Origin of the sequence: Nonomuraea sp. NPDC005501, assembly GCF_040605905.1 — a bacterium.
Taxonomy (GTDB): Bacteria; Actinomycetota; Actinomycetes; order Streptosporangiales; family Streptosporangiaceae; genus Nonomuraea.
Genome location: NZ_JBEXDT010000009.1, coordinates 56,119 through 112,918 on the forward strand (window position 1 = coordinate 56,119; position 56,800 = coordinate 112,918).

The following is a 56,800-nucleotide window of genomic DNA, read 5'->3' on the forward strand; positions in this document are numbered from 1 at the left end:
GCCAGGGGCCGAAACCCTACGGCTGGAGCAGCACCTTGATGGCGCCGTCCTGCTTCTTCTGGAAGATCTCGTAGGCGTGCGGCGCCTGGTCCAGCGGCAGCCGGTGGGTGGCCAGGTCCATCACGCCGAGGGGGTCGGCGTCGTCGGTGACCAGCGGCATCAGGTCGTCGATCCAGCGCCTGACGTGGGCCTGCCCCATGCGCAGCGTGACGCCCTTGTCGAACAGGCGGAGCATGGGCAGCGGATCGGCCATGCCGCCGTAGACGCCGATGATCGAGATGACCCCGCAGCGCCGCACGGAGTCGATGGCCTGGTTGAGCGCGGCCAGGCGGTCGACGCCCGCCTGCGTCATGAGCGGCGCGGCCACCTTGTCCGGCAGGAGACCGGTGAGCGTCTGCGCCAGCTTGGCGCCGGGCGAGCCGTGCGCCTCCATGCCGACGGCGTCGATGACGGAGTCGGTGCCGCGCCCGGCCGTCAGCCCGCGCACCGCGTCGGGCACGTCGTCCGCATGGCGCGAGTCGATCACCTCGACGCCGTGGCGGCGCGCCATCTCCAGCCGCTCCGGCACCTCGTCCACCGCGATCACCCGGTAGCCCCGGTGGCGCGCGATGCGGGCGCACATCTGCCCGATCGGCCCGAGGCCGAAGACGGTGACGCTGCCACCTTCGGGCACCTCCGCGTACTCCACGGCCTGCCAGGCGGTGGGCAGCACGTCCGACAGGTAGACGAACCGCTCGTCGGCGGGGCCCTCCGGCACCTTGATCGGGCCGAAGTGGGCCTGCGGCACCCGGAGGTACTCCGCCTGCCCGCCGGGCACCTGCCCGTACAGCTTGGTGTAGCCGAACAGCGCCGCGCCCATGCCGTGCTCGCGGACCTGGGTCGTCTCGCACTGGGCGTACAGCTTCAGGCCGCACATCTGGCAGCGGCCGCAGGAGATGTTGAACGGCACGACCACGCGGTCGCCCGGCCTGATGTGATCGACGTCGGCGCCCACCTCCTCGACCACGCCCATCGGCTCGTGCCCGAGGATGTCGCCCTGGGTCATGAACGGCCCGAGGACCTCGTACAGGTGCAGGTCGGAACCGCAGACGGCGGTGGTGGTGATCTTGATCACCGCGTCGGTCGGCTCCTTGATCGCCGGATCGGCGACCTCCTCGACCCGCACGTCCCGCTTGCCGTGCCAGGTGACGGCCTTCATGGCTGCTCCTCCCGCCGATGTCGTGCTCGTGGCGGTCGGCGCCGCCGGACCGGACCAGCGGCCGGGCGGCTGTGCGCCGCCCACGATGCCGACCGGCGCCTCATACCCTCACCACCGGCGCCAAACGGCTCCGGCCGGACGCGGCCCGTGCTCCGGCCGGAAGCCGCCGTGCGACGGCCCCGGGGTCAGGAGCCGTCGACCTCGCGCAGCATGGCCATGTGGCTCTCCAGGGACGGGAGCGTGGTTTTGGCCAGCGAGACGATCTCGGGGGCGGAGCCCTTCTTGATCTCCCGCTTGGTGGCGGTGATGGCCTGCTTGTGCGCCTGGGCCGTCGCCTTGAGGAAGCGGCTGTCGAACCGGGCGCGCGCGGCCTCCTCCAGCGCGGCGGCCTTCTTCTGCTGGGCGGTGGACAGCTCGGCGGGCAGGTGGACGCCGTGCCTCTCGGCGGCGTGCACGAGCTGGTCGTCCAGGCTGTCGTAGTCCTTGACGAACGTGCCGCCGAGCGACTTGACCACCTCCGTCGAGCCCTTGTCCTGGGCCAGCCTGGCCGCGTGGATCTCGGCCAGACCGCCCATGTGGATCTTCCGCATCCAGGCCCGGTCCTGGCCGGAGGCCTGCGCGGCCGGAGCTGACGCGGACGACGACGCCTCGCTGGAGGCCGCGGAATCGGTGGCGCCGCCACCGCAACCGGCGGATGCGGTTACGGCCACAGCGGCGAGGAGCAGGCTCAGATGTGAGCGGCGCATGGACATGGAATCCCCACTTGTTTGGAAACGCACTGCGTGTAATTACAAGTAGACACCTTTCGATCGCGCTCCGTAGTCATGCGCGCAGCGTGTCGCCCGAGTTCTCCCAGCTCAGAGCGCTCTGGCGGGTTCACGGCCGAGTTGCGGCCCACCTGGAGCCGCAGGAGTCCCTTTACACACTCCGTGTTCGATGAATAACTACATGTAGTGTGGCCTTGGCGGAAGGGGCCTTCAGTAATGTCAGTCGGCTTCACTCACAACCTTGTCGGACCACGCGTTGACCAGCGCTTGACCGGCTTCCTCGAAGCGTGGCGGGCGCCGGTGTCCGACCCCGACGTGGTCGCGGCGTACGAGCTGCTGACCGACTTCATCCTCGGCGGCGGCAAGAGGGTGCGACCCCAGCTGTGCTACTGGGGCTGGCGCGGGGCCGGCGGCGACGACTGCGACGAGATCATCAGCGCCGCGGCGGCGCTGGAGCTGTGCCACGCCGGCCTGCTCATCCACGACGACATCATGGACGGCAGCGAGCTGCGCCGCGGCCACGCGACCGTCCACCGGCGCCTGTCCCAGCTCCACTCCGGTCCCGGCGCCGAGACCTTCGGCCAGGCGGGCGGCATCCTGCTCGGCACGCTCAGCCTGGCCTGGGCCGACGCGCTGCTGTCGTCGTGCGGGGTGGAGCCCGGCCGGCTGCGCGTGGCACACCACCTGTTCGACGCCATGCGCAGCGAGGTCATCAGCGGCCAGTACCTCGACATCCTGGCCCAGCTGCGCTCCGGCGCCACCGTCCCCGAGACCCTCACCGTGATCCGCTACAAGACGGCCAAGTACACCGTGGAGCGCCCGATGCAGATCGGTGGCGCGCTCGCGGGCGCGCCGCCCGAGCTGCTGGAGTCCTACTCCCGCTTCGGCCTGCCGCTCGGCGAGGCGTTCCAGCTCCGCGACGACGTGCTCGGCACGTTCGGCTCCTCCGCGGAGACGGGCAAGTCGGCGCTCGACGACCTCCGCGACGGCAAGCACACCGTGCTGTTCGCGCACGCCGTGCAGCGGGCCACGCCGGCCCAGCGCGCCTACCTGCGCACCTGGCACGGCCACCCTGAGCTGACCGAGGAGCAGGCCGACGAGCTGCGGCAGATCATCGTCGCCACCGGCGCGCTCGCCGAGGTCGAAGACATGATCGTCGAGCGGGTCCGGGAGGCCGACGCCGAGCTGCGGGCCGCCCCCATGACCACCGAGGCGCGCGAGGCCCTGGCCGTCCTGGCCGGGCAGCTCGCGCACCGCGACCGGTAGCGTCCGGCGGCCCCACGGGGCCGCTGCGCCCGAATCTGGAACGTTCCATCCCCCCGAAGCCGGTTCTCCGGCGTCGTCACCCATGAAGATTGGTGGTGCAGTATGACCGAATCACCCGAGTCGGCCGCTCCCAACGGGCAGAACCAGCAGCTCAGCCTCAGCACCGAGGCCGCCCGTAATCTGGCGACGACCACCAAGACCGTCCCCCAGATGCAGGAGATCACCTCCCGCTGGCTACTGAAGCTGCTCCCCTGGGTGCAGACCTCCGGCGGCGTCTTCCGGGTGAACCGCCGGCTCACCTACACCTTGGGCGACGGGCGCATCACCTTCACGACGACGGGCGCCGAAGTGCGGGTCATCCCGGCCGAGCTCACCGAGCTGGCGCCGCTGCGCGGCTTCTGCGACATGGAGGTGCTGGAGGCGCTGGCCGCCCGGTTCAGCCAGCGCGAGTACGAAACGGGCCAGGCGATCGTCACCGAGGGCAGCCCCGTCGACCAGCTCGTGCTGATCGCCCACGGCCGGGTCACCAAGAGCGGCCACGGCGCCTACGGCGACGAGCAGGCCCTCGGCGTGCTGGCCGACGGCGACCACCTCGGCGAGCAGCTGCTGACCGAGGCGGGCCGCTTCCCCTTCACCGCCAAGGCCGCCACCACCTGCACCGTGCTCGTGCTCTCCCAGCACGACTTCCAGCAGATCTACGACCAGTCGCCCGAGCTGCGCGAGCACCTCGCGGCCATCCGCGACGTCGAGAGCCGCTCCCGCAACGACTACGGCGAGGCCGCGATCGACATGTCGTCCGGCCACACCGGCGAGCCGACGCTGCCCGGCACGTTCGTCGACTACGACCTCGCCCCGCGCGAGTACGAGCTGAGCGTGGCCCAGACCATCCTGCGCGTCCACACCCGCGTCTCCGACCTGTACAACCAGCCGATGAGCCAGCTCGACCAGCAGCTGCGGCTCACCATCGAGGCGCTGCGCGAGCGCCAGGAGCACGAGCTGGTCAACAACCGCGGCTTCGGCCTGCTGCACAACGCGGACTTCTCCCAGCGCATCCGCACCCGCGCCGGCGCGCCCACCCCCGACGACCTCGACGAGCTGCTCGCCAAGGTGTGGAAGGAGCCGGCCTTCTTCCTCGCCCATCCGCAGGCCATCGCCGCGTTCGGCAGGGAGTGCTCCAAGCGCGGCCTGTACCCGCAGGCCGCCGAGGTCGGCGGGCACCGGGTGCCGGCCTGGCGCGGCGTTCCCATCTTCCCGTGCAACAAGATCCCGGTGACCGACACCCGCACCACCTCGATCATGCTCATGCGCACCGGCCAGGAGAGCCAGGGCGTCGTCGGCCTGCACCAGACCGGCATCCCGGACGAGTACCAGCCGGGCCTGTCGGTCCGCTTCATGAACATCAACGAGAAGGCCGTCATCTCCTACCTCGTCACCGCCTACTACTCCGCCGCCGTCCTGGTGCCCGACTCGCTCGCCGTCCTGGAGGACGTCGAGCTCGGGCACGAGCACTAGCAGGTCATCGGTCGGGTCATCAGTCAGGTCATCAGGCAGGTCGAGGGATGGATGGTGCCGGTTTGACGGAGCAGCATCGGGAAGCAGAGCGCCAGAGCCTCGACACGCAGGCGGCGCGGCTGCTGGCCACGACGACCAAGACACCGCCGCAGACCCGCGAGATCACACCTCGCTGGCTGACGCGGGTCCTGCCCTGGGTGGAGGTGGCCGGCGCCGTCTACCGGGTCAACCGCCGGCTCACCTATCCCGTGGGCGGCGGCCGGGTGGGCTTCACCCACGAGGGGGCGCGGGTCAGGGTGATCCCGCCGAGCCTGGCCGAGCTGCCGCCGCTGAGCGGGCTCGGCGACGCCTCCGTCCTGGAGAGGCTCGCCGGCCTGTTCGAGCAGCGCGAGTACGCGCCGGGTGAGGCGATCGCGCGGGCCGGTGAGCCCGCCGGCGGCCTGGTGCTGCTCGCGTCCGGCAAGGCCGCCCGGCTCCAGCCCGGCCCGTACGGCGACGACCTCGTCCGGGCGACGCTGTCGGCCGGCGACCACGCCGGGTTCGAGCGGTCCGGGCCCGACGCCCGCTGGCCGTACACACTGGCGGCCCGCACGCCGTGCACGGTGCTGTACCTGCCGTGGGAGGCGTTCGAGGCGCTGGCCGCCCGGTCGCCGTCGCTGCGGGAGCGGCTCGACCGGCACCGTGCCGACCTGGCCAGGCCGCACAACAAGCACGGCGAGGCGGCCATCGCCGTGGCCGCCGGCCATCGGGGTGAGCCGGTCCTGCCGGGCACCTTCGCCGACTACGACCCCGGCCCGCGCGAGTACGAGCTGAGCGTCTCCCAGGCCGTGCTCCGGGTCCACACCCGGGTCGCCGACCTGTACAGCGAGCCGATGGACCAGACGGAGCAGCAGCTCCGGCTCACCATCGAGACGGTCCTGGAGGCGCAGGAGCGCGCGCTGGTCAACGACCCGGGCTTCGGGCTGCTGCACAACGTGGACCCCCGCCAGCGGATCCCCACGCGCGGTGGCCCGCCCACCCCCGGCGACCTCGACGAGCTGCTCAGCCGCCGCAAGAAGACGCGTTATCTCCTCGCCCACCCCCGGGCGATCGCCGCGTTCGGCCGGCAGTGCAACCACCTCGGCGTCCACCCCGAGCCGGTCACCGTCGAGGGGCGGACGCTGCCGGCCTGGCGCGGGGTGCCGATCCTGCCCTGCGACAAGCTGCCCGTCAGCCCGGCGGGCACGACCGCGATCCTCGCCTTCCGCACCGGGGAGGACGACCAGGGCGTGGTGGGGCTGCGGCAGACCGGCCTGCCGGGCGAGCGCCTGCCCGGGCTGAGCGTCCGGTGCACCGGCATCGACGACCGGGCCATCTCCTCCTATCTGGTCAGCGCCCATTACTCGGCCGCCGTCCTGGTGCCCGACGCGCTCGGCATGCTCACCGACGTCGAGGTTCACGAGCAGAGGTTCACGAGCCAGAACGGAGTGACCCCATGACCGACCAGCCGTTCGAGCTGCCGGACTTCTACCTGCCGTATCCCGCCCGGCTCAACCCGCACCTGGAGGAGGCCCGTCACCACTCCCGGCAGTGGGCGCGCTCCATGGGCATGCTGGAGGGCTCCGGCGTCTGGGAGCAGCGCGACCTCGACGCCCACGACTACGCCCTGCTGTGCGCCTACACCCATCCTGACTGCGACGGGCCCGAGCTCAGCCTGATCACCGACTGGTACGTGTGGGTGTTCTTCTTCGACGACCACTTCCTGGAGCTGTTCAAGCGCACCGGCGACCGCCGGGCCGGCAAGGAGCACCTCGACCGGCTGGCCGCGTTCATGCCGCTGGACCTCTCCGACGGCCTGCCCGAGCCGGCCAACCCGGTGGAGGCCGGCCTGGCCGACCTGTGGGCCCGCACGGTGCCCAGCCGCTCGCCGCAGTGGCGCGAGCGCTTCGCCGAGAGCACCCGCAACCTGCTGAACGAGTCGCTCTGGGAGCTGTCCAACATCAACATCGGGCGGGTGCCCAACCCGGTCGAGTACATCGAGATGCGCCGCAAGGTCGGCGGCGCGCCCTGGTCGGCCGGCCTGGTCGAGCACGCGGTGGGGGCCGAGGTCCCGGCGGTCGTCGCGGCCTCCCGGCCCATGAGGGTGCTGCGCGACGCGTTCTCCGACGGCGTCCACCTGCGCAACGACCTGTTCTCCTACCAGCGGGAGGTCGAGGACGAGGGCGAGCTGAGCAACGGCGTGCTGGTGCTGGAGACGTTCCTCGGCTGCACCACCCAGGAGGCCGCCGACGCGGTCAACGACCTGCTCACCTCGCGGCTCCAGCAGTTCGAGCACACGGTCGCCACCGAGCTGGGCCCGATGTTCGTGGAGCACGGCCTCGACCCGTTGTCGTGCGCCGGTGTGCTCGCGTACGTCAAGGGACTGCAGGACTGGCAGTCGGGCGGCCACGAGTGGCACATGCGCTCCAGCCGCTACATGAACCAGCGCGCCTCCCGCGGCGCCGGGCTCGGCATGCGCTCGGTCGTCGACATCCTCGGCGCCAAACGGTTCCGCTCGCACGCGCATGTCCCCCACCGGCGGGTCGGGCCGTCGGTGATCCCCGAGCTCGCCATGCCGTTCGAGCCCCGCCTGTCGCCCCACCTCGGCTCCGCCCGGGTCAACGTCGTCACCTGGGCGCGCGAGATGGGCATCCTCGAAGCGCAGCCGGGCGTGGTCGGCTCGGCCGTGTGGGACGCGGACAAGCTGGTCGACTACGACCTGCCGCTGTGCGCGGCGGGCATCCACCCCGACGCCTCACCCGAGCAGCTCGACCTGTCGTCGGCCTGGCTGGCCTGGGGCACCTACGGCGACGACTACTTCCCCGTCGTGTTCGGCCGCACCCGCAACCTGCCCGCCGCCAAGGTGTGCGTCGAGCGGCTGTCGGCGTTCATGCCGCTCGACGGGCCGCCACTCACGGAGCCGGTGAACGCTCTCGAACGCAGCCTGGCCGACCTGTGGGCCCGCACGGCCGGGCCGATGCGGCCGCCGGCGCGCCGCAGGTTCCGCGGGGCCATCGAGGACATGGTCCAGAGCTGGCTGTGGGAGCTGGCCAACCAGATCGCCAACCGGGTGCCCGACCCCGTCGACTACGTGGAGATGCGGCGGATGACGTTCGGCTCGGAGCTCACGATGAGCCTGTGCCGCCTGGCCCACGGCGACCGGGTGCCGCCGGAGATCTACGCGAGCGGGCCGATGCGGTCGCTGGAGAACTCCGCCATGGACTACGCGGCGCTGCTCAACGACGTGTTCTCGTACCAGAAGGAGATCGAGTTCGAGGGCGAGACGCACAACGTCGTCCTGGTCACGGAGACCTTCTTCGGCTGCGGCTACCCCGAGGCGCTCGGCATCGCCGCCGACCTCGTCAATTCCCGGATGCGGCAGTTCCAGCACGTCGCCGAGCACGAGCTGCCGCTGCTGTACGACGACGCCGAGCTGGGCGAGGAGGCGCGTGAGGTGCTGCGCGGGTACGTGAGGGACCTGGAGAACTGGATGTCGGGCATCCTCGTGTGGCACCGCGACTGCCGCCGCTACGACGAGGGCTCCCTGCGCCGCCACCACCAGCCGCCCCGGTGGCGGCTGGCCGGGCCCACGGGCCTCGGAACCTCGGCCGCGATGATGTGGGGCTCGGCGGTCCAGTGCGCTCAGGGCGCGGTCTGCGGCGTGGCGCTGTCCGGCTCGGGGTTCAGCTCGTAGAACCAGCCGATCAGGCGCAGCAGCCGCTGCTGGTACGGGGTGACGTTGCGCAGGCGCACCCAGCGCTGCGACGCGGGCAGCGCCGGCATGAGCAGCGCCCGCAGGCCCGCCAGGTCGATGAAGGTGATGCGGCTGGTGTCGACGGTCACGTGCCCGCCGGCGATGCGGCAGCCGGCCAGCACCCGGGACAGCGCCTCGCAGTTGCTCACGTCGATCTCGCCGACGACGGCGAGCAGAGGGTCCGCTGTCCCGAGCGGGAAGCCGAGATGGTGGGGCGCCTTCCGCGGATCCCGTGCGGGTCCTCGCAGGGAGATCCGGACGAGCCGGTCCGCGTACAGCAACCGCTCGCTCATGTCCGTGTCACCGGTCATCGGCCGCGCACCCCCATCTCCTTGAGCGTGGGGGTCGTGTCCGGCCCCTGCGCACAGGGGGACGGACCGGCGTCGCGTCTCCGCCGATCCGGAACCAGATTACACGAAATGTCTTTCGTTAAGTGATATCCATGATAAAGAGGCGGTATGCCTGTGGGGTATGAGCGGACCCGGAGCTCTGCGGGTCCGTCCTCTGCTGTCTACCCGTTCCACGGCGCCTGAAATGTGCCCGTTTCACGGCGAGTGACCTGTGCCGTTTCACGGCGATGTCCGCCGGCTGGGGCGTGGGCTCCCTGTACCAGGTCGCCATCTCCCGCCCACGCCTGCCGGCGGATCACGCCATTTCTCTGAGGACCGACTCTTCTGAGGACGGCTTCATGACGGCCTCCTCAGCGAATCACGCAGGCCCGACCCTGTCGGTCGTCGTCGCCGTCGCCCTGCTGGCTCGCGAATCCCGGCTCCTACGACCGCCGGTCGTCAACGGCTTCGTGCTCGTGACCGCGCAGCTACCGGCCCGGGTTCACCTGGGAGTGCACTGTCCCACCGGCACCCGTCGTCTCGATCCCGGCGAGCACCGCCGCCATCCGGTCGGCGCTCCCCGCCTTCGAGTCTCTTCGCGTACGAGCCACTCGGGGTGGCCCCACACGGGCGCCGGCCGGCCCCAGGCCGTCTGAGAACGCGGGCCCCCGATCATGCGAGCACGAAGCACATACATCCGGCCGGAGGGGACGGGCCTTACCGTGCCCAGCCGTGCTTATCCGTGCTTACCCCTGGTTCCCCGTGGTTCAGCAGGGGGCGAGCACGGAGGTGGACGACGCCTGGTGGTTGTTCAGCACGCCGACGTTGACCTTGTGCAGCTGGCCGACGTTCAGAACGTTGATGTTCTTGACCGAGTCGTTGGCCACGTCGTTCAGCAGAACGAGGTCGTTGGCCGCGGCCCACTGGCTGGCGACCTGGGTGCCGGTGTTCGCCACGCCGGCCGGCACGTAGCTGGTCGAGCTGGTGGCGGTGGAGCTCGTGGCCGTGGAGCTCGTGGCCGTGGAGCTGGTGGTGTGGTTGGTGGTGCACTGCGTCGTGCAGCTGGTGCACTGCGTGGTGGTGGTGACGACCTTCGTGGCGCAGGGAAGCGCGATGACCGGCTTGGGGGCGCAGTCGGTCGCGACGGTCGGCTTGGGGGTGCAGTACGTGCTGGTGCCGCTGTCCGCGTAGGCGCTCACGGTTGAGAGGCCGAAGACGGCACCGGCGAGGGCTGCACCGACGAGAATGCGACGCATCATTTCGAGTTCTCCTTCGTGGGAATCAGCGCGGAAGGGGATGCGCTTCATCTGAATCGCTCTCTCACAGGACTGGAAGAGGCCGGATAACGATCCCGCGCCATGGCGGTTCACCGCAACTCGAATTCGCTAAGCCCAAGTCAAATGCAACCCTCAATTGCTTGGCGCTTGATTATGCGTCGCCCGGATATGCCCCGATATTCGGGCTTCGACGGATTGCTATGAGGCGTTATTAGCTGGCTTATATTGATATGCCCCAACCGATTTGCCCTGACGCCCAGGCCGGCGCGATCCGCCTCTCGGGGTACTGGTGCGGCGCCGGCCCTGCGCCCGGTCCTCAGTGACCTCGACCAGCCACCTTGGTCACCTCGGCCGGCCACCTTGGTCACCTCGGCCGGCCGCCACCACCTCGGCGACACGCGCGGGCCGTTTCGGGCCGGCTCGCGAGAAGGCGGTGGGCAAGGGGTGCCCGGGAAGCGTCACGGCGCGTGGCATGAGGATGCGGGCCGCCACGAAGGGCCGGAAGGCATGCAACGCGACGGCGCGAAAGGGAACGCAGCGCTCAGGAAGCGGCGCTCCAGGACACAGCCGAGCGGACCGGGACGACGCCGAGCGGACCGGGATGACGCCGAGCGGACCGGGATGACGCCGGGCCCGCGGGCGGCCGGAAGCAAGGGGCGCCAAGACTCGGGAGAAGCGGAGTCCGCCCGGAAGACGCGCATCCGGGGGCGCACAGACGTATGGCGCGCAGACCTGAGGAGCCCAGGCGAGGTGGCGCAGACCAGAGACGCGCAGACCGAAGGGCACGGCCGAAGGCGCAGAGGGGCGGACGGACCAGACCTGCAGCAAGCGGCCCATGAGGCGGAGGGGGTGGGAGCCCTGAAGTGGAAGGGACCGGCGCGGTGAGGGACCGGTGCAGGGACGAACCCGGCGCGGGGAGGACCGGCGCGGTGAGGGACCGGTGCAGGGACGAGCCCGGCGCGGGGAGGGCCGGCGCGGGCAGAAGCCCGGCGCGGGGAGAAGCCCGGCGCGGGGAGGGTGGTCGGTGCGGGGAGGGTGGTCGGCGGGGGGAATGCGGATGGGGGGTGGGTGTGGCGTAGCGGGCGGCGGCGGCCCGGGGCGTGCCGCTTGGAAGCGTACGTCCCGGGCCGTCGACACATCAGGCCCAGCCGGCGCGTCAGGCGCGGCGGGCTCGACCGGACTGACCGGCTCGACCGGCCTGGCTGGTTCGGTGGGCCGGGTGGATCCCGTGTATCGGTTGGATCGTGTGGTCCCGTGGGGAGCCACGGGCGTTGTCGAGGGCGCTGGGTCGCGCGGGGATGGCGGCCGCCGGCCGACCGGCGCGGAGCCGGAGGGCTGGCGAGGGAACCGCGGGCCGGCGCCTCGCGACAGTGCGTCAGCCGTTGTTGAGGACCGCGACGTCGACCTGGTCGACCTGGCCGATGTTGAGCACGTTCACGTCCTTGACGGAGTCGTTGAGCACGCCGTTCAGCACGGTGGCGTTGTTCAGGGCGCTCCACTGGCTAAGCCAGCTCTGGCCGCTGTTGTACGGGTTGGAGTCGGCCGAGGCGGCGGCGGCGGAGAAACCGAGCGCGATGCCCGCGATGGCAGCACCGGCGAGAATACGACGGATCATGTTTGTTTCCTCCATTGATCGGCGCGGAAATCACCAGCGCCATAGTCGTTTGTGCAGGGCGGTGAAGGTGCCGTCAATAACGATCCCGGCACCGGGCGGGTGCCGCAACCCAAGAACGCCTCCTGGCGGTCAAGGAGCCGCCTCGTTTTCTTGGCACACACGCTTTCCGCGGCACGCGCGAATCACCGGCATATACAGAATGGCGCGGCTCCGGGACATCGTTGTTTAAGCACGATCATCCAAAACTTGAGCGCACCATTCGCTCAGGAGGACAACTCGTCGAGAACGGCGGACAGGTGGCGCAATGTCCGCAGGCAGTCCCGCGTGTCCGCTTCGTCCAGTCGAGCCGCCAGGCGCTCGGCGAAGCGCCGGTGTCCCGGGGTGATCCGCGCGGTCGCGTCACGGCAGGCCGGGGCGGGCTGGAGGAGCTTGGCGCGGCGGTGGGCCGGGTCGGGCCGGTATTCGGCGGCGAGGCCCTTCTCCACCAGCAGGTCCGCGATCCGCTGCACCCCCCTGCCGGGTCAGGCCCAGCACACGGGCGACGCCGGCCACGGGCAGCGGCTCGGGCAGGACAACATCCTGTCAATCCGTATGCGTGCGAGGATATGTGCATGGCACAGATCGTCGGCGGGGGACGTCCGGTCAACGACGCGGAGCGGCGCGTGATCGCCTATCTGCGCGACCAGGGCCCGGCCGACTGGCTGCTGCTCCACAACGTCGAGGTGCCCCGCGGCGAGGACGTGTTCGAGGTGGACCTGCTGGTCCTGACCGGCCACTCCCTGGTGGTCGTCGACGTCAAGGGCACCCGTGGCCGCATCCAGGTGTCGGGCCCGCGGTGGTTCCCGCCGCGCCGGGAGGCGTACGGCTCGCCGGTGACGAAGCTGAGGGGCACCGCGCGAGCGCTCAAGGGCCTGCTGGTCTCCCGCGCCACCCAGCTCGAACGTGTCTACGTCGACAGCCTCGTGGTGCTCACCTCGCCCGACGCCGAGCTGGTCGATCCCACGGGGCGCGACGCGGCCCACGTCACCGACCTGGACGGCCTGGTGCCGATGCTGGCCGACGCGTCGCGGGTCAAGCGCGGGTGCAGCCCCGACGCCCGCCCGTACCTGAGCGCGATCCTCGACGCGCTCCACCAGACGGTACGGCGGAGCACCGCGCCCCCCAGGTACGGCAACTGGGAGGTCGAGGAGCAGCTCGGCGGCGACACCAGGGTCACCGAGTACCGCGCGTTCAACGCGACGCTGCCCGGCAGCGAGACCGTGCTGCTGCGCGTCTACCAGGCCGATCCCCTCGCCGACGAGGCGGCGCGGGCCGCCGAGCGGCAGCGCATCGCCAACGCCTACCAGTCGCTGGCCCGGATCCCGCCCCACCCCTGCGTGGTCCGCTCGCGCGACTTCTTCGCCATCGACGACGAGAGCCGGTTCGTGCTGGTGCTCGACGACGTCCACGGCGAGGCGCTGCACCTGAGCCCGGGCCGGGGCGCCGGGTCGCCGTTCGTGATCCAGGACCTGCTGAGCGGCCTGGCGCACGCGCACGCCCACGGCGTCATCCACCGCGCGCTGACCCCCGCGTGCGTGCTCGTCACCGACGACGGTCACGCCGTGCTGACCGGCTTCGACTACTCCAAGCCCGGCCCGCGCAACTTCACGGTGGCGCACGAGCTGACCAACGTGCTCGACGGCCACTACGTGGCGCCCGAGTGCCAGGACCAGCCCGACCGAATGACGGCCGCCTCAGACGTCTACGCGGCCGGCGTGATCGCCTACCAGCTCCTCACGGGCGGGCTGCCGGCGGGTCCCGACGCCCTGGGCCCGGAGGTGCCGGACGTGGTGCGGCGGATGCTCGACCACTCGCCGGCCAAGCGCCCCTCGGCGGCCGAGGCGCTCGACGCCCTCCGCGGGATCCCGCAGCGATCCCGCCTCAGACGACTGGTCCGCCGCATCGTTCCCGGTTCATGACGATCGCCTAGGAGCCGGCCGCCCCGGACGCGCCGAAACGGACGAGCACGGGCGCGGGCACACGCGCGGCGAGGGCACAGGCAGGGGCGCGGCGGCGGGAGCGCGGGGCTCGGGCCGGCCGTCGTCGCGGCCGTCGCGGAAGCGCACGGGGCAGGTGGAGGGGTCCAGCGTGCCCGGGAACACGGTCTTCGCCCTGTACCTGCCCCTGCGGAAGGCGGCGCGGGACGGCTAGACGGGCAGCCGGCGGCGCAGGTCGCTGGCGTGCTTGAGGTAGTCGAGCGCCAGCCCCGTACGGCCGGCCGTGCGGTGCAGCTCGCCCAGGAGCTGCGTGGTCGACGCCTCGCCGCTGCGGTCCCCCAGCTCCTGGAAGACACCGAGGGAGCGTTCGAGGCCGGCGGAGGCGGGGGCGAGCTCGCCGCGGCGCACCTGGAGCCGGGCCAGGCTCTGCAGGGCGTACGCCCCGCAGTGCCGGTCGCCGAGCGACTCGAAGATGTCCAGCGCGTGGTGGTGGAAGGACACGGCCTCGTGCAGCTGCCCCATCTGAAGGCACACGCAGCCCTCGCGGTGGGAGTCGCCGAGCTCCTGGGCCAGCCGCATGGCCTGGTTCAGCGACTCGGACGCCTGGGTCAGGTCGCCGGACTTGAGGCAGACCCGGCCGATGGCCTGCCGGGCGAGCGCCTCGCCCTGCGGGTCGCCGGCGGCCAGGAACATGGCCAGGGCGCGCTTGAAGTGGCCGAGCGACTGCGCCGGCAGGCCGCGGAACTGGCTGACCGCGCCGAGCCCGCAGATCGTGGTGGCCTCCGCCCGCACGTCGCCGACCTCGTGGAAGAGCTGCCGGGAGCGGACGAACCCGTCGACCGCCTCCTCGTAGCGGTCCTGGTAGAGGGCGACCTGGGCGAGCCCGCGCAGCATGGCGGCCTCGCCGTACGTGTCGCCGTTGGCGCGGGCGGCCTCCAGGGCGACGCCGTGGGTGCGTTGCCAGGTGTCGAGCCGGCAGTGCAGGTCCAGGTACGGGACCATGGCGGCGGCCAGGCCCCACGCCGACTCGGCGAGCCCGGCCTCGGCGGCCACGCCGACGGCGGCGACGAGCGAGTCGTGCTCGGCCTCGAACCAGCCCAGCGGGTTGGACGTCAGCCGGTTCAGGGTCTGCTCCGGCAGGCGCCAGCGCGGGGTCCGGGGCGCGATGAGGCTGAAGACGGTGGTGGGCAGCCGGGCCATGGCGTGCTCGGTGGTCGCGGTCCAGGCGGCGAGCACGCGGGCCAGGGCGTCGCGGTCGGGGGTCCGTTCGAGGGCGTGGCGGCGGATGAGGTCGGGCACGCGGTAGCGCGGCTGGCCGACGGGGTCGGTGCCGACGAGCTCCAGCAGGTTCACGTCGACGAGGAGATCGGTCACATCGTCGGCGCGATGCCGGTCGAGCGCCGCGTCGACCACCCAGCCGGGCTGCGCGAGGGCGCCGAGCCGGCCGAACGTGCCGAGCGTGCGCGCGGCCTCGTCGGGCAGGTCGCGGTAGCTGCGGTCGAGGCGGACGCGGACCTCCTGCAGCTCGTTGAGCCGGTCGTCCTCCAGCCGCTGCCGCAGCACGGCGAGGGACCAGCCGGGCCGGCCGACGAGCCTGGCGCCGGCGCTGCGCACGGCCAGGGGCAGCCGGCCGCACGCCTCGACGATGGCGCGGGCGTCCTCCTGCTCGCGGGCCACCCTGTCGCCGCCGACGATCCGGGCGAGGAGCTCGAACGCCTCGTCGGCCGGCAGCTCGCCGAGGTCCACGTGCCGGGTGCCGGGCAGCTCGGTGATGCGCCGCCTGCTGGTGACGATGACCGTGGAGTCGTTGCCCGGCAGCAGCGGCCGTACCTGTGAGGCGTCGAGGGCGTCGTCCAGCAGGACGAGCATGGGCCGGTCGGCGAGCAGCGAGCGGAAGAGCGCGGAGCGCTCGTGCAGCGTGGGCGGGGGCGTGTCGGTGCCGAGCGCCCGCAGCGCCTCGGCGAGAAGGTCGGCCGGCTCCCGGCCGTCGAGGGCGAGGTAGAGCTGTCCTGCGGGGAAACCCTCGCGCAGGGTGTGCGCGGCGTGCACGGCCAGCGCGGTCTTGCCCGCTCCGGGCGGCCCGGAGACCACGGCGACCTGGAACGGCTCGGCCAGCGCGGCGAGGGCGTCGGCCCGGCCCGTGAAGTCGGGGACGTCGGGCGGGAGCTGGCGGGGCGCGGCGGGCGGCGGCTCGTCGGCGAGGATCGACTCGTACGCGGACCGCAGACCGGTGCCGGGCTCGACGCCGAGCTCGTCGACGAGGAGCTGCCGCACCGTGGCGTAGGCGCGCAGCGCCTCGGCCTTCCTGCCGCCCCGGTGCAGGGCGAGCAGTAATCGCCCCCACAGATCCTCCCGGTACGGGTGCTCGGCGAGCAGGCCGCGCAGCTCGGTGACCGCGCCGGTGTGGTCGCCCTGGTCCATCCTCCGGCTGATCAGCTCTTCGGCGGCGCGCAGGCGCAGCTCGTGGAGGGGGTCGAGGCGGCGGTCCCAGAGCGGGCTGCCCGGCAGGTCGGCGAGCGGGGCGCCGCGCCACAGGGACAGCGCCTCCTCGTAGCGGGCCTGGCCCACCAGCTCCTCGAACACCAGGAGGTCCAGCGCGTGGTCCGGCACGTCGATGGCGTAGCCGGAGCCGTTGCCCCGCAGGCATCCGCCGGCCTCGCCCAAGTCGGTCCGGAGAGAGCTGACGTAGGTGCGCAGGTTGGCCTGCGCGGAGCGGGGCGGGCGCTCCGGCCAGAGCACCTCGACCAGCTGGTCGGCGCCGACGACCCCGCCCGCTTCCAGCAACAACGTGGCCAGCAGCAGGCGTGGCTTCTTGCCGGAGATCCGGACCGGCAAACCCGATGTCCGGAGCTCCAGCGGTCCTAGCACATGGAAAGTGACCGTCATGACCGCATCTGCTCCTTATGGAGGCGTGACAGCTCTTTGTACCGGGTCTGGACGTTTCTTGTGCGCCATATGCCGACGCTTGTCTCAGAGATCCCAGCAGAAAGGATCACCCGATGAAGCCTGACGGAGCGCTGATCACGTGTTTCTCGCGCTCAGTCAGCGTGGGACGGCACCGGGTTCCCCCCCGCCGTTCCCGTGCGGCCGGAGCCGGATGGGTGACTCCAGCGACTTTGCGTACCCGGCGACGGCCGCCCCCAGTGCGTCAAGTGGGGCGGCAAGGCCGGAAGCACGACCTACAACAGTCCCTCTGAGCATTGCGGATGATGAAGACTACAACTTTTGTGATCGCCGGACTTATCGCCCTGTCCGGCCAGCAGGTGGCCTACGCCGCCACCGCGACCAACTCCGCGACCGCCTCCGTCGCGGCCACTCCCCTCGGCGATGCCTTCACCAAGGCCGCCGGCACCTACGAGATACCCCGTGACCTGCTGGTCGCCCTGGGCTACGCCGAGACCCACCTCGACGGCCACGACGGCGAGCCGAGCGCCAGCGGCGGCTACGGCGTGATGCACCTGGTCAGCAACCCCCAGACCAAGGCTCTGGAGGAGGCGGCCAAGCTCACCTCCATCCCCGTCGCCAAGCTGAAGACCGACGACGCGTCCAACGTCCTGGGCGGCGCCGCCGTGCTGCGCGCCAAGGCCGACGCGCTCGGGCTGGACGCCACCGCCCGCAAGGACCCCGCCAAGTGGTACGGCGCGGTGGCCGCGTACGGCAACCTGGCCGACGACACCACGGCGCGCATCTACGCCGACGCCGTGTACGAGGCCCTCGCCTCCGGCATCGACGCGGCCGGCGTGCAGACCGAGGCCGCCCAGGTGACGCCGGAGCGCGGGAAGTACGCCGACGACGCGCCCCGCACGCTCGCCTCGGCCACCGACTACCCCGGCGCGGTGTGGAAGGCGGCCAGCACCTCCAACTACGCGGTCTCCAACCGGCCGACCAGCAACAAGATCGACCGCATCATCATCCACGTGACGCAGGGCTCCTACGCCGGCTCCATCTCGTGGTTCCAGAACCCGGCGGCCAAGGTGTCGGCCCACTACGTGGTGCGCTCGTCCGACGGCCAGGTCACGCAGATGGTGCGGGAGAAGAACCGCGCGTGGCACGCGGGCAACAGCAGCTACAACCAGCGCTCCATCGGCATCGAGCACGAGGGCTACATCAGCGACGCGTCCTGGTTCACCGACCAGATGTACCGGGGCTCGGCCGCGCTGACCCGCAACATCGCCGACAGGTACGGCATCCCCAAGGACCGCACCCACATCATCGGCCACGTCCAGGTGCCCGGCTCCGACCACACCGACCCGGGCTCGCACTGGAACTGGACCAAGTACATGAGCTACGTGACCGGCGGCACCGGCGGCGGTGGGACCACCAACCCGCACACCGCCGAGGAGGTCTGCGGCACCGGCTACAAGGTCATCGACTCGCAGGCCCTGGGCACCAACGGCACGGTCTACCTGCTGTACAGCACCTCGGCCGGCAAGAACTGCGTGGCCACGATCAAGAAGACCTCGATCGGCAAGGCCAGCGCGACCAGCGCCTTCCTGGAGGTGCAGGGCTCCGCGCGGAAGACCGACACGGGCCAGTTCACCTACTACGCGGGTCCCGTCGCGGCCGCCGCGGCGGACAAGTGCGTCAAGTGGGGCGGCTCGGTGGGCACCTCCACGTACACGAGCTCGTTCGAGCACTGCGGCTGATCCAAGCCATTTCCTTCCCCCCTCCCGGCGGCCCGGCGTCCTCCTGGACACCGGGCCGCCGCCCTTCGTCCCCCCTCAGCGGTAGGGGTCAGAGCGGCTGGAGGGCGTCGATGACGTCGATGACGTACACGGTCCGGCCGCCGTCCGCCCCGCCGGGTCCGGGCTCGGGCACGGCCATGCGGGCGCCCACGTGCACGCCCACGAGCCCGGCCAGCCAGGCGGAAGGCGCCGACCCGGGCGCGAGCGTGACGGCGCTCGGCCCGCCGCGCCGGAAGGACGAGTCGACGATCCGGCGCCCGGGCACCCGCATCGCCAGGTACTGCACCACCAGCCTCGCCCCCTCGCGGATCTCCGGGCCGGAGCCGTCGATGAGCGTGCTGGCCCTGTCCAGCGGCAGGCCGGCGGGCACGGTCGGCAGCGGCCGGCCCACCCGGCGCGCGTCCGGCGGGTAGCCGCCGAGGACGTCGAAGACCACGACCACCACAGCCTCCGGATCGACGCCGTCGAGCGGCACGCCCGGCCCGGCGGCCTCGCCCGCGGGGCCGACGAGCACGACGCGGCTGCCGGCCGGCCGGTCCATGAGCGCCTCATGCCAGGCTCGGGGGACCGTGCGGCCGTCGAAGACGACCGAGACGGGATGCCGGGCCTCGTACGCGCCGGCCTGCCTGCTGCCGTCCGACCACAGGCGTACGGACACGTCCGCGAGCACGACGTCGCCAGGGGCCGTGCGGCGGCCCTGCCCGGCGGAGAGCAAGGCCACGCGCGGCAGGCGCCCCGGCGCGCCGTCCGGGATGGCGACGGCCGGCTCGGCCCCGAACGCGCCGGTCACCACCGGCAGCCCGCTGTCGGCGACTCCGCACGACGTGGCGAGCACGAGAACGGCCGGCCAGAACAGGCGCACGATCCCCTCCGCGATGCCAGAAATCACCGGAGGCGCGAGGAGTCTCCGGAGTTGGCCGATCCGGCGCGCCGGATCCGCCTGCATCCTTGCCGGGATCGGCCCAAGCGAAGCCGATCGGAGGTCAAAGAGGCGGCACACTGGGTGCGTGAGCAAGCCGAACCTGTCCCGCCGGGTCGCCGAGGCGGCCGGGATCGCCCTGACCAACCGGAAGTACGTGACGTTCGTGGACGTGGTCACCGGACTGCGGTGGCTGCACTCGCGGCACGTCGACACCTGGCGGCAGGGCCGGGCCGCCACGCTGGCCGAGCTGGCGGCGGTCGGCGACGACCGGCTGCTCGCCGCCGCCGCGCTGCTGCGCGACTGGGCCGTGGGGCAGGGGCTGCGCCCGGTGGAGGCGTCGTACGTGTCCGGCAGCCGTGACCGGCGCGAGCTGCGGTTCACGGCCGGCGACCATCCGCAGGAGGCGTTCCGCGTCCACTGGGTGTCGCCGGAGCTGAGCGAGGCCCGGGTGCGGCGGCTCGCCGAGCGCCAGAGCAAGGCGCCCGACCTGACGGTCGTCGTGCCGCAGCAGCCGTGGACGTGCGCCTCGTGCGGCGACACCGGGCCGTACCTGATCATGGAGGACGACCGGCCGCACTGCCTGACGTGCGCGGACATGGACCATCTGGTGTTCCTGCCGTCGGGTGACGCGGCGCTCAGCCGGCGGGCCAAGCAGGAGAGCGGCCTGGCGGCCGTGGTCGTCGAGTACAACCGCCGGCGCAAGGTCTACCAGCGCAGGGGCCTGCTGGTGGAGGAGCGGGCGCTGACGCTGGCCGAGGAGCGCTGCCTGGCCGACGAGGAGGCCCGGCTGCGCCGCCGCGAGCGCGACAGGGAGCGCCGGGCCGTGCAGGACGACGACTTCCGGGCCCGGATGGCGGCCGAGATCCGGACCCTGTTCCCGGGCTGCCCCGCCGAGCGGGCCGAGGAGATCGCCGCGCACGCCGCCCTGCGCGGCAGCGGGCGGGTGGGCCGCACGGCGGCGGCCAGGGCACTCGACGCGAACGCGATCACGCTCGCCGTGGTCGCGTCGATCCGCCACCTCGACACCGACTACGACAAGCTGCTGATGACGGGCGTCCCCCGGACCGAGGCACGCGACCGGATCCGCGACGCCATCGACGCCAGGCTGGCCGACTTCAGGAGGAGGACGACATGAACGACCCGGCTGCGTGGTCCCGGGTGCGCGACGAGCTGCGGGACTTCGCGCTCGGCCTGCCCGAGACCCGCGAGGACCACCCGTGGGGCGAGACCGTCGTCAAGGTCGGCAAGAAGGTCTTCCTCTTCCTCGGCCTGGACGAGGCGACCGAGAAGTGGGCGCCGACCTTCGGGGTGAAGCTGCTGTCGGAGGCGCACGGCCATGCGCTGACCGTCGAGGGCGCCAGGCCCAGCGGCTACGGGCTGGGCAAGGCCGGCTGGGTGACGGTCCCGTTCATGGCCGAGCTGCCGGAGACCGAGGTCCTCCTCGACTGGGTCGAGGAGAGCTACCGGGCCATCGCCACCAAGCGAGCGATCAAGGCCCTGGACGAGCGGGCATAGCGGCGAGGCCGGTCCCGTCCGGGACCGGCCTGGTGCGCGGGTGCGGGTCCTACTTGGCGAAGGCGGCCAGCGCGACGCCCAGCCCGCGCTCGTTCTGGCCCTGCGCCTTGGCGTCGGTGGAGCTGACCGAGTAGACCAGGGTGCGGCTCAGGTCGCGGGTGGCGCCCACGCCGGTGGAGGAGCCGTAGCGCGCGCCGGTCTTGCCGAAGGCCACGATGCCGCCCGGCAGCTCGATCCGCGACAGGCCGGAGGTGTAGACGGCGGGCTTGTCCGTGCCGTACAGCTTGACGTCGGGGACCGTGAACATCGGCTCCAGCTGCGCCGCGGGCACGACCTTGCCGGAGAACAGGGCCTTGACGAACTTCTCCAGGTCGGCGGTCGTGGAGATGAGGTCGCCCGAGGCCCAGGTGGAGGTGACGCTCATGTCGGTCATGTCCACCAGGTACGTGTCGCCGTACGCGAAGGAGTCGGGGAAGCCCTTGGGCACCGCCTGGTAGCCGTGGTTGTGCCGGCCCTTGATCTTGACCGAGTCGCCGGGCAGGTAGCTGTCGCGCATGCCGACCGGGCGCAGGATTCTCGTGGTGACCTCGTGCTCGTACGAGCGGCCCGTGACCTTCTCGATGAGCATGCCGGCGACGAACGTGTTGGTGTTCAGGTAGTGCTGCCTGGTGCCGGGAGCGAACTCGATCGGGTTCTTCACGGCCTTGGCGACGTACTCCTCCGGGGTCCACTGCTGGAACCGGGTCTTGTAGACCCACGCCAGGTCGCCCGGCACCTTCGGCGACGGCAGCCCGCTGGTGTGGTTCAGGAGCTCGGCGACGCTGATCGCCGGGTAGCCCGCCGGGAGGAGGCCGGGCAGGTACTCCTGGACGGTGCCGTCGAGCGAGAGCTTCCCCTCGGCGACGAGCTGGAGCACGACCGCCGTGGTGAAGATCTTCGTGACGCTCCCGGCGCGGAACCGCGCGCCCTCGCGGGCGGGCCGCTTGGTACGCAGGTCCGTCACGCCGGTGACCCCCTTCCAGGAGCCCCGGGAGCCGCTGACGCGGACCTCGGCGGCGGTGGCGTCGGCCGCGGGCAGGCCGGCGATGCTCGCCTTGAGCGCCGCTTCGTTGATCGGCGGCAGCCCCGCGGCCGTGGCCGTCGCGGTCACCGCGGTGGGGGCGGCGGCGAGTGCGGCCGGGCCGGCGGCGACGGTCGTGAGGGCGGCGACGGCGAGTGCGGCGGCGGCGAGGCGGGTGCGGTTCATGAGGGCGTATCTCCAGGTCGGAAGGGGTTCTCCTTGATGGCTCCATCCTGTCGATCACGCGCTCCCACCGGATCGCCGAGACCGGCGATCTTCCGGCTCCCTCTCACGAGGGAACCGGCCTCGCCCCCTCGGGCGAGCGATCCCCCGTCAGCCCGTGGGCGGGATGGTGGCGATGACCCGGTTGACCCCGTTCTCGTACCGCAGGGCGTACCAGGTCTGCACCGGGCTGTGCGTCACCGGATCGAGCCGGAACGTGCCCCGCGGGCTGTCCACCTCCCGCACCCGGCCGAGCGCCCGCGTCAGGTCGCCGCTCTCCGCCCCGCCCTCCGACACGGCCAGGTCGATCAGCCGCATGGCGTCCCAGCCCTGCACGGCCACCGTCGAGGGGTCACGCCGGGTCGCCGCCCGCCACCTGGCCACGAACGCGGTGTTGGCCGGGTTGGCCAGCGCCGGTGAGTAGAGGCCCACGCTGGTCGTCCCCTCGCCGTCGGCGCCGACGGCCGCCATCACGTCCTCGTCGGTGAGCTGCTGGCAGGCCAGCAGCTCCACCTTCCGGTCGTAGCCGAGCTGCTTGTACGTCCTGGCGAAGGAGACGGCCTCGGCCCCGGCGTAGAAGGCGTACAGCAGATGGGCGTCCGCCGGGATCCGCCCCAGGTACGGCCCGAGGTCGGTGGCGCCGCCGAACGGCGTGAGCACGCGCTTGAGCGGCTCGGCCCCGTAGCCCTCGGCGAAGCCGTCGAGGGTCTGGACGCCCCCGGAGTAGTCGGACGCCATCGCCACCACCCGCACCCGGCCGTGGCTGCGGGCCGCGTACCTGCCGGCCGCCTCGCCCTGCTCCCGGTTGGTGAACGACACCCGGAACACCCCCGGGCCGCCCAGCTCGTCCGCGCCCGCGTTGGCGATCACCACCGGGGTCCCCGCCACCTCGCGCACCACCTCGACCGCCACCGGGGAGGCGACCAGGCCGGTCACCACGCTCACGCCCTCGCCCGACACCAGCCGCCGGGCCTGCTGCCGCCCCTGGTCGGGGCTGCCCGAGTCGTCGGCGACCAGCAGCCGCGCCGGCCGGCCGCCCAGCATGCCGTCATGGGCGTCCAGGTAGAGGCGCATGGCGGTCTCCATGTCCTTGCCCAGCTTCGCGTACACACCGGTCCGGGAGACGATCGCGCCCACCTTGACCACGGGGTCGTGCCGCACCTGCATGGCCGGCGAGGCGCCGCACCCGGCCAGCAGCAGCACCACCGCCGCCGCGGCGGCCGCTCTCACGCGGCGAACACCGCGCACACGGACCCCAGGCCCTCGATCCACGCCTCGAACACGTCGCCGGGCTCCACCGGGACCACCGGCCCCAGCGCGCCGGTCAGCACGACGTCGCCGGCGCGCAGCGGCCGGTCGGTGCGGCCCAGCGCCCCGGCGACCCAGGCGGCCGCGTTGAGCGGGTGGCCCAGGCAGTCCGCGCCCGAGCCGGCCGACACCTGCGTGCCCGCCCGGGTCATCGTCATCGCCGCCGTCCGCAGGTCGAGCCCGGGCAGCGGCACCGGTGCGCCGCCCAGCACGAACGCGCCACCGGAGGCGTTGTCCGCGATCGTGTCGACCGGCGTGATGTCCCAGCCGGCCACGCGCGAGTCGGCGATCTCGATCGCGGGCAGCGCGAAGTCCACCGCCCGGATCACCTCCGCCACCGTGAACGGCCCGCCCACCAGGTCATGGCCCAGCACCAGGGCGACCTCGGCCTCCGCCATCGGCTGGAGGAACCGCTCCACCGGCACCGGCACCCCCTCCGGGAGGGCCATGTCGGCGAACAGGGCGCCGTGGGAGCACTCGCGAGCGCCGAACCGCTCCCGCATGAGCGCGTTGGTCAGCCCCGCCTTCCGTCCGACGAGCCGCCGGCCCTCCCCCAGCGCCCGCCGGGTGCCGATCTCCTGGACGGCGTAGGCGTCGTCCACCGTGCCGATGAGATCCCTGACCGGCGGGCACGGCTTGCCCGAGCGGGCGGCCTCGGCCAGCCGCCCGGCCGCATGCGCCCGGATGTCCACCGCGTCCGACCAGGGGTCCGCCGCCGACCAGGGGTCCACCGCGTCCGACCGGGTGTCCACCGCGTCCGACCATTCGTCCTGCATGCCGCACCGTCCTGTCCGCGTCGACTGCCATCTGCCAGCTTCGCACCGCCGGCGGCCGCGCGGCAGCGGTCATTTCACGCGGCTCTCGTCCGTGATGCGCCATCCTGGGGAGCATGGACAAGCGCATCGACCAGGTGACCGCCCACGACGGCTCGTTCGACGTCCACGTCTGGCTGCCCGAGGGCGGCACCGGGCCGGGGATCCTCCTGGTCCAGGAGATCTACGGCGTCGGACCGTACATCGCCAAGGTCGCCGAGGAGCTAGCCGGGCGCGGCTACGTGGTGGCGGCGCCCGACCTGTTCTGGCGCCTGCGGCCCGGCTGGGTCGGCGAGCACACCCCGGAGGGGACCGCGGCGTCGATCGAGCTGGCCTCCGGCTTCGACCTGCCGCAGGGCGTCGCCGACTGCGCGCTGACACTCGTCCACCTGCGCGGGCTGCCCGAGGTGACGGGCGGGCTCGGGGCGCTCGGGTTCTGCCTGGGCGGGTCGGTGGGCTTCATGCTCGCCACGCAGACGGAGCTCGACGCCGTCCTGTCCTTCTACGGCTCCGCCGTGCCGGAGGCGACCGGGCTGATGGAGCGGATCTCCTCGCCGCTGCTGCTGGTCTTCGGCGGCAGCGACCCGTACATCCCGCGCGAGCAGGTGGCGAAGGTCGAGGAGGCGGCGCAGGGGCGGCCGAACGTGCGGGTGTACGTGGACGAGGAGGCGGGACACGCCTTCCACAACAGCGAGTCGCCGATGTTCCACCACCCGGAGGCGGCCGAGCGCGCGTGGCGCATCGCCCTCGACTTCCTCGGCACCCATCTGCCCGTCTCCTGACGCCGTGCGGGGCTGTCCTGGAGGACAGGTTCTCGTACCCCCGGTCCGGCCCTCATGATGGGCTGGTGGGGCGGACTTGGGAGCTGTGGGGAAATATCATCATCGCTGCGGTTCTGGCGCTTCCGCTGGCGGCGGCCCTGACGTACCTCCTGGCCCGGCGCCGCGCCCGCGCCGGCCACCCCGCGCCCGCCCGCACCGCCGTGGCCGACGTCGGCATCCTGACCGGCACGCTTCCCTGGCTGTGGATGATCCTCACCCCGGCCACCGGTCAGGAAGGAGTCAGTCTCGTCCCGTTCACCGACCTCGTCACTCTCGCCGGCGCGCCGCCGGGCGCGGTGTTGACGCAGGTCGGGGGCAACCTGCTGGTCTTCGCCGCGCTGGGCGCGCTGCTGCCCGTACGCGGGCCGCGCTTCGCCTCCACGGCGCGGGTGGCCGCCGCCGGGGCCGCCGCCTCGGTCACGGTCGAGGCCCTCCAGTACGTCCTGCGGCTCGGCCGCTACTCGTCGATCGACGACGTTCTCCTCAACACCACGGGCGCCGTGCTGGCCGCGTTGGTTACTCGCCGCTGGTGGGCCACCCGGATAACGACGCGCACGGTTCCCCGATAAAGGGCGGCGGAAACCGGTTTCGGCTCGCCACATGGGCACGATCCGCTCAAAAGAAGCACGCGACCAACCTGCGTATCTGTGCGATCGTGGACAAGACGGGGCAAGTTCTCTGGAGACGCCAAACCCGGTTGGTGACAGAGGGTGGTATCAAACGTGTCTGAATCCCCGGTACCCCACGATCTCCCCATCTACCGCCGCATCGCCGACGGCCTCCGCTCCCGGATCCTCGCCGGCGAGCTGAGAGACGGGGACCGGCTACCGGGCGAGAACGCGCTGATGGCCGACTACTCGATCGCCCGTGCCACCGCGAGGCAGGCGCTGGCCGTCCTCATCAACGAAGGTCTGGCCGTCCCCAAACGAGGGTCGGGGGTCTATGTGCGCCTGTTCAAGCCGATACGCAGGCACGGCTCGCGCCGCCTGGCGCGTGACCAGTGGGGTGAGGGGCACTCCATCTGGGACGCCGACGTGCGCGGCCGGCCGTTCACCGTGGACGAGGTGGAGGTGCTCAACGAGGAGGCGCCCGAGGACGTGGCCGAGGTGCTGGACAGCCGCCAGGCGTGGATCAGGCGGCGGCGCTACTCGGTCGACGGGCGGCCGGTGCAGCTCGCCACCTCGTACTTCCCCGCGCGGGCGGTAGAGGGCAGCGCCATCACGCTGGCCGACACCGGGGCGGGCGGCGTCTACGCCAGGCTGCGCGACCTCGGGCTCGCGCCGGCGCACTTCACCGAGGAGATCCGGGCCCGCATGCCCGCGCCGAGGGAGAGCGAGCTGCTGGGCCTGCCGGCCGGCACACCCGTGATCGTGATCGCCCGCACGGCGTACACGTCGAGCGGCGTGCCGGTCGAGTACAACGAGATGGTCCTGGACTCCGCCGCCTACGTACTCCAGTACGACTTCGACGCCTAGGGCGAACCAGGTTGTCGAGCGATAGGTTCACCTGTCCTTTGCGATCATTTACTTCTCTAGAGAACACGCGCACCCTTCAAGGAGATGGAACCTCGCAGGAGGCCCCGGAGGGATGACGCGCATGTCCTTTGACCGGCACCTCGCCGACATCGCCCGGGAGTTCTCCCAGTGGACCATCTGGCGGAGCGACGCGGGCCGCTGGTGGGCGACACGCCACCAGCCACTCAGCGACGCGCAGCGCGACGCCGGATGCGCGATGACCATCGACGCGGACGACCCGGACGACCTGCGCGAGCGGATCCGGGAGCAGGAGATCAGGACCGGTGACCCGCAGGGCGCGGCCGGGGACCCGGGGCGGCGCGCCGGGCCCGCGACCTTCTGACGCGCGCCCCGGCCGCACACCGGCCGGGGGGCGCACACGAGCAGCCCGGTGCCGGGTCCAGCGTCTCGGCGGCCCCGGCACCGGGCCACCAACGGGGCCATGTGCGCGGAAGCCTCCGACCCGATCGGGGGCGGAGGCTTCCGCTCTTCATGGCCGCGACCTCAGGGCCGCGCCCGGCTTACCGGCGTCCGACTTACCGGCGTCCGACTTACCGGCGTCTGACTTACCGGCGTCTGACTTACCGGCCTCTGACTTACTGGCGCAGGTCGGACAAACGGCCCAGGTTCACGTCGGTGTCGTCGGAGACCCGGGGCGCGTCCGGCGTTCCCGGTCGCGGCTCGTCATCCTGCACGATGACGCGGACGTCGTCCTGGTCCACGGGCTCCCGCGGGGCGCCGAGCAGCGGACCGACCGCCTCCGGCTCCTGCTGGGCCGGCACGTGCTCGACCGGTGCCTGCCCGACCGGCGCGTGCTCGACCGGCGCCTCCTCGACCGGCGAGGACTCGACCGCCGTCGACTCGACCGGCGCAGACTCGACCGGCGCAGGCTCGCGCGGCTCCTCCGGCGCCGGGGCCGGCTCGCGTGCCGGGCCCGCCTGCTCCAGAACCAGCGCTCCGGCCGCGTTCTCGGTCCGCATCAGGTCCCCCAGCACCGAGCCGATCTCGCTGAGCCGGCGCACGACCTCGGAGTGCGTGTTGGTGAGGTACTCGACGCGCCGGCCCGCGTGCTCGTCCAGCGCGGCGACGCGCCGGTTGGCGTCCGCGAGCGTCGACTCGGCCTCGCCGCGGGCGGCGGCCAGGGTCCGGTCGGCCTCGGCGCTCGCCGACTCCAGCAGCCGGGCCGCCTCCTGCTCGGCGCCCGTGACCAGCCGCTCGGCCTCGGCCCGCGCGGACCGCAGGGTCTCGTCGGCCTCCGTGCGGGCGGTGGTGAGCTGCTCCTCGGCGTCGGAGCCGGCCTGCGCCAGCATGCCCTCGGCCGCCGCCGTGGCGTCGGTCACCCGCCGCTCGGCCTCGGCCTGGGCGGAGGTCAGGATCTCGTCGGCGGTCGCGCGGGCCGACGACACGAGCCGCTCGGCCTCCTCCGCGGCCTGCTCACGCAGCTGCGTGGACTCGGCCTCGGCGTCGGCCCGCTTGGCGGCGGCCTCCTCCTCGCCCAGCTTGAGGATCTGCGCGAGCCGGGGGCTGAGGTCCTCGTAGCTCTGCGGCGCCTCGACCATGCGCCGCCTGGCCTCGGCCAGCTCGACACGGCCCTGCTCGGCCTGCTCGATCGCCCTGGCCAGCCGTTCCTCGAGATCCCGTATCTGGTTGCGGGTGCGCGTCATGTAGTCGTGGACCTGACGGCGGTTGTAGCCGCGCATCACGACCTCGAAGGTGTCCTCTTGCATCAGATCGGGAATGCTCTCGTGCTGGTTTGTCATGGGGGTTACCTAAAGGTTTGCGTGAGCCGGGGGAAAACTGCGGGTTGTGAGGGTCTGGCAGCGAGACGTCAGGAAACGACTCTCCTGCCATCTGCCCACGTCCGCAAGCGGAACGCCTGACGTGGAGCGGGAATTACGATGGGCCGGGTGTACATCGCAGCGCTGGACGGCGGGGCCGTCCCCGACATTCACCCCGAGGCGTACATAGCGCCTGGTGCCGTCGTCGTCGGACGGGTGCGCGTCGGACGCGCGTCCAGCATCTGGTACGGCTCGGTCCTGCGCGGGGACGACGAGCGGATCGAGATCGCCGAGGAGTGCAACGTCCAGGACCTGTGCTGCCTGCACGCCGACGCGGGCCAGCCGACGATCCTGGAGCCGCGCGTGAGCCTGGGCCACAAGGCCATGGTCCACGGCGCCCACGTGGAGAGCGGCGCGCTCGTCGGCATCGGCGCGATCGTGCTCGGCGGCGCCCGCATCGGCGCCGGCACCCTGGTCGCGGCCGGGGCCGTGATCGGCCCGGGCAAGCGCATCCCGGCCGGCGTGCTCGTCGCGGGAGTGCCGGGCCGCGTGGTCCGCGAGCTCACCGACGACGACCGTGCCTCCTTCGCCCGCACGCCCGACAACTACATGGCCAAGGCGATCAGGCACCGGCAGGCGTCAACGTCTTGATCAGCGCCGCGTCCGACACCGACGCGGTGTTGAGCGGGTCGGCGTACTCCGGCAGCTCGGGGCGCAGGAAGTGGACGAAGTCGACGGTCAGCTTCAGGTCGGGCAGGCCCTCGATCTGTTTGGCGTTGCCCTTCGCCACGTCCTTCTTGAGCGCCGCGTAGCTGTCCCAGTCGGTGTACGCGGTGAGGCCCCACTGGAGCACCTCGGGGAGCTCCGACGGCCAGCGCCGGGCGACCTTCCAGGCACCGCCCTCCTCCCGGTACAACGCCGCGGCGAGCCGGCCGGCCCTGGCCAGGACGAGATCGACCCAGCCCGCCTTGACGGGGACCTCCAGCGGCTTGGATCCGCCGTTCAGCGTGTACTTCGCCTCGACCTGGCCGCTCTTCTCGGCGGTGCCCGTGGTCACCGACACCCAGGTCGGCTTGTCGTACGTGCCGGGCACCCGGGCCATCAGCCCGCCGAGCGAGAACTTCCGCTTCGGCTTGGCGCCCTTCTTGCCCTCGACCTTGACCCGGGCGTGCATGACGATGTCGCCGGCCAGCTCCTGGTAGACGAACGGGCCGCGGAAGCCGTCGAACCACGTCGAGGTCTTGGGCTCCAGGTAAAGCGATCCCTTGGCCGTGGTGTTCACGTCGAGCTTGGCGATGCGGTCGACGTCCTTCTCGGTGTCGCTCAGCTTGGCCCAGGCGGCCAGGTCGGCGGCCGCGGCGAACTCGGTGGACGCACCGCCCACCTCGCCTCCGGGCTCGGGCGGGGCGGCCCTGGCCACGTCGAGCACGCCGGGGCCGGTCGGGGAGGGCTGCGCCGCGGTGATCGACCCGCATCCCGCGAGTCCCATCGTCACCAGCGCTATCACAGTCCTCTTCAACCTCATAGGGGGACATTCTGCCGTGTATGGGCGGTCGATGATCCCCGGACGGCAAGTACGATGGCCGCCGTGCGCCCCTGGGATGCGTTCGCCGCCACGGAAGCGGACGTCCGCGCGATGGTCGCGGACCCCCGCTGGCAGGACCTTCCCGTACCCGTGCGCGCGGAGGCGATCGCCTCGCGGACGCTGGTGACGCCCGACGGCGACCGGTGGCTGTTCGGGGCGCACGCGCGCTGGCACCTGCACGACCCGGCCGACGGCCGCTGGCACCCGGCTCCGCCGCCGCGGGGAGCACGGGTGCGGCCGGCCGGGCACGCCGCCGCGGTGCTGCCCGCCCGGGTGATCCCCCGCGGGCCGGACTTCGCCGCCGAGCCGGGCTCCACGCAGGCCTTCGTCGGACCGGACGTGCCCGACCATCTCACGGAGCAGGTCCGGGTGCTCGTACGGGCGGCCGGGCGCCGGTCGGAGAAGGACTTCCCGCTGACGGCGTTCGACGAGATCCTCGCCGGTGACGTGCCGAGCACGGTCGCGGCCGTCTGGGGCACGGTGATGTGGTGCGCGTACGCGCCGGCCTTCGACGGCAACGAGCGGCTGCTGACCATCTTCGGCGAGTACCTGCGCCGGCCCCTGCCCGGCGACGAGTGGGTGCGCTGGCTGCCGGCGCCGCCGCTGCTGCACCTGGTCCGGCTCGTGGCCGAGCGGCTGCGGGCGGGCCGCTCGCGCGAGGCGCTCCGGCTGACGGCGATCATGGCCGACACGGCGCAGATCCTGCTGTCCGACACGCGCTTCCGGCCGCGCGCTCTCGCACTGCTCACGATGGTGGAGCCGGCGCTGTCACGGCCCGGCCTCGACGACCGCGCCGCGCTGCGCTCCGACGAGTCGGTACGGCTGGCGTGGCTCGACCGCTGCCCGGCCCGGCTGGCGCGGGCGATCCTGCCGGAGACGGACCCGGAGGCGCACTTCGCGCACACGGTGTACGACCTGATGGAGGCGCTGTCCTTCACCCGCGACCCGGCCCGCGCGGCCGCCACGCTGCTGGCCGACCTGTCCGACTCCCGGGGCCTGCTGCCGGGGCGGCTGGACCATCGGCTGCGACACGCGTACGAGGAGCTGGCCGGCGCGGGGCTCACGGGCACGTCGGCGGCGGAGACGACGCATCCGGACGGCTTCGCGGTCCTGGGCCCCTCCCAGCCGCTCCCGGGCCCTCCCGGCGCCCTGGGCACCCCCACGGGCGCCTGGGCCCCGCCGCACCCGCCGGACACCACGGGAGCATGGTCCCCGGGCGGCCCCGGCGGGAGGCGGGACGGACCGGACGAAGCCGGGGACCCCACCGGCGCCTGGACCCCCGCCGACGAAACCGGCGCGTGGACGCCGGGCGGGCCGGCGAGCACCGGCTCGGGCCGCTTCAGCCGGTCCGGCCGCCTCAGCCGTACCGGCGGCGAGGACGCGCCCGAGCCCGGCGCGCAAAACCCGCACAAATCAGGCGCGCAGGACCCGCACAGAACCGGTGGGCAGGACGCGCGCAGGACCGGTGACACGGGAGCGGGCGATCGGAGCGGCCCCATGACGAACGGCGGAGAGGGGACGCGCTCCGGGCGGCTGGCGGCGGCGGTGGCGAGGCGGGTGCTGTCACGGATGCCGCGCCAGCGCGTCACGTCGGGCTTCGAGATCGAGCCGCCCGATCGGGCCACCGCGGCGGGCGTGCTGGGGGCGGCCTACGCGGCGGGGCTGGCATGGCAGGCCGTGTCGGGGGCAAGAGTGCCGGAGCGCGGGTTCGCCGGACAGGCCGCGCTGGTGCGCAGGATCGTCCACGAACGCGATGATCTTCCTTCCTAAACCCACTAATACCGATATTTCTCTCTTACCTCGCCTATATCGTTCTAAGACGCCAAGCACCAGCCATTCGCTGAATTGTGATCTCTGATTGGGGAAATGACCCTCGTGGGGCCCCGGCGGCGCGCAAAGGAATGACTCCGATGGGCCATGTCGCCCGAAGGGCCCCGGCCGTAACCTCGTAGAGGGTGTGGGCTGCGGAAGGAAGGACGACGCGGTGGGGCACGACGACCTGGACTCTCGGGTCCACGACCGTGTCGCGTTGGACGAGATTGCGCTCTACGCCGAGGTACTCACCGCTGTTGCCATCAGCGAGCGGCGGCTGACCTTGGATGAGCTCGACGACGCGCTCGGATTGCGGACTTCAGCGAGTCATTGACGAACGATCACCATGACATGGTCCCGGACTCCTGAGGGGTCCGGGACGGTGATGCGGAGGGTGGCTCACCTCCCACGACATGACTAGTCAGTCGCGCCGGCCACCCTCCTACGAACGGACGAGTCGCGCGATCGCCGCCGACGCCTCCTTGACCTTCGCCTCGGCCTCGGGACCGCCGCTGTTGATGGCGTCGGCCACACAGTGAGCGAGGTGGTCCTCCAGCAGACCCAGCGCCACCGCCTGGAGCGCCCGGGTCGCCGCCGAGACCTGCGTGAGCACGTCGATGCAGTACGCGTCGTCGTCGACCATCCGCTGCAGGCCCCTGATCTGTCCCTCGATGCGCCTGAGCCGCGTCAGATATGCCTGCTTGTCACCGGTGTAGCCGTGCATGGTCACCACGATATCCGTATCCCTGTCGGTCATCTGAGGTCCGCGATCAACTTCTCCCACTGCACGGCCACCTCGGCGGCCGAGTGGCGCAGGGCGGTGTCGAGCGCCCCGGCGGCCAGCGACCGGCGCCTGCGTTCCTCGTCGATGAGGGCGAGCAGCGCCGCCGCGAACATCTCCAGCCCGGCGTCGCCGTCGTCCGCCGGCACCAGCACCCCGTTGTAACCGGTCGCCACGAACTCCATCGGCCCCCGGGAGCCCTCGAAGGCCACCACGGGCACCCCGCAGCCCATGGCCTCCAGCACGGTCATCCCGAGGTCGCCGTTGCGGGAGGTGTTGGCCACGATCGACGCCTTGGCGAACTCCCCCGCGAGGTCGGGGGTGACGCCCATGAAGTAGACGTGGTTGTGCAGATCGAGGTCGCGCACCAGCGCGCGCAGCCGCCGCTCCTCGGGGCCGCCGCCGTACAGCCGCAGCCGCCAGTCGGGCCGCTTGTCCGCCACGGTGGCGAACGCCCTGATCAGCCGGTCGTACCCCTTGACCGGGACCCACCGCCCGCCGGCGGCGACGATGCGGTTGTCCATGCGCGAGCGCGGCCACGGGCCGGCCGGCAGCGCGTCGGGCACGGTGTGGACGGCGGGAGACCCTTCGAGCAGCCGGGTCCACTCCTCACCGGCCGTGTCGGTGGCGGTGGCGACCGCGTGCAGCCGGGGGTAGAACCGCTTGACCGGTCCGGGAACGGCCGGCCGGCCCCACTCGCGGGCGATCTTGAGCAGGTCGCGCGGGGCGTGCCGGGCGGCCTGGACGCCGAGCGCCGGCCGCGTCGTGATCAGCACGTCGGACTTGAGGCTGCGCAGCAGCCGCCAGAGCGCGACCTCCGCGCGCACCTGCCCGCGCGGCAGGAGACGCCTGCTGCCCGGCCTGGCGTCGATCACCGAGCGCATGACCACGTCCTGCCCGACGGGGAAGAACGGCCGGTCCTTGTGCCGCCTGACGCTGATCACCTCGACGTCGTGGCGTTCGGACAGCGCGGTGGCGAGGTTGAGGGTGGAGCGCACGTCGCCGCGCATGCCGTACGCGGAGGAGACCAGCAGGGTGATCCTCACCCGCCCACCTCGATCCGCAGCTCGTCGTCGGCGGTGTAGCAGGGGCGGATGGGGACCCCGTCGATCCGGGCCGACGGGTAGTGCAGGCGGCGGCGTTTGCCGTCGACGTCGTCGAGCCGCGAGCCGAGCTTCAGCGGCGTGGCCACGCCCTCCACCTCCAGCGAGGGCTCCCAGGTGCCGGCCCCGTCGGGATCGGCCGCGAGCACGTCCACCAGGGAGAACGCGGCGTGGAAGCGCACGCCCTGCACGGTCGCCGAGGTGCGCCGCATCTGATCGCCGGACTGCCTGCGCTGAAGGGCGAGCCTGGCCTCGTGGCGGGCGTCGTCGTCCTCCAGCCCGGTGAAGGCCAGCAGGCCCATGACCTCGAAGCGGCCCTCCCTGAACCAGATCGAGCGCACCTCCGCGATCGGCTCGGCGTCGGCGATCTTCAGCGCGAGGTAACCGTTGCGCGTCCGGTAGGAGCGGTAGGCGAGGGTCCGTTTGCACAGCGCGTACGTGTCGAGGTGGTCCAGAGAGAAGCCCGGATCGACGCTGCGCAGCCGCACGCGCTTGCCGTCGCGCCGCAGGTAGGCGTCCCAGCGCCCGGCCGTCAGCATGAGCGGGGCCAGCGAGACCGCCAGGGTGGCCTCCCCGGCGCGCGCCCCCGGCGTGCCGAGCAGGACCTCACGTTCGACCCCCGTCGTCCGGTGCCTGAGGACGAGCTCCGTCCCGTCGCTCAGGGACTCCTCCATGGCCAGGCGGAGGGAGAGCACATCGGCGAGCGTGACTTCCGCGTCTGTGACCACGACGCGCATCGCGAGCCCCCTCCCCGTCGAATGAAGCCATGCGACGTTGAGGTTACCGTGATTTTCCCGTTATGTGGATGGCGGATTTCTTCCGGGGGTGTCCCCTGACATGCGGAACTCCTCCACATTACCTGTGGAGGAGTCCGACTTTCCGGTGTCAGGTAGGGGTTTTCACGGATTTGATCAGGAGCTGGGCGACGTCCACGACTTCCAGCGACTCCTTGGCCTCTCCGTTGTTCTTCTTCTCGTTGATCGCGTCACCGAGCATCACCATGCAGAACGGGCACGCGGTGGAGACGGTGTCGGGATTCGTGGTCAGCGCCTCGTCCACGCGCTCGGTGTTGATGCGCTTGCCGATGCGCTCCTCCATCCACATGCGCGCACCGCCGGCGCCGCAGCAGAAGCCGCGGTCCTTGTGGCGGTGCATCTCCTGGGTCTGCACACCGGGCACCTTGGACATGATGTCGCGGGGCTGGGAGTAGACCTTGTTGTGGCGGCCGAGGAAGCACGGGTCGTGGTAGGTGATCTTCTCCTCGATCGGGGTGATCGGGGTCAGCTTGCCCTCGTCCACGAGCTTGGCCAGCAGCTGCGTGTGGTGCACGACCTCGTACGTGCCGCCGAGCTGCGGGTACTCGTTGGCCAGGGTGTTGAAGCAGTGCGGGCAGGTGGCGACGATCTTCTTGACGCCGGCCTCGTTGAGCGTCTCGATGTTCTGCTGGGCCAGCATGTTGAACAGGTACTCCATGCCGAGGCGCCGGGCCGGGTCGCCGCTGCACGCCTCCATGGGGCCGAGCACGGCGAACTTGACGCCCGCGATGTGCAGCAGCTCCGCGACCGCCTTGGTGGTCTTCTTGGCCCGGTCCTCCAGGGCTCCGGCGCAGCCCACCCAGAACAGGTACTCGGCGTCCTCGGGCATCTTCTCGTCGACGACCTCGACCTCGAAGTCCAGCTCCCCGATCCAGTCGGCCCGCTTCATCTCGGACATGCCCCAGGGGTTGCCCTTGTTCTCCAGGTTCTTCACCATCACGCCCGCCTCGGACGGGAACGACGACTCCACCATCACCTGGTAGCGGCGCATGTCGAGAATGTGGTCGATGTGCTCGATGTCCACCGGGCACTGCTCGACGCAGGCGCCGCAGTTGGTGCACGACCACAGCACGTCGGGGTGGATGACGCCGTCCTCGCCGACCAGCGGCTTCTCCAGCAGCGCGAGCACGTCGGTGTCGGCGTGCTCGGTGGAGGCCCCGGCCAGCAGGTACGGAGCCACCTTGAAGGCGTGGTCACGCTGGTCCAGGATGAGCATCTTCGGCGACAGCGGCTTGTCGGTGTTCCACGCCGGGCACTGCGACTGGCAGCGCCCGCACTCGGTGCAGGAGTAGAAGTCGAGGAAGCCCTTCCAGGTGGTGTCGCCGATCTTGCCGCGGCCCAGCCGTTCGGGGTCGAGGTCCTCGTCCTCGAAGTCCACCGGCTTGCCGTCCACGCGCAGCTCCGGCGCGCCGCCCAGGCCGTCGGGGCGGCGGGAGAACAGGACGTTGAGCGGCGCGGTGAAGATGTGCAGGTGCTTGGAGTTGACCACGATCACCAGGAACACCAGCATGAAGCCGATGTGCAGGAGCAGCGCGATCTCCTCCAGCAGCGCGCTGTCCGGCAGCACGTTCCCCAGGCCCAGCGAGACGAACGCGCCCGAGGAGTAGGGGAAGTTGCCGTTGGCCGCCGACGCGCCGCGGGCCAGGAACAGCGTCCAGATGATGTTGAAGATCATGAACAGGACGAGCCACGCCCCGCTCAGGTGCGAGCCGGAGAAGCGCGAGCCGCGCCCCAGTGCCTTGGGCGAGTTCTTGATCCGGATGACGGCGAACGCCACCAGGCCCAGGAGGCACGCCACCGCGATGAAGTCCTGCAGGAACCCGAGCACCGCCCACTGGCCGATGAGCGGGATGTGGAAGTCGGGGCGGCCGGTGATCGCGCCCTGCACGATCGCGCCGTACGCCTCGATGTAGACGGTCAGCAGGATGAAGAACGCCCACATCACGAAGAAGTGCGCGACGCCGGACGGCGTCCACTTCAGCAGCTTCTTCTGGCCGAACACCTCGACGAGCTGCGCCTTGACCTCCTCGCCCGCGTGCGCCTTGGCGTACTCGACGCGTTCGGGGGCGGGCGGACCCACGGTGGCGAGCTTGTAGAGGAACAGCGCCCGACGGCCCGCCACGGCCACCGCCAGGACGGTCATGACGAGTCCGATGATGGCTACCCAGAGCACGGGTCCTCCCACAGACGACGTTGGCTGCCAGCGTACGAGCGCCGGTCGAGCACGCGACGACCAGGCTGTCCCCAGAATCCTACCCATCGGTAACATTTCTGGGGTAACGCGACCCACCCTACGGCCACGGGCCGTTACAGAACAATGCTCTACGCTGTGAAGTAACGCTGGATCGTCGGCGCCAGCAGCTCCACCAGCTCCTCCGGGTCGGCCCCGGCCATCGGCTCCAGCTTGAGCACGTACCGGGCCATCAGCACGCCGAACATCTGCGCGAACGCCGCCTCGATCCGCAGGTGCGGAACCCCCAGCGTGTCGGCCACCTTGAACAGCAGCGCGTTCGTGACGAACTCCCGGAACATCGTCACGGCGTGCTCGTGCGTCATCGCCGAGCGGATGATGGCGATCAGCGGCTCCCGGGTCTCCGGCGTGGCGGTCACCGTGAGAATCAACCGGACCAGCCGCTCCCCGATCTCCTCGCGAGGGCCTTCGAGCAGCGACGGCAGCACCTGCTCGGGTGTCAGGGGCAGCCGCATCGCCGCCGCGAACATGCCCTCCTTGGTGTCGAAGTAGTGGTGCACGAGCGCGGGATCGACCTCCGCCTCGCGGGCGATGCCGCGCACGGTCGCCTTGTCGAACCCCTTCTCGGCGAACACCCGCCGGGCCGCCGCCAGGATCTCGCCCCGGGTGTCGGCCGAGCCCGGTCTGCGACCGGGGCCCCTCCTGACCGTCATGCCGAGGCCGCGAGATGGAGGCGGGCGAACGCCAGTGCCTCGGCGAGGTCGTCGATCCGCTCCGTGCGGCTGGACGCCTTGCGCGTGTTGATCTCCAGCACCACCAGCCCGGTGTAGCCGTTGCCGGCCAGCCGCTCCAGGATCGGCGCGCACGGCTGGCTGCCGCGCCCCGGCACCAGGTGCTCGTCCTTGTTCGTCACGCCCAGGCCGTCGGCCAGGTGCAGGTGCGCCAGGCGGTCGCCGAGCTTGGTGGCCATCTCCATCGCGTCGGAGCCCGACACGGCCGTGTGCGACAGGTCCAGCGTGACGTGCGGGAAGTCGTAGTCGATCGGGTTCCAGTCCGGGGAGTACGGGACGACGTCGTTGTTCCTGGCGCGCAGCGGGAACATGTTCTCCACCGCGAAGACCACGTCGGTCTCGTCGCGCATGCGGGCGAGCCCGGTCTCGAAGTCGCGGGCGTACTCGCGCTGCCAGCGGAACGGCGGATGCACCACGACCGCCGACGCGCCGAGCCGCTCGGCCGCCTGCCGGGCCCTGACCAGCTTGGCCCACGGGTCGCGCCCCCACACGCGCTGCGTGACCAGCAGGCACGGGGCGTGGATGGCCAGCACGGGCACGTGATAGTGGTCCGACAGCCGCTCGATCACGTCGATGTCCTGGCTCACGGGATCGGCGCCGACCATGATCTCGACACCGTCGTAGCCCAGGCGCGCGGCGAGCTCGAACGCGTCAGGAGTGCGTTCCGGATATACCGAGGCGGTGGACAATGCGATCTTCGCATTGGGCACGCGGATGACATCAGCCACGTTGCCAGCCTAAGCCGGTGACGGGATTCTGGCGCGCGCCCCCTACGGTTGGGTCATGCCCCGGATCGCAAAAGGAGCCATTCCCAGCCCCAACATCTGGAACACCCCGCAGCTGTACGAGCTGGAGAACCGCGCCGTGGACCCCGACGGCGCGGCCGAGACGGCCATGCGGGCGATCCGGCCGTGGGACGGCGCGACCGTGCTCGACATCGGCTGCGGCACCGGCTACCACCTGCCCGGCCTGTCGGCCGCGGCGGCCCGGGTGATCGGGGTCGAGCCGCACGGCGACCTGGTGACGCTGGCCCGCCGCCGCTGCGCCGGGCTGCCCGGCGTGGAGGTGCACGCCGCCACCGCGCAGGACCTGCCGCTGCCGGACATGTCGGTGGACGTGGCCATCGCGCGGTGGGCGTACTTCTTCGGCCCGGGCTGCGAGCCGGGGCTGCGCGAGCTCTCCCGGGTGGTGCGGCGCGGCGGCGCGGCCTTCGTCATCGACCTCGACGCGGGCCGCGGGGCGTTCGGCCGCTGGTTCTCGCGCACGGTTCCGGCGTACTCGGCGCGGGAGGTGGAGGCGTTCTGGACGCGGCACGGCTGGCAGCGGCAGGAGCTCGACCTGCGCATGGTGTTCGAGCGGCGGGCGGACCTGGAGGCGGTGCTGCGCATCGAGTTCGCCCCGGCCGTGGCCGAGCAGGCGATCGCGGAGACGCCCGGCGTGGAGCTGGCCTACCCCAACGTGCTGCGCTGGCGCCTGTTCTGACCCCTGACCTAGACCCCTGACCTGGATCCTCGACCCCTCGACCTCGACCCCTTGACCTCGACCCCTTGACCTTGACACCGGCGTCAACGTTTACCGTGTCATCATGCGCATCGGAGAGCTGGCCGGACGTACCGGTGCGAGCACCCGCTCGCTCCGCTACTACGAGCAGAACGGGCTGATCACCTCCCGGCGGAGCGTCAACGGCTACCGCGAGTACGCCGAGGACGACGTCCGCCTGGTGTCGGAGATCCGCACGCTGCTGTCGGTCGGCTTCACGCTGGAGGACACCCGGCCGTTCGTCGACTGTCTGCGCGCCGGCCACGCCACGGGCGGCTCCTGCCAGGAGTCCGCCGAGGTCTACCGCCGCAAGCTGGCCCAGATCGACGACGACATCCGCACCCTGCTCGCCCGCCGCGCCGAGGTCGCGGCCCAGCTCGGCGAATCCTGCTCCGGCTGCATCACCCGAGGAGAGAAATGATCACCCTGACCACCGAGAACTTCGACGAGCAGGTACTGAGCAGCGACAAGCCCGTCCTGGTCGACTTCTGGGCCGAGTGGTGCGGGCCGTGCCGCATGGTCGCGCCGGTGCTGGAGCAGATCGAGGCCGAGTACGGCCTGACCATCGGCAAGCTCAACACCGACGAGAACCCCGACATCATGAACCGGTACGGCGTGCTCAGCCTGCCCACGCTGCTGCTGTTCGAGAACGGCGAGCCGGTGCGGCAGGTCATCGGCGCCCGCCCCAAGCGCATGCTGGTCAACGACCTCGGCCTGGCGTGACGGTCCGCCTGCCCGCGAATGTCGGTGGGGGCCGCTAGCCTGCTCCGCATGGCCAAGACTGCCCCCAAGCCCGGATACCGCTGCGCCGAATGCGGCTGGCGCACCACCAAGTGGGTGGGCCGGTGCGGCGAGTGCCAGGCGTGGGGCACGGTCGACGAGGAGGGCGCCCGCGCCGGCGTCCACGTCGTCCAGGCCGGCGCCACCACCGCCCCCGCGATGCCGATCGGCCACGTCAAGGCCGAGGTGGCGGCCGCCCGCACCACCGGGGTGAGCGAGCTCGACCGGGTGCTCGGCGGCGGCCTGGTGCCCGGCGCGGTGATCCTGCTGGCCGGCGAGCCGGGCATCGGCAAGTCCACGCTGCTGCTGGAGGCCGCCGCCCGGATGGCCGAGCGCGACACCGTCCTCTACGTCACCGGCGAGGAGTCGGCCGCGCAGGTCCGCCTGCGCGGCGACCGCATCGGCGCCATCCGCGACCAGCTCTACCTCGCCGCCGAGACCGAGCTGTCGGCCCTGGTGGCCCACGTCGAGAAGGTCCAGCCCCGGCTGCTCGTGGTCGACTCGGTGCAGACCGTCGGCTCCGCCCAGACCACGGGCGTGCCCGGCGGGGTCACCCAGGTCCGCGAGGTCGCCGCCAACCTCGTGCGCCTGGCCAAGGAGCGCAACATGGCGACCGTCCTCGTGGGCCACGTCACCAAGGAGGGCTCCATCGCCGGCCCCCGCACCCTGGAGCACCTGGTCGACGTCGTCCTCAACTTCGAGGGCGACCGCCACTCCAGACTGCGCATGGTCCGCGCGATCAAGAACCGGTTCGGCCCGACCGACGAGGTCGGCTGCTTCGACCTGCACGAGCGCGGCATCGAGGGCATCACCGACCCCAGCGGGCTGTTCGTCTCCCGGCGCAGCAGGCCGGTGCCGGGCACCTGCGTGACCGTGACCGTCGAGGGCACCCGCCCGCTGCCGGCCGAGGTGCAGGCCCTGGTCGCCCGCACCGAGGCGCAGCAGCCCCGGCGCACCTCCTCCGGCCTCGACACCTACCGCGTGCAGATGGTCCTCGCCGTGCTGGAGCGCCGCCTCAACGCCAAGCTCGGCGGCTGCGACGTGTTCACCGCCACCGTGGGCGGCATCAAGCTGGCCGACCCGGCCGTCGATCTGTCCGTGATGCTCGCCGTGGCCAGCGCCGCCGGCGACAAGCCGCTCCCGGCGGGGCTCGTCGCCATGGGCGAGGTGGGTCTCGCGGGCGAGCTGCGGCCGGTCAAGGACGTGCGGCGGCGGCTCAGCGAGGCTGCCAGGCTGGGCTTCCGCCGGGGCCTGGTGCCCGCGGGCTCCCTCGAAGAAGGCGGCCGGAAGCGCGACGGGCAGCGCTCTCTCGTGCCCGTCGGGCCGGTCACGTTCGCCCCGGGATTCGAGGTGGTGGAGGCGGAGAACGTCTGGGACGCTCTCACACACGTCACATAGCGCCGCTAAGCTGGACTTGACTATTTCGACACGGGGGTCTGGTGCCAAACGACAGGAGTCTGGACGACCGCCGTCGCGAAGCCCTGGCCGCGGTGGCCCCGGGCACACCGCTGCGCGACGGCTTGGAGCGGATCCTACGCGGGCAGACCGGCGGGTTGATCGTGCTCGGCTACAACCGCGAGGTCGATCAGCTCTGCAGCGGCGGCTTCGAGCTCGACGTCGAGTTCTCCGCCACCCGCCTGCGCGAGCTGGCCAAGATGGACGGCGCGATCGTGGTGAGCGGCGACCAGAAGATCGTGCGCGCCGCGGTCCATCTCGTCCCCGACCCGGCCATCCCCACCGACGAGTCCGGCACCCGCCACCGCACCGCCCAGCGCGTGGCCCGGCAGACCGGCCTGCCGATCATCGCGATCAGCAAGTCGATGCGGATCATCGCCCTCTACCTCGACGGCATCCGCTACGTCCTGGAGGAGTCGGCGGCGATCCTGTCCAAGGCCAATCAGGCCCTGGCCACCCTGGAGCGCTACAAGCACCGCCTCGACGAGGTGTCCGGCACGCTGTCGGCCCTGGAGATCGAGGACCTGGTGACCGTTCGCGACGTGGCGGCCGTCGCCCAGCGGCTGGAGATGGTCCGGCGCATCTCCGACGAGATCAAGGGCTACGTGGTCGAGCTCGGCACCGACGGCCGGCTGCTGTCGCTCCAGCTCGACGAGCTGGTGGCCGGCGTCGACTCCGAGCGGGAGCTGGTCGTGCGCGACTACCTCCCGGCCCCGTCGGGGCGGCGCACCCGGCACCTGTCGGAGGCCATGCACGACCTCGACGAGCTGTCCGGCAGCGCGCTGCTCGACCTGCCGGCGGTGTCCCGCATCCTCGGCCACGACGGCGGCGAGACGCTCGACACGCCGGTCAGCCCGCGCGGCTTCCGCCTGCTGGCCAAGGTCCCCCGGCTGCCGGCCACGGTGGTCGACCGCCTGGTCAACCACTTCGGCGGGCTGCAGAAGCTGCTCGCGGCCAGCATCGACGACCTGCAGGCCGTCGGAGGCGTCGGCGAGTCACGGGCCCGCAGCGTCCGCGAGGGCCTGTCCCGCCTGGCCGAGTCGTCCATCCTCGAACGCTACGTCTGACACGCCCGGCGCCTCGCTCCAGCGATCGCCCACCCACCTGCGAGATCCCGCCTTCGCGACCCAGCCTCCGAGATCTCGCCTTCGCGACGCGCCTTCGCGACCCCACCTTCGCGACCACACCTGGAGATCCCGCCTTCGCGACCCCACCTTGGAGATCCCGCCTTCGCGACCCCGCCTTCGGTCACCTGAGGTGGAAGACCCCCTTGGGGCTTCGCAGCTTCCCCATGCGCGCCACCGCCACGTACGTGCCCGGCAAGGCCGCGGCCGGCGTGGTCCGGCAGTCCTCGCTGGAGCGACGCCGGTCCCAGTCGAGGGTGCGGACGTACGGGATGCCGCGCTCCAGCTCCCGCACCTCGGCGGCGGGCCCGCTCACGCAGTCGGCCGTGGACCAGATGCGGTCCTCGCCCGAGGTGATGCGGATCTCCAGGGCGCGCGGCCCCACGTCGGCGCGGCACATGGCGGGGCCGGTGTTGACCAGCGTGACCAGGAAGTTGGGCCACGCGCTACCGGTGTAGACGTCCTGCTTGCCCTGCAGGCTCAGCACCAGGTCGCCCTCGGCGCACAGCTGTCCCGGCCGGTCCGGCTTGTTCGCCCCCGCCCCCGCCGCCGCTGACGCCGACGGGGTGGTCATGCCGGGACTCGGCTGGGGTGTCGGGGTGGCCGTGCCGAGCGCGAGGGTGCGCAATCCGGCCAGCAGGGGGTCGACTGAAGGCGAGGCGCTCGCGGAGGACTCGGCGCTGGAAGTGCGCTGCGGCCCGCTGGAGCCGCTGGAGCACGCCCATGCCACCACGGCGACGACCACCAGCACCGCGATGAGCACGCTCATCCGCCGCCGCCAGTAGACGTCACCGCCACCGTCGCCGCCGTCGCCACGCATCGTTTCCGGGTCCATGCACACAGCATGGTAATGGTACGGCTACGAAGCGTGACGACACGCCGATGGGTTCAGTCTCGGCATACGCTGGGGCGCGTGGTTGAGCCGAACCTCCTGCACGTACCCATTCTGGAATGGTACGAGTCCAACGCCCGGGATCTCCCGTGGCGCGCCGCCGACGCCACCCCCTGGGGCGTGCTCGTCAGCGAGATCATGCTCCAGCAGACCCCGGTCGTACGCGTGCTGCCGATCTGGCACGAGTGGATGGAGCGCTGGCCCACCCCCGAGGCCCTGGCCGCCGAGCCACCGGGCGAGGCCGTGCGCCACTGGGGCAGGCTCGGCTACCCGCGCCGTGCGCTGCGGCTGCACGCCTGCGCCCGCGCCATCACCGAGGAGCACGGCGGCGAGGTGCCGTCCGACCACGCCACGCTGCTGTCACTGCCGGGCATCGGCGAGTACACCGCCGCCGCGGTCGCCAGCTTCGCGTACGGGGGCCGCCACGCGGTCCTGGACACCAACGTACGCCGCGTGTTCGCCCGGGCCGTGCGGGGCGAGGAGTACCCGCCGGTGGCCACGTCGGCGGCCGAGCGGCGGCTGGCCGAGTCACTCCTGCCCGAGCTGGGGGCGGCCCGGTGGGGGGTGGCGGTCATGGAGCTGGGGGCGCTGGTGTGCACGGCCCGCGGCCCCCGCTGCGCCGACTGCCCGATCACGCAGGTCTGCGCCTGGCGGCTGACCGGCAAGCCGCCGCACGCGGGGCCGGCCCGCAAGGGGCAGACGTACGCGGGCACGGACCGGCAGTGCCGGGGCCGCCTGCTCGCGGTGCTGCGCGCGGCGCACGGCCCGGTTCCGAAGGAGGCGCTGGACGTGGTGTGGGACGACGCGGTGCAGCGCGAACGCGCCCTGGACGGCCTCATCGCCGACGGCCTGGCCGAGCACCTCGACGACGGCACCTACCGCCTCCCCCACACCTGACCTCCCCGTCCCGCCGGCGGATCGGGGGGGGCGTCCCAGGCGGCCACGCACAGGGGCCCAGGCGTACGGGAAGGCCGGGCGCGCACGCGTACGGAACGGGGGCGGCGCTCAGGCGTACGGAACGGGCAGGGGCTCAGGCGTACGAACGGGCCGGGGCTCAGGCGATCCACGGGGGGACGCCGAAGTCGGCGCCGTCGGCTGTGATGGCGCGGGCGCCGGCCGCCGCCGTGACGATCGCGGCATAGCCCTCGGCGGCGCCGGCCAGGACCCGCCGACGCGTGTGCGGCGGCATCACCACCGTGTCCCCGGCCTCCACGGTGAACGTCTCCTCCCCCAGCTCCACCGTCGCCGTCCCGGACAGCCACGTCCACACCTGCTCGACGTCGAAGTCGTGCACCGGTCCCTCGGCGCCCGGCTTGGCGTCCACGCGCCAGATCGACCGCGTGGCGTCGCCCTGCGTGGGGGAGGCCAGCGTGGTCATCACGCCGCCCGGCGTCTCGGATCGGCGGGCCTGCGCGTCACGAATGACAGCCATCGGTCACTCCACTAAGATAGACAATGTCGTTGTCCATATAGTTAACCAGGTTGTCTATCGTGTCAAGTGATGTCCCGGGCTTCGAGCTCCCCCTGCGCCTGCTGCTGGGCTTCAGGGTGCTCATCGACGAGCTGCACGCCGAGCTGGCCAGGCAGGGGCATCCGCATGCCCGGCCCCTGCACGGGTTCGTCCTGCAGGCCATCGGCGCCGGCGGCACCACCGCCGTGGAGCTCGGCCGTCTCCTCGGCGTCTCCAAGCAGGCCGCGGGCAAGACCGTCGAGACGCTCGAACGCGTCGGCTACGTGGAGCGCACCGTGGACCCGGACGACACCCGGCGCAAGATCATCCGTCTCACGCCGTACGGGGTGGACGTCCTCGCCCGCTCGGCGCGCATCTTCGCCGACCTGCGGGCGCGATGGGCCGCCGAGTTGGGAGAGGAGCGCCTGCGGGCGCTGGAGGCGGACCTGCGTAAGGTCACGCCGCCCGACATGTTCCGCCTGGACATGCCGGGCTGGTTCGGCTCCCTCTGACGTCCTCCCTCTGACGTCCTCGCGCTGACGTCCTCGCGGCGAGCCGCGACGTCAGGCGGCGAGCTGGAGGCCCAGGCCAGTGAGGTTCGTGCGGGCCCAGTCGAGCTCCTGCGCCAGCATCGACACCAGCGCGCCGGGGCCCTTGGCGCGGCCGGGGACCGCGAGGTTGTGGGTCTCCACCTCGATGTGGGCGCTGCCGCTGACCGCGCCCGACAGCATGGCCGTGAGCGTGTCGTGCAGGACCGCGCCCGTGCTGGACGTCTCACCCGTGTGGTTGTGCACGTGCCCGAGCTTGACCACCGGCGCCCCGGCGGCGGCCAGGCCGCGCAGCGCCGCTCCGGCCTCCTCGGAGCCGCAGGCCAGGTGGCAGGCGTCGAGGCAGACTCCCAGGTGCTCGGAGTCGATGCCGCACACCCGCTCCAGCGCCTGCTCGGTCGTCTCCAGGACGCAGCCCGGCCACGGCTCGAAGCCGACGCGGATGGTCTTGCCGGTGACGCTGTAGATGCCGCGCAGCTCGCGGGCCAGCCGCTCCAGGCGGCGCGTGGCGATGGAGTGCAGGTCGGCCGGCCAGTCGCGCCGCCAGCCGATCGGGATGGTGGAGATGCTGCCGAACCGGACGTCCTCCGGCAGCAGGAAGGCGAGGATCTTGGCCAGCGCCATCGTGTAGCGGTAGCGCTCGGGCTTGGCCCAGTCGGGGCCGGGGACCTCCTGGTTGCGGCCGCCCGTTCCGTTCAGGCTCACGACCTCCAGGCCGCGCTCCTCCAGGGAGCGGCGCAGCCGTACGAGCTCGATGCGGTCGGCCGTGAGGTGGTCCGCCACGCTCGGCGACAGCCACAGACCGATGCCCATCCGCTCGACGCCCAACCGCTTGCGCACCGGCACCGCGTAGCGGGTCAGGTGGGCGATCAGGTTCTCCAGGTCCTCGGCGGGGTGGACGCCCGCGTTGTAGGCGAGGTGCACGAGCGTTCCGTCGTCGTGACGCAGGCGCATCGGTTTCCTCCACGGCTTGGCATTGATCGTTGGCATCACCCGGTCAGGGGGCGCGCGGACCCTGCCGAGCATGCCTGCTCCGGATGACGCGCGCGTCCGCCCTGGGTTGACTGCCTCGTACTCCCCAGGGAGCAGTCCCACCCTAGGCAAACGATCTTGCGGCTTACTTGGGGGGGACTTGGTGCTGCTCTACACACAGTAGTACTACTCGGCGTCGCGGGCACACTTTCGGGCCAACAATTCCGCAACGAGCCGTGAAACGGCCACGCCGCAGCTCCGGGCGCCGCGCCTGACCGGCGGGACAGGGTCCGCAGAGCCGGCCGCCGCGCGAGCCTCCGTCAGAGACACCGCCAGAGACGGCCGGAGAAGGAGACAGCCGGAAAGGGGGCAGCCGACCGGGAGACGGCCGGGAAAAGGAGAAGCCCCCGTGTGAGCGAGTCACACGGGGGCTTCGGTGCGCCCCTGGGGGCGTCAGTTCTGGATCGAACCGGCGATCGCCGCGGCCGAGTCCGGAACGTGGGCCGGCGCGTTCTCACCCACGAAGGTGAACTTCGCGTTGTCGCCCTCGCCCTCGATGGCCACCTTGATGACCTGCCCCGGACGGAGCTCGCCGTACAGGATCTTCTCCGACAGCGAGTCCTCCAGCTCGCGCTGGATGGTGCGCCGCAGCGGACGGGCGCCCATGACCGGGTCGTAACCGCGGTCGGCCAGCAGCTGCTTGGCCTCGGGCGAGACCTCGAGCCCCATGTCGCGGTCCTTCAGCCGGGCCTCGACCTGCGCGAGCATCAGATCCACGATCTGGATGATCTCGAGCGGCGTCAGCTGGTGGAAGACCACGATGTCGTCGACACGGTTGAGGAACTCGGGCCGGAAGTGCTGCTTGAGCTCCTCCTGGACCTTGCCCTTCATCCGCTCGTAGTTGGACTCGGTGTCGTTGGACTTGGCGAACCCGACCCCGATGCCCTTGGAGATGTCCCGGGTGCCGAGGTTGGTGGTCATGATGATGACCGTGTTCTTGAAGTCCACCACGCGGCCCTGGGCGTCGGTCAGGCGACCGTCCTCCAGGATCTGCAGCAGCGAGTTGAAGATGTCGGGGTGGGCCTTCTCGATCTCGTCGAACAGGACCACGGAGAACGGCTTGCGCCGCACCTTCTCGGTGAGCTGACCGCCCTCCTCGTACCCGACGTAGCCGGGAGGCGAGCCGAACAGCCGCGAGACGGTGTGCTTCTCCATGAACTCCGACATGTCCAGGCTGATCAGCGCGTCCTCGTCGCCGAACAGGAACTCCGCCAGAGCCTTGGACAGCTCGGTCTTACCGACGCCGGACGGACCGGCGAAGATGAACGAGCCGCCGGGACGCCGCGGGTCCTTCAGACCGGCGCGGGTACGCCGGATGGACCGCGACAGGCCCTTGATGGCGTCGTCCTGGCCGATGATCCGCTTGTGGAGCTCGTCCTCCATGCGGAGCAGGCGCTGCGACTCCTCCTCGGTCAGCTTGAAGACCGGGATGCCGGTGGCCGTGGCGAGGACCTCGGCGATGAGCTCCTCGGTGACCTCGGCGACGACGTCCATGTCGCCGGCCTTCCACTCCTTCTCGCGCCGCTCACGCTTGAGCTGGAGCTGCTTCTCCTGGTCGCGGAGGGCAGCCGCCTTCTCGAAGTCCTGCGCGTCGATCGCGGACTCCTTGTCGCGGCGGACGTTGGCGATCTTCTCGTCGTACTCGCGCAGGTCCGGCGGAGCGGTCATCCGGCGGATGCGCATCCGCGAGCCGGCCTCGTCGATGAGGTCGATCGCCTTGTCGGGAAGGTAGCGGTCGCTGATGTAGCGGTCGGCCAGCTGCGCGGCGGCCACCAGCGCGCCATCGGTGATGGACACCCGGTGGTGCGCCTCGTAGCGGTCGCGCAGACCCTTGAGGATCTCGATCGTGTGGCTGAGCGAGGGCTCGGCCACCTGGATCGGCTGGAAGCGCCGCTCCAGCGCCGCGTCCTTCTCGAGGTACTTGCGGTACTCGTCGAGGGTCGTGGCACCGATGGTCTGCAGCTCGCCGCGGGCCAGCATCGGCTTGAGGATGCTGGCGGCGTCGATCGCGCCCTCGGCGGCGCCCGCACCCACGAGCGTGTGCAGCTCGTCGATGAACAGGATGATGTCGCCGCGCGTGCGGATCTCCTTGAGCACCTTCTTCAGGCGCTCCTCGAAGTCACCGCGGTAGCGCGAGCCGGCGACCAGGGCGCCGAGGTCAAGCGTGTAGAGCTGCTTGTCCTTCAGCGTCTCGGGCACCTCGCCCCTGACGATCTTCTGCGACAGGCCCTCGACGACGGCGGTCTTGCCGACGCCGGGCTCGCCGATGAGAACGGGGTTGTTCTTGGTCCTCCGGGAGAGGACCTGCATGACCCGCTCGATCTCCTTCTCACGGCCGATGACCGGATCCAGCTTGCCCTCGCGGGCGGCCTGGGTCAGGTTGCGGCCGAACTGGTCGAGCACCAGGGAGGTCGACGGGGCCGACTCCTGCGGGCCGCCCGCGGCGGCCGGCTCCTTGCCCTGGTAGCCGTGGAGCAACTGGATGACCTGCTGCCTGACACGGTTGAGATCGGCTCCAAGCTTGACCAGCACCTGAGCCGCCACACCCTCACCCTCGCGGATGAGCCCGAGCAGGATGTGCTCGGTGCCGATGTAGTTGTGGCCCAGCTGCAGAGCCTCACGGAGCGACAGCTCAAGAACCTTCTTGGCCCGCGGGGTGAACGGAATGTGCCCCGACGGAGCCGACTGGCCCTGGCCGATGATCTCCTCGACCTGCTGGCGCACTCCTTCAAGGCTGATGCCCAGGCTCTCCAGAGCCTTGGCGGCTACGCCTTCTCCTTCGTGGATCAAACCAAGAAGAATGTGCTCAGTGCCGATGTAGTTGTGGTTGAGCATCCTGGCTTCTTCTTGCGCCAGGACGACAACCCGCCTCGCTCGGTCGGTGAACCTCTCGAACATCTCGTCGCTCCTCACAGAGCGGTCAGTCAGGCCGGTTTAGTCCGGTCCCGTCATCCCGCATGCTAGCCCTGGCTCGGCGAACCGTGCCCACTGCCGCTGACACGCTCTATAGCAGAGACGTTCCCCGAGAGCAGGGCGTTCACCCTCTATCCAACTACCGTTCGGGGGTGACATGTTCCCGATACGCCGCAAGCGAACGATGTTTAGGGGACTCGGGGAAGCGACTCCAATTCGCCGCTCCTGCAGGGGATGGATCCGCGCGGACGGTCGTCCGATCACCTTGTCATCGGACGACGCCGGACGCCGTGTGGTAACCGGCCCGGGAGTGGCCGTCGCCCGCACATGACGTGAGCCGTGTCCGAAACCCCTGCGTCAACATCCTACGTGCCGCGTCAAAGGCCCGCCAATCGTTCATGAACAGGCCTGCCGGCGGTGAAATCCATGGTCTGGTCAGCCCGGTTACCGAGGGCCGGAAGACCGCCCGCCGGGCCTGTCACCAGGCGGCCGGGCGGGCGGGCGGGATTTGCGCGGGAGGACGGCCCGGGCGGATGGGACGGGCCACGGCGAAGAAACAGCGTCCGGAGAGCGCCCGGGCAAAAGGGCTTACGCCGGCGGCATTCGGCGACGGGAAGGAGAACGGGGGTCAGGCCCCAAATACCGGCTCACCCGGCGATACCAAGATCCATAAGGGCGCGGGGCGTCCAGTATTTGAGAAGCACAGAAATGATCATGCGCTTATGGCGTTCGCCGGGGTCCTGGGCGAGCGCCATAAGCGCATGGTCCGCGGTCGCTCAGTGGGCCCGCTCGTACTGCTCGACGACGGTGGAGGCGATACGGCCACGCTCACTGACCGGCAGGCCATGAGCCTTCGCCCACTGACGGATCTCCGAGCTCTTCTCGCGGCTCATCGCCCGCTGGCCGCCGCGCCCGCGCCGCCGCGTCGACACGGCGCCTGACCGGCGAGCGTGCTGAACGAAAGGCGAGAGGGCGTCCCGGAGCTTCTTGGCGTTCAGGTCGCTGAGGTCAATCTCATAGGAGGAGCCGTCAATGGCGAAGCTGACCGTCTCATTGGCCTCGCCCCCATCGAGGTCATCGATGAGAATCTCCTGGATCTGCTTGGCCATCTACGCAATCCTTTCCCGGAGCATTGTTTCATTCGCTGGCCCAAACATATACCCGGAAAGGCGCTAAGACAATTCAGAGGTGCGGAGATTCGGCTGACTAGCCGCTCAGTGTGGATCAGTTGCCGTTCTCGGCCTCATCCGGCCGGTTTGACCTGCGCCCGGCCGCCTCCGACCGCACCAACTTCACGACGCCAAAGATGAAGGCGCCGCCGACCACCACCGGGGGGATGAGCGCCGACAATACGTCTGTAACGGCTTGCATTCGTCCTCGCCTCCACAGCGGACGGGGGTTTCAGGGGGCTCCCTTTATGCACCACGGGCGCGGGGAGCATGAGCGGGCCTCATGCCGCTCCAGGTCTCAGGCATCCGCTCACGACCATAGCGGTACGCGAGCGCTCCACGCCTGACAGGGCCACCGACATCGGGCCGCCCTGGTTGCCCCATAGCCTAATGCCAGTCTCTCCAGGCTCCTTACCGGATCAAGGAAAATTTTGCTGAATGGCATCGCCGCAGGTACGAACCCTCAACGAAGATCTTTGACGACGAACGTTCCGGCCGGCCGGTCATGCGGCCCACGCTGCAGTGGCTTGTCGATCAAGATGATCATCCCCACGGCGAACACGTAGATTCCGCCCAGCAGATTGACCAGCGGAATACCCATCAGCATGACCGGGCCGGGATACACCAGGGCGCGTTTCAGCAGTGCGGCCCGTGGAAGGTCGCGCGGCGTCACCCGAATCTTCATGATCGCCTTGCCGAACGTCCGGCCGGCGCCGGAAAGAGCCACCCACTCATAGGCGGTATATCCCAGCCCGGCCAGGAACCAGGCCGCCACCCCGGGCAGGCGGCCGGCCGTCGCCTCGGACACGCCGACAGTCCGGAAGGCAGCCCATAGGACGATGAACAGAATGTAATAGAACACCCCGAACACGAGGCCCTCAATGAGGCGCGCGGCAAGCCGTTCCCACCATTCAGCGGGCGTCCCGCCCGGCCGCGCACCCGCCATAACCCACCTCGGCGCCGAACTCGTGGCCTCATATTGCCACGGCCCGGTCCCTCACGTACCCGGGTACAAAACAGAGGCCGGCACGGAGCCGGCCTCTGCTGTGGTTCGCGATTACTTGATCTTGACCACCACGGTGCCGGCCACCTTGTCGGCGAACGTCTGCTGCAGCGGCTTGTCCCAGAGTTGCGACGCGCCGTTCACGGCCACCAGAAGCCAGCCGATGAACGCCGAGATCGAGATCGGGAGGATGGCGGCGATGCAACCGCCCCACGTCACGGCGGCCCGCTTGAGCGCGACGTCGGTGGGCACGCCGGCCTGCGGCACGGGGCCGCCGACAGGAGCGATCTTGATGCCCATGGCCATCTTGCCAAGGGTCTGCCCCCTCATCTTGGTCATGAGGAATTCGTAGCCGACGTACAGGGCGGTCAGGATGATGGCGATCAGGGCACCGACCACCGCCGCGCTGAACACGCCGGACGTCGAGCCGGTCGACCAGTCGTAGGTGGCCAGGAAGATCGCCGTGAAGATGCCCGAGACGATCAGGCTCACCACGATGAAGATCACCCCGTCGATGAGCCGGGCCACCAGCCGCTGCCACCACTCGGCGAGCGGCGCCGGGGCGCCCGGAGGCTGCACGCCCACCGGCTGGCCGTAGGGCTGGCCGTATCCCGGCTGGCCGTAGCCGGGCTGGCCGTACTGCTGCCCCGGACCGTAGCCCTGCTGCGGCTGGCCGTACCCGGGCTCACCGTAACCGGGCTGGCCGTAGCCCTGCTGACCGTAGCCCTGCTGGGGCTGGCCGTAGCCGGGCTGCGACTGACCCTGGGCCCCGTAGCCCTGCTGGGGCTGGCCGTAGCCGGGCTGGGAGGGCGGCTGCTGCCCGTACTGCTGCTGGCCTGGCTGGCCGTAGCCCTGCTGCTGGTAGCCCTGCTGCGGCGGGGGCGCGTAGCCGGGCTGGCCGTACTGCTGGCCCGAGGGCGGCTGCTGGCCGTACTGCTGCTGCCCGTAGTCGGGTTGGGAGGGCTGCTGCTGGCCGTACTGCGGCTGGCCGGGCTGCCCATAGCCCTGCTGCGGCTGGCCGTAGCCCTGCTGGGGCTGGCCGTAGCCGGGCTGCGACTGACCCTGGGGCCCGTAGCCCTGCTGGGGCTGACCGTAGCCCGGCTGGGACTGGCCCTGCTGCCCGTAGCCCGGCTGGCCGTACTGCGGCTGGCCGGGCTGGCCGGGCTGGCCGTAGCCCTGCTGGGGCTGGCCGTAGCCCTGCTGGGGCTGGCCGTAGCCGGGCTGACCGTAGTCCTCGGCGCGGTAACCCACCACCGTCGCGTCGGGGTCGGCCTCACCGTGGGGACGGTTCGGAGTGTGTTGTCCGTACTCGGGATTCCCGGCAGCGTTCTCGCCGGATTCGTCCTGTGGATACGGCGGCTGTCCGGTGCTCACCGTGTCACCTCGCTTCGAGAGTGCATGTAGCACATGTCAGGACACATGCCTGTGCTGCCCAACGTATCGACATAGGTATCAACAATCACCTTTCTCAGCGGTCAAGGTCGGCGTCACCGGATGTCAGATGGAGCAGCATGCGGGTGTTGCCCAGGGTGTTGGGCTTGACGTGCTCAAGGTCGAGGAACTCCGCCACACCCTCGTCGTACGAGGCCAGCAGCTCGGCGTAGACCTCCGGGGAGACCGGGGTGCCCTGGATCGGGCGGAACCCGTGGCGGGCGAAGAAGTCGACCTCGAACGTCAGGCAGAACACCCGGCTGAGCCCTAGATCCACCGCCGTGCGGGTCAGCGCGGCGACGATCCGGTGGCCGATGCCCAGCCCGCGGAAGGCGGGGTCCACGGCGACGGTCCGGATCTCGGCCAGATCCTCCCAGAGCACATGGAGGGCGCCACAGCCGACGACCTGGCCGCCGCGCTCGGCGACCCAGAACTCCTGCACGTCCTCGTACAGGGTGACCGTGGCCTTCTCCAGAAGGCGAGGACCGGCACCGGCGTAGGTGTCGACCAGGCGCCTGATCGTCCTGACATCCGACGTGCGGGCGCGGCGCACCACGATCTCGGTGTCAGGCACGGTGACTTCGGCGACCTGTTCCATGGGCATCCAGAGTACAGATCCCATTACGGCTCGTACCAAAATCCGCTCCGCCTACGGCATCCGACATGTCACTACCGTGCGCTCCCTGCGGGCAACGTACTGCTCAAGGCATGGCAAAGTAGACATAAAGTCGGACCGGCATCGGGTGACGCGTCGTCCACTCGTGACCCTTCGGTAGCGATACCTCTACAGAGTTGGCAGTTCTGGTTGAGCACGAACCCGAGGTGCACTAATGTCCAGCGACGATGTCACCCGCGCGACCCCCGCGCGGAGACGCGCCCAATCCCCGCAGGGGAGCCGGGGACCCGCCGGTGGCGAGCTCTCAGTGCCACCACATGGGGTGAATCCGAGCATCACGCTCGGTAGGGCTGCTCCGGCCCGAACCCGTCAGCTAACCCGGTAGGCGTCGAAGAGAGGAGCTGGTCGGTGAAGCGCACGCGCCGTCGCGGAAGGACGAGAGCGGGCCTGGATGCCCGCCCTCCGAAACAGGCGCTCCTGCGCCGTTTCGCCGTCCTGAGCGCCGCCGTCGTGGCGCTGGCGTTCGCGTTCCCGCCCGGGTCCGCCGCCGCCGACCCCGAGCCCTCCCTGAAGGAGCTGTCCAAGCGGGTCGAGGCGATGCACACCGAGATCGAGACGCTCAGCGAGCAGTACAACGGCTCGCGGGAGAAGCTCAAGACCGCCCGCAAGACCGCCGAGCAGGCCAGGAAGGTCCTGGCGACCAGCCAGGCCGACCTCGACGCCAAGCGCGCCAAGACGAGGCTGCTGGCCCAGCAGGAGTACATGACCGGCGGCTTCAGCCGCGCCATCGCCCTGATGGACGACGGCGACCCCGGCGCGTTCCTCAACCGGGCCGCCACCACCTACGCGCTGGCCCAGGAGGCCGGCGACGAGGTCAACCAGGTCGTCAAGGCCATGGAGACGGCCAAGCGGGCCCAGTCCGAGGCGAAGGCCCACATCGACGAGGTGGAGAAGCTCGTCACCGACCTCGACACGAAGCGCGACAAGATCGTGAAGCTGGTCGCCAAGGTGGAGAGCAACCTGTTCAGGCGGGCGATCGGCGAGGCGGGCCGCCCGGGCACGCCGGCCGTCCGCGTCGCCCTGCCGATCTCGGGCGCCGGCAAGGCCGCCGAGGCGGCCCGGTGGGCGCTCACACAGCAGCTCAAGCCGTACGTCTGGGGTGCCGAGGGGCCGAGCTCGTACGACTGCTCCGGCCTCGTCATGGCCGCCTACCAGCGGGTCGGCATCTCGCTGCCGCACTACACCGGCAGCCAGTGGACCGCCGGCCGGCACATCTCCAGGGACGAGCTGCGCCCCGGCGACCTGGTCTTCTTCTACGGCGACCTGCACCACGTCGGCATCTACATCGGCGGCAACATGATGGTCCACGCGCCGCGCACGGGTGACGTCGTCAGGGTGGCGTCGCTGGCCAACCGGCCGTTCGTGGGCGCCGTCCGCGTCGCCGACTGAATCTCGACGGGCCGCTCAGATGAGCTGGCGGCGGGCGGCCCAGGCGACTGCCTCGATGGCCGTGGCGACCCCGATGCGGTCGCAGATGCCGCGCAGCCGGCGGCGCACGGTGCGCCCGCTGATGTCGAGGCGCCTGCCCACCCGATCGACGGTGACTCCCCTGGCAAGCTCCGCCAGCAAGGCTAGATCGGCGTGGCTAAGCTCAACCTGATCGGTGAGCACATCCATCGGGAGCCCTCCCCCCAACAGCAGTCTCGGAGTCGTCGTCGGCCCGTGCAAAGCTGTTCGCTCCGCAGACGTTAAACGCATACGGGAAAGGCCGTCAAGCGCGATATCCGTGGCACTTGACGGCCGTCATTGACTTGATCCGTCGTATGTGGGGGACTCGGCGAGTGTCGGCACTTCGGGGCACGCTGCGCGATCACAGCGGCCCTTACAGGCCCTCACCGGGAATCCTGACGCGGGCGCCCACCGGCGCATTTAGTCCGGCACGATCCCGCAATTGCGCATGACCCGTTCTCAGGGCCCTTCGCCGTGCCGCCACGGGTGCGGCGGCACGGCCGGGGCTCAGTGGGCCGGCTTGACGAGCGGGAAGAGGATCGTCTCGCGGATGTTCTTGCCGGTGAACGCCATGATCATCCGGTCGATGCCGGCGCCCATGCCGCCGGTGGGCGGCATCGCGTACTCCAGAGCCTGCAGGAAGTCCTCGTCGAGCTGCATGGCCTCCGGGTCGCCGCCCGCCGCCAGCAGCGACTGCTCGACCAGACGCCGGCGCTGCTCGACCGGGTCGATGAGCTCGGAGTAGGCGGTGCCCAGCTCCGTGCCGAACCCGATGAGGTCCCACTTCTCCGTCAGCAGCGGGTTGTCGCGGTGCTGGCGGGTCAGCGGCGAGGTCTCCAGCGGGTAGTCCATGACGAACGTCGGCTGGATGAGCGTGTGCTCCACGAGCGCCTCGAACAGCTCCTGGACCAGCTTGCCGGGGCCCCACTTGGGGTCGTGGTGGACGTCGTGCTTGTCCGCCAGGTCGCGCAGGTGCTCGATCGGCGTCTCGGTGGTGATCTCCTCGCCCACCGCCTCCGACACGGTGCCGTACAGCGTGACGCGCGGCCACTCGGGGATGCCCAGGTCCACCTCGACGCCGTCGTGCACGACCACCGAGGTGCCCAGCGCCGCGACCACGGCCTTCTGGTACATCCGCTGGGTCAGGTCGGCCATGTCGTTGTAGTCGAGGTAGGTGCCGTACGCCTCGAGCATGGTGAACTCGGGGTTGTGCGTGGAGTCCGCGCCCTCGTTGCGGAAGTTGCGGTTGATCTCGAAGACCTTCTCGATGCCGCCGACGACGAGCCGCTTGAGGTAGAGCTCGATCGCGATGCGAAGGTAGAGCTCCATGCCGTAGGCGTTGATGTGGGTCTTGAACGGCCGGGCCGTCGCGCCGCCGTGGATCGGCTGGAGCATGGGCGTCTCGACCTCGAGGTAGCCCTCCTCGTGCCAGAAGTCGCGCACCGCGCGCACGGTGGCGCTGCGGATGCGGGCCATCTCCCGCGCCTCGTCGTTGACGATGAGGTCGACGTAGCGCTGGCGGACCCGCGCCTCCGGGTCGGTGAGGCCGATGTGCTTCTCCGGGAGCGGGCGCAGGCACTTGGAGGTGATCTGCCAGCTCTCGGCCATGATCGACAGCTCACCACGCCGGGAGGTGATGACCTCGCCGATGACGCCCACGTGGTCGCCCAGGTCGACGTCGCGCTTCCAGGCCGCCAGGGACTCCTCGCCCACCCGGTCGAGGGAGATCATGACCTGCAGGTCGCCGGTGCCGTCGCGGAGCGTGGCGAAGCAGAGTTTCCCACCGATCCGGTTGAGCATGACGCGGCCCGCGACCGCGACCTGCTCACCGGTCGCGGTGTCGGGCTCCAGGCCCTCGTGTGTCGCTCTGACCTCGGCGTTGGTCGCCGTGCGCGGGAAGCTCACCGGGTAG

The 56,800-nt window shown here is 71.2% G+C and carries 52 protein-coding genes and 1 riboswitch (1 of these 53 cut by a window edge); of the genes, 23 read left to right on the forward strand and 29 right to left on the reverse strand.

The genetic code is table 11. The features are described 5' to 3' along the window. Positions 1–16: 16 nt before the first annotated feature. Positions 17–1,198, reverse strand: a complete 1,182-nt coding sequence (locus ABZS51_RS07795; protein WP_355437538.1) for a zinc-dependent alcohol dehydrogenase — start codon at positions 1,196–1,198, stop codon at positions 17–19. Between the two features lie 185 nt (positions 1,199–1,383). After that, a complete protein-coding gene (locus tag ABZS51_RS07800; RefSeq protein ID WP_355437540.1) occupies positions 1,384–1,950 on the reverse strand; it encodes a DUF4142 domain-containing protein in 567 nt (188 codons plus the stop codon). Positions 1,951–2,232: 282 nt separating this feature from the next. Here ABZS51_RS07800 and ABZS51_RS07805 point away from each other — a divergent pair, with 282 nt between their 5' ends. From ABZS51_RS07805 to ABZS51_RS07820, 4 genes are all read left to right on the forward strand, one after another. Beyond that, positions 2,233–3,231 carry a polyprenyl synthetase family protein gene (locus tag ABZS51_RS07805; protein ID WP_355437542.1) on the forward strand — a complete coding sequence of 333 codons (999 nt, stop codon included), beginning with the start codon at positions 2,233–2,235 and terminating at the stop codon, positions 3,229–3,231. 102 nt (positions 3,232–3,333) lie between these two features. Continuing rightward, entirely contained in the window at positions 3,334–4,743 is a 1,410-nt protein-coding gene (locus ABZS51_RS07810; RefSeq protein WP_355437544.1) for a family 2B encapsulin nanocompartment shell protein, read from the forward strand. Positions 4,744–4,805: 62 nt separating this feature from the next. Then, positions 4,806–6,221 carry a family 2B encapsulin nanocompartment shell protein gene (locus ABZS51_RS07815; protein ID WP_355437545.1) on the forward strand — a complete coding sequence of 472 codons (1,416 nt, stop codon included), beginning with the start codon at positions 4,806–4,808 and terminating at the stop codon, positions 6,219–6,221. After that, positions 6,218–8,455: a terpene synthase family protein gene (locus ABZS51_RS07820; protein ID WP_355437546.1), complete on the forward strand. Its 2,238-nt coding sequence runs from the start codon at positions 6,218–6,220 to the stop codon at positions 8,453–8,455. The genes ABZS51_RS07815 and ABZS51_RS07820 overlap by 4 nt, the downstream gene beginning before the upstream one ends. Here ABZS51_RS07820 and ABZS51_RS07825 read toward each other — a convergent pair. The 4 genes from ABZS51_RS07825 to ABZS51_RS07840 all read right to left on the reverse strand — a co-directional run bounded on the left by ABZS51_RS07825 (position 8,404) and on the right by ABZS51_RS07840 (position 12,245). Continuing rightward, positions 8,404–8,826, reverse strand: coding sequence for an STAS domain-containing protein (locus tag ABZS51_RS07825; RefSeq protein WP_355437548.1), 423 nt, complete (start codon positions 8,824–8,826; stop codon positions 8,404–8,406). The genes ABZS51_RS07820 and ABZS51_RS07825 overlap by 52 nt on opposite strands. Before the next feature lie 785 nt (positions 8,827–9,611). Then, the gene (locus tag ABZS51_RS07830) at positions 9,612–10,103 is read right to left on the reverse strand and encodes a hypothetical protein (RefSeq protein ID WP_355437550.1); all 492 of its coding nucleotides are present in this window, start codon (positions 10,101–10,103) and stop codon (positions 9,612–9,614) included. A gap of 1,393 nt (positions 10,104–11,496) precedes the next feature. Beyond that, positions 11,497–11,736: a hypothetical protein gene (locus ABZS51_RS07835; RefSeq protein WP_355437552.1), complete on the reverse strand. Its 240-nt coding sequence runs from the start codon at positions 11,734–11,736 to the stop codon at positions 11,497–11,499. A gap of 263 nt (positions 11,737–11,999) precedes the next feature. Beyond that, on the reverse strand, positions 12,000–12,245 hold the full coding sequence (locus ABZS51_RS07840) for a hypothetical protein (RefSeq protein WP_355437554.1): 246 nt from the start codon (positions 12,243–12,245) through the stop codon (positions 12,000–12,002). 102 nt (positions 12,246–12,347) lie between these two features. Here ABZS51_RS07840 and ABZS51_RS07845 point away from each other — a divergent pair, with 102 nt between their 5' ends. Next, positions 12,348–13,694 carry an NERD domain-containing protein kinase family protein gene (locus tag ABZS51_RS07845; protein ID WP_355437556.1) on the forward strand — a complete coding sequence of 449 codons (1,347 nt, stop codon included), beginning with the start codon at positions 12,348–12,350 and terminating at the stop codon, positions 13,692–13,694. Positions 13,695–13,922: 228 nt separating this feature from the next. Here ABZS51_RS07845 and ABZS51_RS07850 read toward each other — a convergent pair whose 3' ends face one another. Further along, positions 13,923–16,598, reverse strand: coding sequence for a BTAD domain-containing putative transcriptional regulator (locus ABZS51_RS07850; protein ID WP_355437558.1), 2,676 nt, complete (start codon positions 16,596–16,598; stop codon positions 13,923–13,925). Positions 16,599–16,939: 341 nt separating this feature from the next. Between ABZS51_RS07850 and ABZS51_RS07855 the strand changes: the two genes are divergently transcribed. After that, on the forward strand, positions 16,940–18,358 hold the full coding sequence (locus ABZS51_RS07855; protein WP_355437560.1) for a peptidoglycan recognition family protein: 1,419 nt from the start codon (positions 16,940–16,942) through the stop codon (positions 18,356–18,358). 88 nt (positions 18,359–18,446) lie between these two features. On the opposite strand, the gene ABZS51_RS07860 is transcribed toward ABZS51_RS07855, so the two are convergent. After that, entirely contained in the window at positions 18,447–19,259 is an 813-nt protein-coding gene (locus ABZS51_RS07860) for a hypothetical protein (protein WP_355437562.1), read from the reverse strand. Between the two features lie 145 nt (positions 19,260–19,404). Here ABZS51_RS07860 and ABZS51_RS07865 point away from each other — a divergent pair, with 145 nt between their 5' ends. After that, on the forward strand, positions 19,405–20,454 hold the full coding sequence (locus ABZS51_RS07865) for a DUF2293 domain-containing protein (protein WP_355437564.1): 1,050 nt from the start codon (positions 19,405–19,407) through the stop codon (positions 20,452–20,454). Further along, positions 20,451–20,834 (forward strand): MmcQ/YjbR family DNA-binding protein, encoded by a 384-nt coding sequence (locus tag ABZS51_RS07870; RefSeq protein WP_310708087.1) that lies wholly within the window; start codon positions 20,451–20,453, stop codon positions 20,832–20,834. The genes ABZS51_RS07865 and ABZS51_RS07870 overlap by 4 nt, the downstream gene beginning before the upstream one ends. Positions 20,835–20,883: 49 nt before the next feature. On the opposite strand, the gene ABZS51_RS07875 is transcribed toward ABZS51_RS07870, so the two are convergent. From ABZS51_RS07875 to ABZS51_RS07885, 3 genes are all read right to left on the reverse strand, one after another. Next, entirely contained in the window at positions 20,884–22,080 is a 1,197-nt protein-coding gene (locus ABZS51_RS07875; protein ID WP_355437566.1) for a serine hydrolase domain-containing protein, read from the reverse strand. 147 nt (positions 22,081–22,227) lie between these two features. Continuing rightward, positions 22,228–23,346 carry an ABC transporter substrate-binding protein gene (locus ABZS51_RS07880; RefSeq protein WP_355437568.1) on the reverse strand — a complete coding sequence of 373 codons (1,119 nt, stop codon included), beginning with the start codon at positions 23,344–23,346 and terminating at the stop codon, positions 22,228–22,230. Next, positions 23,343–24,200 (reverse strand): fumarylacetoacetate hydrolase family protein, encoded by an 858-nt coding sequence (locus tag ABZS51_RS07885; RefSeq protein WP_355437570.1) that lies wholly within the window; start codon positions 24,198–24,200, stop codon positions 23,343–23,345. Before ABZS51_RS07885 ends, ABZS51_RS07880 begins: the two co-directional genes overlap by 4 nt. A gap of 113 nt (positions 24,201–24,313) precedes the next feature. On the opposite strand from ABZS51_RS07885, the gene ABZS51_RS07890 reads away from it, so the two are divergent. From ABZS51_RS07890 to ABZS51_RS07905, 4 genes are all read left to right on the forward strand, one after another. Further along, on the forward strand, positions 24,314–25,018 hold the full coding sequence (locus ABZS51_RS07890; protein ID WP_355437572.1) for a dienelactone hydrolase family protein: 705 nt from the start codon (positions 24,314–24,316) through the stop codon (positions 25,016–25,018). Positions 25,019–25,083: 65 nt separating this feature from the next. Then, positions 25,084–25,626, forward strand: coding sequence for a VanZ family protein (locus tag ABZS51_RS07895; RefSeq protein ID WP_355437574.1), 543 nt, complete (start codon positions 25,084–25,086; stop codon positions 25,624–25,626). A gap of 153 nt (positions 25,627–25,779) precedes the next feature. Continuing rightward, positions 25,780–26,532: a GntR family transcriptional regulator gene (locus ABZS51_RS07900; RefSeq protein WP_355437576.1), complete on the forward strand. Its 753-nt coding sequence runs from the start codon at positions 25,780–25,782 to the stop codon at positions 26,530–26,532. 121 nt (positions 26,533–26,653) lie between these two features. Then, positions 26,654–26,914: a hypothetical protein gene (locus ABZS51_RS07905; RefSeq protein WP_355437578.1), complete on the forward strand. Its 261-nt coding sequence runs from the start codon at positions 26,654–26,656 to the stop codon at positions 26,912–26,914. A 253-nt stretch (positions 26,915–27,167) separates the two neighbouring features. On the opposite strand, the gene ABZS51_RS07910 is transcribed toward ABZS51_RS07905, so the two are convergent. After that, positions 27,168–28,331, reverse strand: a complete 1,164-nt coding sequence (locus ABZS51_RS07910) for a hypothetical protein (RefSeq protein WP_355437580.1) — start codon at positions 28,329–28,331, stop codon at positions 27,168–27,170. A 147-nt stretch (positions 28,332–28,478) separates the two neighbouring features. Here ABZS51_RS07910 and ABZS51_RS07915 point away from each other — a divergent pair, with 147 nt between their 5' ends. After that, positions 28,479–29,000, forward strand: a complete 522-nt coding sequence (locus ABZS51_RS07915; RefSeq protein ID WP_355437582.1) for a gamma carbonic anhydrase family protein — start codon at positions 28,479–28,481, stop codon at positions 28,998–29,000. On the opposite strand, the gene ABZS51_RS07920 is transcribed toward ABZS51_RS07915, so the two are convergent. After that, positions 28,972–29,844: a hypothetical protein gene (locus ABZS51_RS07920; protein WP_355437584.1), complete on the reverse strand. Its 873-nt coding sequence runs from the start codon at positions 29,842–29,844 to the stop codon at positions 28,972–28,974. The genes ABZS51_RS07915 and ABZS51_RS07920 overlap by 29 nt on opposite strands. A gap of 93 nt (positions 29,845–29,937) precedes the next feature. Between ABZS51_RS07920 and ABZS51_RS07925 the strand changes: the two genes are divergently transcribed. Both ABZS51_RS07925 and ABZS51_RS07930 read left to right on the forward strand, forming a co-directional pair. After that, a complete protein-coding gene (locus tag ABZS51_RS07925; protein ID WP_355437586.1) occupies positions 29,938–31,704 on the forward strand; it encodes a hypothetical protein in 1,767 nt (588 codons plus the stop codon). A gap of 214 nt (positions 31,705–31,918) precedes the next feature. Next, positions 31,919–32,080 (forward strand): hypothetical protein, encoded by a 162-nt coding sequence (locus tag ABZS51_RS07930; RefSeq protein WP_181019825.1) that lies wholly within the window; start codon positions 31,919–31,921, stop codon positions 32,078–32,080. Between the two features lie 108 nt (positions 32,081–32,188). Here ABZS51_RS07930 and ABZS51_RS07935 read toward each other — a convergent pair whose 3' ends face one another. The 6 genes from ABZS51_RS07935 to ABZS51_RS07960 form a co-directional block, all read right to left on the reverse strand. Beyond that, positions 32,189–32,470, reverse strand: a complete 282-nt coding sequence (locus ABZS51_RS07935; RefSeq protein WP_310708167.1) for a metal-sensitive transcriptional regulator — start codon at positions 32,468–32,470, stop codon at positions 32,189–32,191. 29 nt (positions 32,471–32,499) lie between these two features. Then, positions 32,500–33,573: a glycosyltransferase gene (locus tag ABZS51_RS07940; protein ID WP_355437588.1), complete on the reverse strand. Its 1,074-nt coding sequence runs from the start codon at positions 33,571–33,573 to the stop codon at positions 32,500–32,502. Further along, positions 33,570–34,367 carry a hypothetical protein gene (locus ABZS51_RS07945; RefSeq protein ID WP_355437590.1) on the reverse strand — a complete coding sequence of 266 codons (798 nt, stop codon included), beginning with the start codon at positions 34,365–34,367 and terminating at the stop codon, positions 33,570–33,572. The genes ABZS51_RS07940 and ABZS51_RS07945 overlap by 4 nt, the downstream gene beginning before the upstream one ends. Positions 34,368–34,515: 148 nt before the next feature. Next, positions 34,516–36,618 carry a (Fe-S)-binding protein gene (locus ABZS51_RS07950; protein WP_355437592.1) on the reverse strand — a complete coding sequence of 701 codons (2,103 nt, stop codon included), beginning with the start codon at positions 36,616–36,618 and terminating at the stop codon, positions 34,516–34,518. 149 nt (positions 36,619–36,767) lie between these two features. After that, positions 36,768–37,349: a TetR family transcriptional regulator gene (locus ABZS51_RS07955; RefSeq protein WP_355437594.1), complete on the reverse strand. Its 582-nt coding sequence runs from the start codon at positions 37,347–37,349 to the stop codon at positions 36,768–36,770. Continuing rightward, positions 37,346–38,155, reverse strand: coding sequence for a sugar phosphate isomerase/epimerase (locus tag ABZS51_RS07960; protein WP_310708071.1), 810 nt, complete (start codon positions 38,153–38,155; stop codon positions 37,346–37,348). Before ABZS51_RS07960 ends, ABZS51_RS07955 begins: the two co-directional genes overlap by 4 nt. 55 nt (positions 38,156–38,210) lie before the next feature. Between ABZS51_RS07960 and ABZS51_RS07965 the strand changes: the two genes are divergently transcribed. From ABZS51_RS07965 to disA, 5 genes are all read left to right on the forward strand, one after another. Next, complete coding sequence (locus ABZS51_RS07965; RefSeq protein WP_355437596.1) at positions 38,211–38,909, forward strand: class I SAM-dependent methyltransferase; 699 nt, start codon at positions 38,211–38,213, stop codon at positions 38,907–38,909. A 103-nt stretch (positions 38,910–39,012) separates the two neighbouring features. After that, on the forward strand, positions 39,013–39,387 hold the full coding sequence (locus ABZS51_RS07970) for a MerR family transcriptional regulator (protein WP_310708069.1): 375 nt from the start codon (positions 39,013–39,015) through the stop codon (positions 39,385–39,387). Further along, on the forward strand, positions 39,384–39,689 hold the full coding sequence (trxA, locus tag ABZS51_RS07975; RefSeq protein ID WP_310708068.1) for a thioredoxin: 306 nt from the start codon (positions 39,384–39,386) through the stop codon (positions 39,687–39,689). Before ABZS51_RS07970 ends, trxA begins: the two co-directional genes overlap by 4 nt. 48 nt (positions 39,690–39,737) lie before the next feature. After that, positions 39,738–41,144 (forward strand): DNA repair protein RadA, encoded by a 1,407-nt coding sequence (gene radA / locus ABZS51_RS07980; protein ID WP_355437599.1) that lies wholly within the window; start codon positions 39,738–39,740, stop codon positions 41,142–41,144. Positions 41,145–41,185: 41 nt separating this feature from the next. Beyond that, positions 41,186–42,268, forward strand: a complete 1,083-nt coding sequence (gene disA / locus ABZS51_RS07985; protein ID WP_310708066.1) for a DNA integrity scanning diadenylate cyclase DisA — start codon at positions 41,186–41,188, stop codon at positions 42,266–42,268. Positions 42,269–42,449: 181 nt separating this feature from the next. On the opposite strand, the gene ABZS51_RS07990 is transcribed toward disA, so the two are convergent. Then, a complete protein-coding gene (locus ABZS51_RS07990) occupies positions 42,450–43,160 on the reverse strand; it encodes a hypothetical protein (RefSeq protein WP_310708065.1) in 711 nt (236 codons plus the stop codon). Between the two features lie 78 nt (positions 43,161–43,238). Here ABZS51_RS07990 and ABZS51_RS07995 point away from each other — a divergent pair, with 78 nt between their 5' ends. Further along, positions 43,239–44,114 carry an A/G-specific adenine glycosylase gene (locus tag ABZS51_RS07995; RefSeq protein ID WP_355437601.1) on the forward strand — a complete coding sequence of 292 codons (876 nt, stop codon included), beginning with the start codon at positions 43,239–43,241 and terminating at the stop codon, positions 44,112–44,114. 157 nt (positions 44,115–44,271) lie between these two features. Here ABZS51_RS07995 and ABZS51_RS08000 read toward each other — a convergent pair whose 3' ends face one another. Further along, a complete protein-coding gene (locus ABZS51_RS08000; RefSeq protein WP_355437603.1) occupies positions 44,272–44,649 on the reverse strand; it encodes a cupin domain-containing protein in 378 nt (125 codons plus the stop codon). A 59-nt stretch (positions 44,650–44,708) separates the two neighbouring features. On the opposite strand from ABZS51_RS08000, the gene ABZS51_RS08005 reads away from it, so the two are divergent. After that, a complete protein-coding gene (locus ABZS51_RS08005; RefSeq protein WP_355437605.1) occupies positions 44,709–45,179 on the forward strand; it encodes a MarR family winged helix-turn-helix transcriptional regulator in 471 nt (156 codons plus the stop codon). A 51-nt stretch (positions 45,180–45,230) separates the two neighbouring features. Here the strand turns inward: ABZS51_RS08005 and ABZS51_RS08010 are convergent, their stop codons facing one another. From ABZS51_RS08010 to ABZS51_RS08035, 6 genes are all read right to left on the reverse strand, one after another. After that, positions 45,231–46,169, reverse strand: a complete 939-nt coding sequence (locus ABZS51_RS08010; protein ID WP_355437607.1) for a TIM barrel protein — start codon at positions 46,167–46,169, stop codon at positions 45,231–45,233. Positions 46,170–46,640: 471 nt separating this feature from the next. Next, positions 46,641–49,145 carry an ATP-dependent Clp protease ATP-binding subunit gene (locus ABZS51_RS08015; RefSeq protein ID WP_355437609.1) on the reverse strand — a complete coding sequence of 835 codons (2,505 nt, stop codon included), beginning with the start codon at positions 49,143–49,145 and terminating at the stop codon, positions 46,641–46,643. Between the two features lie 791 nt (positions 49,146–49,936). Beyond that, positions 49,937–50,269 (reverse strand): Lsr2 family protein, encoded by a 333-nt coding sequence (locus ABZS51_RS08020; RefSeq protein ID WP_310708059.1) that lies wholly within the window; start codon positions 50,267–50,269, stop codon positions 49,937–49,939. Between the two features lie 523 nt (positions 50,270–50,792). Further along, positions 50,793–51,275, reverse strand: a complete 483-nt coding sequence (locus ABZS51_RS08025; protein WP_355437611.1) for an RDD family protein — start codon at positions 51,273–51,275, stop codon at positions 50,793–50,795. A 111-nt stretch (positions 51,276–51,386) separates the two neighbouring features. Next, positions 51,387–52,706, reverse strand: coding sequence for an RDD family protein (locus ABZS51_RS08030; protein ID WP_355437613.1), 1,320 nt, complete (start codon positions 52,704–52,706; stop codon positions 51,387–51,389). Between the two features lie 94 nt (positions 52,707–52,800). Then, the gene (locus ABZS51_RS08035; RefSeq protein WP_355437615.1) at positions 52,801–53,361 is read right to left on the reverse strand and encodes an amino-acid N-acetyltransferase; all 561 of its coding nucleotides are present in this window, start codon (positions 53,359–53,361) and stop codon (positions 52,801–52,803) included. 266 nt (positions 53,362–53,627) lie between these two features. Further along, positions 53,628–53,782: riboswitch (cyclic di-AMP (ydaO/yuaA leader) on the forward strand. Positions 53,783–53,787: 5 nt separating this feature from the next. Here ABZS51_RS08035 and ABZS51_RS08040 point away from each other — a divergent pair. Continuing rightward, on the forward strand, positions 53,788–54,828 hold the full coding sequence (locus ABZS51_RS08040; RefSeq protein WP_355437617.1) for an NlpC/P60 family protein: 1,041 nt from the start codon (positions 53,788–53,790) through the stop codon (positions 54,826–54,828). Positions 54,829–54,843: 15 nt separating this feature from the next. Here ABZS51_RS08040 and ABZS51_RS08045 read toward each other — a convergent pair whose 3' ends face one another. Further along, the gene (locus ABZS51_RS08045; protein ID WP_310708054.1) at positions 54,844–55,056 is read right to left on the reverse strand and encodes a LuxR C-terminal-related transcriptional regulator; all 213 of its coding nucleotides are present in this window, start codon (positions 55,054–55,056) and stop codon (positions 54,844–54,846) included. A gap of 339 nt (positions 55,057–55,395) precedes the next feature. Next, positions 55,396–56,800, reverse strand: partial view of a bifunctional lysylphosphatidylglycerol synthetase/lysine--tRNA ligase LysX gene (lysX, locus tag ABZS51_RS08050; protein WP_355437620.1) — the 3' portion only. 77 nt of this gene lie beyond the right edge of the window; the window shows 1,405 of its 1,482 coding nt (coding positions 78–1,482); its start codon lies off the right edge, out of view; its stop codon occupies positions 55,396–55,398.

Bases quoted from the DNA above. Each gene is read 5' to 3' on its own strand.
- ABZS51_RS07795 (WP_355437538.1), bottom strand. From the start codon at position 1,198: ATGAAGGCCGTCACCTGGCACGGCAAGCGGGACGTGCGGGTCGAGGAG.
- ABZS51_RS07800 (WP_355437540.1), bottom strand. From the start codon at position 1,950: ATGTCCATGCGCCGCTCACATCTGAGCCTGCTCCTCGCCGCTGTGGCC.
- ABZS51_RS07810 (WP_355437544.1), top strand. From the start codon at position 3,334: ATGACCGAATCACCCGAGTCGGCCGCTCCCAACGGGCAGAACCAGCAG.
- ABZS51_RS07820 (WP_355437546.1), top strand. From the start codon at position 6,218: ATGACCGACCAGCCGTTCGAGCTGCCGGACTTCTACCTGCCGTATCCC.
- ABZS51_RS07825 (WP_355437548.1), bottom strand. From the start codon at position 8,826: ATGACCGGTGACACGGACATGAGCGAGCGGTTGCTGTACGCGGACCGG.
- ABZS51_RS07830 (WP_355437550.1), bottom strand. From the start codon at position 10,103: ATGATGCGTCGCATTCTCGTCGGTGCAGCCCTCGCCGGTGCCGTCTTC.
- ABZS51_RS07835 (WP_355437552.1), bottom strand. From the start codon at position 11,736: ATGATCCGTCGTATTCTCGCCGGTGCTGCCATCGCGGGCATCGCGCTC.
- ABZS51_RS07845 (WP_355437556.1), top strand. From the start codon at position 12,348: ATGGCACAGATCGTCGGCGGGGGACGTCCGGTCAACGACGCGGAGCGG.
- ABZS51_RS07850 (WP_355437558.1), bottom strand. From the start codon at position 16,598: ATGACGGTCACTTTCCATGTGCTAGGACCGCTGGAGCTCCGGACATCG.
- ABZS51_RS07870 (WP_310708087.1), top strand. From the start codon at position 20,451: ATGAACGACCCGGCTGCGTGGTCCCGGGTGCGCGACGAGCTGCGGGAC.
- ABZS51_RS07875 (WP_355437566.1), bottom strand. From the start codon at position 22,080: ATGAACCGCACCCGCCTCGCCGCCGCCGCACTCGCCGTCGCCGCCCTC.
- ABZS51_RS07885 (WP_355437570.1), bottom strand. From the start codon at position 24,200: ATGCAGGACGAATGGTCGGACGCGGTGGACACCCGGTCGGACGCGGTG.
- ABZS51_RS07890 (WP_355437572.1), top strand. From the start codon at position 24,314: ATGGACAAGCGCATCGACCAGGTGACCGCCCACGACGGCTCGTTCGAC.
- ABZS51_RS07905 (WP_355437578.1), top strand. From the start codon at position 26,654: ATGTCCTTTGACCGGCACCTCGCCGACATCGCCCGGGAGTTCTCCCAG.
- ABZS51_RS07910 (WP_355437580.1), bottom strand. From the start codon at position 28,331: ATGACAAACCAGCACGAGAGCATTCCCGATCTGATGCAAGAGGACACC.
- ABZS51_RS07935 (WP_310708167.1), bottom strand. From the start codon at position 32,470: ATGCACGGCTACACCGGTGACAAGCAGGCATATCTGACGCGGCTCAGG.
- ABZS51_RS07945 (WP_355437590.1), bottom strand. From the start codon at position 34,367: ATGCGCGTCGTGGTCACAGACGCGGAAGTCACGCTCGCCGATGTGCTC.
- ABZS51_RS07955 (WP_355437594.1), bottom strand. From the start codon at position 37,349: ATGACGGTCAGGAGGGGCCCCGGTCGCAGACCGGGCTCGGCCGACACC.
- ABZS51_RS07965 (WP_355437596.1), top strand. From the start codon at position 38,211: ATGCCCCGGATCGCAAAAGGAGCCATTCCCAGCCCCAACATCTGGAAC.
- ABZS51_RS07970 (WP_310708069.1), top strand. From the start codon at position 39,013: ATGCGCATCGGAGAGCTGGCCGGACGTACCGGTGCGAGCACCCGCTCG.
- trxA (WP_310708068.1), top strand. From the start codon at position 39,384: ATGATCACCCTGACCACCGAGAACTTCGACGAGCAGGTACTGAGCAGC.
- radA (WP_355437599.1), top strand. From the start codon at position 39,738: ATGGCCAAGACTGCCCCCAAGCCCGGATACCGCTGCGCCGAATGCGGC.
- ABZS51_RS07990 (WP_310708065.1), bottom strand. From the start codon at position 43,160: ATGGACCCGGAAACGATGCGTGGCGACGGCGGCGACGGTGGCGGTGAC.
- ABZS51_RS08000 (WP_355437603.1), bottom strand. From the start codon at position 44,649: ATGGCTGTCATTCGTGACGCGCAGGCCCGCCGATCCGAGACGCCGGGC.
- ABZS51_RS08010 (WP_355437607.1), bottom strand. From the start codon at position 46,169: ATGCGCCTGCGTCACGACGACGGAACGCTCGTGCACCTCGCCTACAAC.
- ABZS51_RS08015 (WP_355437609.1), bottom strand. From the start codon at position 49,145: ATGTTCGAGAGGTTCACCGACCGAGCGAGGCGGGTTGTCGTCCTGGCG.
- ABZS51_RS08020 (WP_310708059.1), bottom strand. From the start codon at position 50,269: ATGGCCAAGCAGATCCAGGAGATTCTCATCGATGACCTCGATGGGGGC.
- ABZS51_RS08025 (WP_355437611.1), bottom strand. From the start codon at position 51,275: ATGGCGGGTGCGCGGCCGGGCGGGACGCCCGCTGAATGGTGGGAACGG.
- ABZS51_RS08035 (WP_355437615.1), bottom strand. From the start codon at position 53,361: ATGGAACAGGTCGCCGAAGTCACCGTGCCTGACACCGAGATCGTGGTG.
- ABZS51_RS08045 (WP_310708054.1), bottom strand. From the start codon at position 55,056: ATGGATGTGCTCACCGATCAGGTTGAGCTTAGCCACGCCGATCTAGCC.